47 protein-coding genes and 2 tRNA genes (2 of these 49 running past the window's edge) are annotated in these 57,671 nt (G+C 70.4%); 32 read left to right on the top strand and 17 right to left on the bottom strand.

Going from position 1 to position 57,671, the window contains the following annotated elements; genetic code table 11:
- Positions 1 to 450, bottom strand: the 5' end (the start) of a protein-coding gene (locus tag KCQ71_RS08940; RefSeq protein ID WP_223404974.1) for a TetR/AcrR family transcriptional regulator. The gene continues 552 nt to the left of window position 1, outside the view; the window shows 450 of its 1,002 coding nt (coding positions 1–450); the start codon lies at positions 448 to 450; its stop codon lies beyond the left edge, outside the window.
- Between the two features lie 130 nt (positions 451 to 580).
- Between KCQ71_RS08940 and KCQ71_RS08935 the strand changes: the two genes are divergently transcribed.
- From KCQ71_RS08935 to KCQ71_RS08920, 4 genes are all read left to right on the top strand, one after another.
- Entirely contained in the window at positions 581 to 1,522 is a 942-nt protein-coding gene (locus KCQ71_RS08935) for an ATP-binding cassette domain-containing protein (protein ID WP_223404972.1), read from the top strand.
- Complete coding sequence (locus tag KCQ71_RS08930; protein ID WP_223404971.1) at positions 1,519 to 2,319, top strand: ABC transporter permease; 801 nt, start codon at positions 1,519 to 1,521, stop codon at positions 2,317 to 2,319. The genes KCQ71_RS08935 and KCQ71_RS08930 overlap by 4 nt, the downstream gene beginning before the upstream one ends.
- 88 nt (positions 2,320 to 2,407) lie before the next feature.
- Positions 2,408 to 2,767, top strand: coding sequence for a DUF3039 domain-containing protein (locus tag KCQ71_RS08925; protein ID WP_223404969.1), 360 nt, complete (start codon positions 2,408 to 2,410; stop codon positions 2,765 to 2,767).
- Between the two features lie 62 nt (positions 2,768 to 2,829).
- Positions 2,830 to 4,617, top strand: coding sequence for a DEAD/DEAH box helicase (locus KCQ71_RS08920; protein WP_223405015.1), 1,788 nt, complete (start codon positions 2,830 to 2,832; stop codon positions 4,615 to 4,617).
- 189 nt (positions 4,618 to 4,806) lie between these two features.
- On the opposite strand, the gene KCQ71_RS08915 is transcribed toward KCQ71_RS08920, so the two are convergent.
- The gene (locus tag KCQ71_RS08915; RefSeq protein WP_223404967.1) at positions 4,807 to 6,135 is read right to left on the bottom strand and encodes a nicotinate phosphoribosyltransferase; all 1,329 of its coding nucleotides are present in this window, start codon (positions 6,133 to 6,135) and stop codon (positions 4,807 to 4,809) included.
- Positions 6,136 to 6,211: 76 nt separating this feature from the next.
- Between KCQ71_RS08915 and clpS the strand changes: the two genes are divergently transcribed.
- From clpS to KCQ71_RS08890, 5 genes are all read left to right on the top strand, one after another.
- Positions 6,212 to 6,520, top strand: coding sequence for an ATP-dependent Clp protease adapter ClpS (gene clpS, locus KCQ71_RS08910; protein WP_223404964.1), 309 nt, complete (start codon positions 6,212 to 6,214; stop codon positions 6,518 to 6,520).
- The gene (locus KCQ71_RS08905) at positions 6,513 to 7,127 is read left to right on the top strand and encodes a DUF2017 domain-containing protein (RefSeq protein WP_223404962.1); all 615 of its coding nucleotides are present in this window, start codon (positions 6,513 to 6,515) and stop codon (positions 7,125 to 7,127) included. Before clpS ends, KCQ71_RS08905 begins: the two co-directional genes overlap by 8 nt.
- 39 nt (positions 7,128 to 7,166) lie before the next feature.
- Positions 7,167 to 8,021, top strand: coding sequence for a glutamate racemase (gene murI / locus KCQ71_RS08900; protein ID WP_223404960.1), 855 nt, complete (start codon positions 7,167 to 7,169; stop codon positions 8,019 to 8,021).
- Positions 8,018 to 8,791, top strand: coding sequence for an MBL fold metallo-hydrolase (locus KCQ71_RS08895; protein WP_223404958.1), 774 nt, complete (start codon positions 8,018 to 8,020; stop codon positions 8,789 to 8,791). The genes murI and KCQ71_RS08895 overlap by 4 nt, the downstream gene beginning before the upstream one ends.
- A gap of 67 nt (positions 8,792 to 8,858) precedes the next feature.
- Positions 8,859 to 11,567, top strand: coding sequence for a phosphoenolpyruvate carboxylase (locus KCQ71_RS08890; RefSeq protein WP_372453975.1), 2,709 nt, complete (start codon positions 8,859 to 8,861; stop codon positions 11,565 to 11,567).
- On the opposite strand, the gene KCQ71_RS08885 is transcribed toward KCQ71_RS08890, so the two are convergent.
- Complete coding sequence (locus KCQ71_RS08885; RefSeq protein WP_223404956.1) at positions 11,568 to 12,545, bottom strand: MsnO8 family LLM class oxidoreductase; 978 nt, start codon at positions 12,543 to 12,545, stop codon at positions 11,568 to 11,570.
- Between the two features lie 79 nt (positions 12,546 to 12,624).
- Positions 12,625 to 15,633, bottom strand: coding sequence for an MGH1-like glycoside hydrolase domain-containing protein (locus KCQ71_RS08880; protein WP_223404954.1), 3,009 nt, complete (start codon positions 15,631 to 15,633; stop codon positions 12,625 to 12,627).
- Between the two features lie 180 nt (positions 15,634 to 15,813).
- Here KCQ71_RS08880 and KCQ71_RS08875 point away from each other — a divergent pair, with 180 nt between their 5' ends.
- The gene (locus tag KCQ71_RS08875; protein ID WP_223404952.1) at positions 15,814 to 16,860 is read left to right on the top strand and encodes a LacI family DNA-binding transcriptional regulator; all 1,047 of its coding nucleotides are present in this window, start codon (positions 15,814 to 15,816) and stop codon (positions 16,858 to 16,860) included.
- Positions 16,861 to 16,919: 59 nt separating this feature from the next.
- Here the strand turns inward: KCQ71_RS08875 and KCQ71_RS08870 are convergent, their stop codons facing one another.
- Positions 16,920 to 20,183 carry a family 78 glycoside hydrolase catalytic domain gene (locus KCQ71_RS08870; protein ID WP_223404950.1) on the bottom strand — a complete coding sequence of 1,088 codons (3,264 nt, stop codon included), beginning with the start codon at positions 20,181 to 20,183 and terminating at the stop codon, positions 16,920 to 16,922.
- A gap of 364 nt (positions 20,184 to 20,547) precedes the next feature.
- Here KCQ71_RS08870 and KCQ71_RS08865 point away from each other — a divergent pair, with 364 nt between their 5' ends.
- From KCQ71_RS08865 to KCQ71_RS08835, 7 genes are all read left to right on the top strand, one after another.
- Complete coding sequence (locus tag KCQ71_RS08865) at positions 20,548 to 21,888, top strand: extracellular solute-binding protein (protein ID WP_223404948.1); 1,341 nt, start codon at positions 20,548 to 20,550, stop codon at positions 21,886 to 21,888.
- Between the two features lie 94 nt (positions 21,889 to 21,982).
- Entirely contained in the window at positions 21,983 to 22,960 is a 978-nt protein-coding gene (locus KCQ71_RS08860) for a carbohydrate ABC transporter permease (protein WP_223404946.1), read from the top strand.
- The gene (locus KCQ71_RS08855) at positions 22,960 to 23,784 is read left to right on the top strand and encodes a carbohydrate ABC transporter permease (protein ID WP_223404944.1); all 825 of its coding nucleotides are present in this window, start codon (positions 22,960 to 22,962) and stop codon (positions 23,782 to 23,784) included. The genes KCQ71_RS08860 and KCQ71_RS08855 overlap by 1 nt, the downstream gene beginning before the upstream one ends.
- Positions 23,781 to 26,420 carry a family 78 glycoside hydrolase catalytic domain gene (locus KCQ71_RS08850; protein ID WP_223404942.1) on the top strand — a complete coding sequence of 880 codons (2,640 nt, stop codon included), beginning with the start codon at positions 23,781 to 23,783 and terminating at the stop codon, positions 26,418 to 26,420. Before KCQ71_RS08855 ends, KCQ71_RS08850 begins: the two co-directional genes overlap by 4 nt.
- A 10-nt stretch (positions 26,421 to 26,430) precedes the next feature.
- Positions 26,431 to 27,216: a ribonuclease PH gene (rph, locus tag KCQ71_RS08845; protein ID WP_223404940.1), complete on the top strand. Its 786-nt coding sequence runs from the start codon at positions 26,431 to 26,433 to the stop codon at positions 27,214 to 27,216.
- Positions 27,213 to 27,869: an RdgB/HAM1 family non-canonical purine NTP pyrophosphatase gene (gene rdgB, locus KCQ71_RS08840; protein WP_223404938.1), complete on the top strand. Its 657-nt coding sequence runs from the start codon at positions 27,213 to 27,215 to the stop codon at positions 27,867 to 27,869. Before rph ends, rdgB begins: the two co-directional genes overlap by 4 nt.
- A 191-nt stretch (positions 27,870 to 28,060) precedes the next feature.
- Positions 28,061 to 29,545 (top strand): mannitol dehydrogenase family protein, encoded by a 1,485-nt coding sequence (locus KCQ71_RS08835; protein ID WP_223404936.1) that lies wholly within the window; start codon positions 28,061 to 28,063, stop codon positions 29,543 to 29,545.
- Between the two features lie 35 nt (positions 29,546 to 29,580).
- Here the strand turns inward: KCQ71_RS08835 and KCQ71_RS08830 are convergent, their stop codons facing one another.
- The gene (locus KCQ71_RS08830; RefSeq protein WP_223404934.1) at positions 29,581 to 30,540 is read right to left on the bottom strand and encodes a sugar-binding transcriptional regulator; all 960 of its coding nucleotides are present in this window, start codon (positions 30,538 to 30,540) and stop codon (positions 29,581 to 29,583) included.
- Positions 30,541 to 30,719: 179 nt separating this feature from the next.
- Between KCQ71_RS08830 and KCQ71_RS08825 the strand changes: the two genes are divergently transcribed.
- The 3 genes from KCQ71_RS08825 to KCQ71_RS08815 are packed head-to-tail and all read left to right on the top strand — an operon-like array spanning position 30,720 to position 33,990.
- A complete protein-coding gene (locus tag KCQ71_RS08825) occupies positions 30,720 to 32,165 on the top strand; it encodes an ABC transporter substrate-binding protein (RefSeq protein ID WP_223404932.1) in 1,446 nt (481 codons plus the stop codon).
- The gene (locus KCQ71_RS08820) at positions 32,162 to 33,100 is read left to right on the top strand and encodes a carbohydrate ABC transporter permease (RefSeq protein ID WP_223404930.1); all 939 of its coding nucleotides are present in this window, start codon (positions 32,162 to 32,164) and stop codon (positions 33,098 to 33,100) included. The genes KCQ71_RS08825 and KCQ71_RS08820 overlap by 4 nt, the downstream gene beginning before the upstream one ends.
- Positions 33,101 to 33,102: 2 nt before the next feature.
- Positions 33,103 to 33,990: a carbohydrate ABC transporter permease gene (locus KCQ71_RS08815; protein WP_223404928.1), complete on the top strand. Its 888-nt coding sequence runs from the start codon at positions 33,103 to 33,105 to the stop codon at positions 33,988 to 33,990.
- A gap of 59 nt (positions 33,991 to 34,049) precedes the next feature.
- On the opposite strand, the gene KCQ71_RS08810 is transcribed toward KCQ71_RS08815, so the two are convergent.
- The 8 genes from KCQ71_RS08810 to KCQ71_RS08775 all read right to left on the bottom strand — a co-directional run bounded on the left by KCQ71_RS08810 (position 34,050) and on the right by KCQ71_RS08775 (position 44,726).
- A complete protein-coding gene (locus KCQ71_RS08810) occupies positions 34,050 to 35,732 on the bottom strand; it encodes an alpha-amylase family protein (protein ID WP_223404926.1) in 1,683 nt (560 codons plus the stop codon).
- Positions 35,729 to 36,700, bottom strand: coding sequence for a TIGR03885 family FMN-dependent LLM class oxidoreductase (locus tag KCQ71_RS08805; protein ID WP_223404924.1), 972 nt, complete (start codon positions 36,698 to 36,700; stop codon positions 35,729 to 35,731). Before KCQ71_RS08805 ends, KCQ71_RS08810 begins: the two co-directional genes overlap by 4 nt.
- Positions 36,701 to 36,785: 85 nt before the next feature.
- A complete protein-coding gene (locus KCQ71_RS08800; protein WP_223404922.1) occupies positions 36,786 to 37,265 on the bottom strand; it encodes a GNAT family N-acetyltransferase in 480 nt (159 codons plus the stop codon).
- Complete coding sequence (locus tag KCQ71_RS27575; RefSeq protein ID WP_223404920.1) at positions 37,262 to 40,204, bottom strand: alpha-L-rhamnosidase-related protein; 2,943 nt, start codon at positions 40,202 to 40,204, stop codon at positions 37,262 to 37,264. The genes KCQ71_RS08800 and KCQ71_RS27575 overlap by 4 nt, the downstream gene beginning before the upstream one ends.
- 181 nt (positions 40,205 to 40,385) lie before the next feature.
- Positions 40,386 to 40,775 carry a DUF3054 domain-containing protein gene (locus tag KCQ71_RS08790; RefSeq protein ID WP_223404918.1) on the bottom strand — a complete coding sequence of 130 codons (390 nt, stop codon included), beginning with the start codon at positions 40,773 to 40,775 and terminating at the stop codon, positions 40,386 to 40,388.
- A 1-nt stretch (position 40,776) separates the two neighbouring features.
- Positions 40,777 to 41,316 carry an NUDIX hydrolase family protein gene (locus KCQ71_RS08785; protein ID WP_223404916.1) on the bottom strand — a complete coding sequence of 180 codons (540 nt, stop codon included), beginning with the start codon at positions 41,314 to 41,316 and terminating at the stop codon, positions 40,777 to 40,779.
- A gap of 64 nt (positions 41,317 to 41,380) precedes the next feature.
- Positions 41,381 to 42,223, bottom strand: a complete 843-nt coding sequence (locus tag KCQ71_RS08780; protein WP_223404914.1) for a LacI family DNA-binding transcriptional regulator — start codon at positions 42,221 to 42,223, stop codon at positions 41,381 to 41,383.
- Between the two features lie 10 nt (positions 42,224 to 42,233).
- A complete protein-coding gene (locus KCQ71_RS08775; RefSeq protein ID WP_223404912.1) occupies positions 42,234 to 44,726 on the bottom strand; it encodes a glycoside hydrolase family 2 protein in 2,493 nt (830 codons plus the stop codon).
- 351 nt (positions 44,727 to 45,077) lie between these two features.
- On the opposite strand from KCQ71_RS08775, the gene KCQ71_RS08770 reads away from it, so the two are divergent.
- From KCQ71_RS08770 to KCQ71_RS08740, 7 genes are all read left to right on the top strand, one after another.
- Positions 45,078 to 46,775: an ABC transporter substrate-binding protein gene (locus KCQ71_RS08770; RefSeq protein WP_223404911.1), complete on the top strand. Its 1,698-nt coding sequence runs from the start codon at positions 45,078 to 45,080 to the stop codon at positions 46,773 to 46,775.
- Positions 46,776 to 46,885: 110 nt separating this feature from the next.
- Entirely contained in the window at positions 46,886 to 47,875 is a 990-nt protein-coding gene (locus KCQ71_RS08765) for an ABC transporter permease (protein ID WP_223404909.1), read from the top strand.
- Positions 47,876 to 47,883: 8 nt separating this feature from the next.
- Positions 47,884 to 48,843 carry an ABC transporter permease gene (locus KCQ71_RS08760; RefSeq protein ID WP_223404907.1) on the top strand — a complete coding sequence of 320 codons (960 nt, stop codon included), beginning with the start codon at positions 47,884 to 47,886 and terminating at the stop codon, positions 48,841 to 48,843.
- Positions 48,840 to 49,754, top strand: a complete 915-nt coding sequence (locus tag KCQ71_RS08755) for an ABC transporter ATP-binding protein (RefSeq protein WP_372453974.1) — start codon at positions 48,840 to 48,842, stop codon at positions 49,752 to 49,754. Before KCQ71_RS08760 ends, KCQ71_RS08755 begins: the two co-directional genes overlap by 4 nt.
- Positions 49,751 to 50,560 carry an ABC transporter ATP-binding protein gene (locus KCQ71_RS08750; RefSeq protein ID WP_223404905.1) on the top strand — a complete coding sequence of 270 codons (810 nt, stop codon included), beginning with the start codon at positions 49,751 to 49,753 and terminating at the stop codon, positions 50,558 to 50,560. The genes KCQ71_RS08755 and KCQ71_RS08750 overlap by 4 nt, the downstream gene beginning before the upstream one ends.
- 83 nt (positions 50,561 to 50,643) lie before the next feature.
- The gene (locus KCQ71_RS08745) at positions 50,644 to 51,891 is read left to right on the top strand and encodes an ROK family transcriptional regulator (protein ID WP_223404903.1); all 1,248 of its coding nucleotides are present in this window, start codon (positions 50,644 to 50,646) and stop codon (positions 51,889 to 51,891) included.
- 49 nt (positions 51,892 to 51,940) lie between these two features.
- Positions 51,941 to 52,627, top strand: a complete 687-nt coding sequence (locus tag KCQ71_RS08740) for an endonuclease III domain-containing protein (RefSeq protein ID WP_223404901.1) — start codon at positions 51,941 to 51,943, stop codon at positions 52,625 to 52,627.
- A gap of 15 nt (positions 52,628 to 52,642) precedes the next feature.
- On the opposite strand, the gene KCQ71_RS08735 is transcribed toward KCQ71_RS08740, so the two are convergent.
- A tRNA-Leu gene (locus KCQ71_RS08735) sits at positions 52,643 to 52,727 on the bottom strand.
- Positions 52,728 to 52,771: 44 nt separating this feature from the next.
- On the opposite strand from KCQ71_RS08735, the gene KCQ71_RS08730 reads away from it, so the two are divergent.
- The gene (locus tag KCQ71_RS08730; RefSeq protein ID WP_223404899.1) at positions 52,772 to 53,458 is read left to right on the top strand and encodes an HAD family hydrolase; all 687 of its coding nucleotides are present in this window, start codon (positions 52,772 to 52,774) and stop codon (positions 53,456 to 53,458) included.
- 35 nt (positions 53,459 to 53,493) lie between these two features.
- Here KCQ71_RS08730 and KCQ71_RS08725 read toward each other — a convergent pair whose 3' ends face one another.
- A complete protein-coding gene (locus tag KCQ71_RS08725; protein ID WP_223404898.1) occupies positions 53,494 to 53,970 on the bottom strand; it encodes a peroxiredoxin in 477 nt (158 codons plus the stop codon).
- Positions 53,971 to 54,070: 100 nt separating this feature from the next.
- Between KCQ71_RS08725 and KCQ71_RS08720 the strand changes: the two genes are divergently transcribed.
- The 3 genes from KCQ71_RS08720 to KCQ71_RS08710 all read left to right on the top strand — a co-directional run bounded on the left by KCQ71_RS08720 (position 54,071) and on the right by KCQ71_RS08710 (position 56,134).
- Positions 54,071 to 54,143: transfer RNA gene (locus tag KCQ71_RS08720), tRNA-Lys, on the top strand.
- 294 nt (positions 54,144 to 54,437) lie between these two features.
- A complete protein-coding gene (locus KCQ71_RS08715) occupies positions 54,438 to 55,616 on the top strand; it encodes a glycoside hydrolase family 76 protein (RefSeq protein WP_223404896.1) in 1,179 nt (392 codons plus the stop codon).
- An 86-nt stretch (positions 55,617 to 55,702) separates the two neighbouring features.
- Entirely contained in the window at positions 55,703 to 56,134 is a 432-nt protein-coding gene (locus tag KCQ71_RS08710) for an HNH endonuclease (protein WP_223405010.1), read from the top strand.
- 37 nt (positions 56,135 to 56,171) lie between these two features.
- Here KCQ71_RS08710 and pip read toward each other — a convergent pair whose 3' ends face one another.
- Positions 56,172 to 57,158, bottom strand: coding sequence for a prolyl aminopeptidase (pip, locus tag KCQ71_RS08705; RefSeq protein ID WP_223404894.1), 987 nt, complete (start codon positions 57,156 to 57,158; stop codon positions 56,172 to 56,174).
- Between the two features lie 71 nt (positions 57,159 to 57,229).
- Here pip and KCQ71_RS08700 point away from each other — a divergent pair, with 71 nt between their 5' ends.
- Positions 57,230 to 57,671 carry the beginning of an ATP-grasp domain-containing protein gene (locus KCQ71_RS08700; protein ID WP_223404892.1) on the top strand. It continues 500 nt past the right edge of the window, so 442 of the gene's 942 nt are visible here — the first part of the coding sequence; its start codon is at positions 57,230 to 57,232; the stop codon falls past the right edge of the window.

Here is a 57,671-nt window from a genome sequence, read left to right as displayed (position 1 = left end):
GCGCATCACCACCAGGCCGGCCTCGACCCAGGCGAGGTTGTTCGGCGTGTTCGGGGTACCGGTGATCTGGATGTCGAGCACCCACGGGTGCGCCTCGTAGATCTGGACGTTCGCGCGGTAGAAGGCCAGCATGCCGTCCTGCCACGTCTGCGCCTCCTGCACGCTCAGCGGGGGCAGGCCGATGCCGTGTTCCTGCATCAGCAGGATCAGGTCGTCCTTGGCCGAGACGTACCGGTACAGCGACATGGTGGTGAATCCGAGCCGGGCCGCGACGGCGGACATCGAGACCGCGCCGAGCCCGTCGGCATCGGCGATCTCCACCGCGGCCTCCACGATGCGTTCGATGCTCATCTCCCGCTTGGGTCCGCGCTGCGGGTTCGCTGCGACGCCCCACGCGAGCGCGATGCCACGGGGAAGGTCGACCTCGGTGCGTTCGTCGGGCATCTCCATCGGCCCATCCTCGCCGAGCCGGCCCGTTCTCGTCCACTTCTGTGTATGCCCTATACAGGACTGCGTGCGGCATATACAGTGTGTGGCGCACACAGTGTGCGAGGTAGACAGTTACGTGAAGGAGCAGCGCATGACCACAGCGATCGACGTCCAGGGGGTGACCAAGTCCTTCGGCCGGCAGGCAGTGCTCGCCGGCATCGACCTTCGGGTCACACGGGGGACCGTGTTCGCCCTGCTCGGGCCGAACGGGGCGGGGAAGACGACCCTGGTGAACATCCTGTCCACGCTGGTTCAAGCCGACGGCGGCAGCGCCCGGATCGAGGGCGCGGACCTGCGCCGGGACCCGGTCGGCGTGCGGCGCCGGATCCGGCTCACCGGTCAGTCCGCGGCGGTCGACGAGCTCCTGACCGGTGCGGAGAACCTGCGCATGATGGGGTCGCTCGCGGGGCTGCGGGCGATCGCGAACCGGCGCCGCACCGCCGAGCTGCTCCAGCAGTTCGGTCTGACCGACGCCGCCGACAAACCGGTCAAGGCCTACTCGGGCGGGATGCGCCGTCGTCTCGACATCGCGCTGAGTCTCGTGACCGTGCCCCAGGTGCTGTTCCTGGACGAGCCGACCACCGGCCTGGACCTACGCAGCCGGCTCGAGCTCTGGGATGTGATCCGCTCCCTTCGCGCCGAGGGCACCACCATCCTGCTGACGACCCAGTACCTCGAGGAGGCCGATCAGCTCGCCGACCGGATCGGCGTGCTCCGGCAGGGGCGGATCGTGGCCGAGGGCACGCCCACCGAGCTCAAGCAGAGTGTGGGCGGCGAGGTCGTGGAGGTGCGTGGCTCGGACGGACGGGTGCTGCACGAGGTGCCGACGGACGGCTCGGTACACGCGCTGCGTGCGGCACTCGACGCGATCGACGCGCGTGGGCTGACCGGGACGGTCGGCCTGCGCCGCCCGAGCCTGGACGACGTGTTCCTCGCCCTCACCGAACCCGACGCCGAGCCGAACGGCCACAGCGACCCAAGGACCGACACCGGGGCCGACGCGCTGGTGACCACCGGAAGGAACCACCGATGACCGCCCTTATCGCCGCGCCGCCGTCGGCCCCCGCCCGACTGCCGCTCGGCACCGAGGAGCGGACCTTCATCGCCCGCAGCATGCGGCACACTGTCCGCAATGTCGAGTCGCTCCTGATGGCAGTCGTGCTCCCGGTGATGCTGATGCTGCTGTTCGTGTACGTGTTCGGCACCGCGATCTCTCCCGACGGCCAGTACGTGACCTACGTGGTTCCGGGGATCATCCTGCTGTGCGCCGGGTTCGGTGCGTCGTCGACCGGGGTGGATGTGGCGAACGACTCGGCGACCGGGTTCATGGACCGGCTGCGGACGATGCCGGTCCGCAGCTCGGCCGTCATCACCGGGCACGTGGTCGCCAGCCTGGCGCGCAACCTCGCGGCCACCGCGATCGTCATCGGCGTGGCGCTCGCGATCGGGTTCCGGCCCACGGCGACGGTCGGGGAGTGGGTCGCGGCGATCGCCCTGGTGGCGCTGTACATCCTGACCATCACTTACCTGTTCGCGGCGATCGGCCTGGCCAGTGGCAACCCCGAGGCGGCCAACGGGTACGGCTTCATCCTGTTGTTCCTGCCGTACCTGTCCAGCGCGTTCGTGCCGACCGAGACGCTGCCCAACTGGTTGCGCGGCGTGGCCGAGCATCAGCCGATCACCCCGGTGATCGAGTCGATCCGAGGGCTGCTCACGGGGGTCGAGTCCGGGAACGCCCCGCTCGTGGCCGTGGCGTGGTGTGTCGGAATCATCGTGGCAGCGGTGGCCTGGTCCACCATCATGTTCCGGCGCAAGGCCGGACGCCGCTGACACAGGTTCGTGGCAGTGTGCGGCACCCCACCGCACCGAAGTCCGCGCCCGGGACGCAACCTGGGCGCGGACTTCGTACACTGGTCCCATGAGTGAGCCCCTTCCTCCCACGCAGCCCCAGGAGACCGAGCGCCTTTCATCGGGCACCGGCACCGACGTCCTGGAGCGGGCGGAGGTGCGGGAGGAGGCTTCGCCCGGTGACGCCGAGCGCTACGCGCACTACGTCAAAAAGGAGAAGATCACCGCCTCCGCCGTGTCCGGCGCCCCGGTGATCGCTCTGTGCGGCAAGGTCTGGACGCCGAACCGCGATCCCAGCAAGTTCCCGATCTGCCCCGCCTGCAAGGAGATCTTCGAGGGTCTCACCAGCGGTGGTGGCGGCAAGGACGGCGCGGGCTCGGAGTCCGGCGGCAAGGGTCGCGGGTTCTTCGGCTTCGGCTCCAAGAAGTGACCTCGGGTACCTCCACCGGCTCCCCGTCCCACCCCGAAGCATCTGGCTCGCGCGCCCATGCCGTGCGCCCGGACCAGGCTGTCGGGTCGACGGCCGCCGCGTCGCACCTGCCCCCGGCCTACCCTGCCCGCGCCCCCTGGGGCACCGCATCCCGGCTGCGTGCGTGGCAGGCGGCGGCACTGGACTCCTACCTGGAGCGCCAGCCCCGGGACTTCCTCGCGGTGGCGACGCCCGGCGCCGGGAAGACCACGTTCGCGCTGCGGGTGGCGACCGAACTGCTCGAGCAGCGCGTGGTCCGCCGGATCACGGTGGTCGCGCCGACGGAACACCTGAAGACCCAGTGGGCGGACGCCGCCGGCCGTGTGGGCATCAAGATCGACCCGAACTTCAAGAACGCGCAGGGCCGGCACGGTGCCGCCTACGACGGCGTCGCGCTCACCTACGCGCAGGTCGCCGCGAACCCCAACCTGCACCGCGCCCGCACCGAGGCCGCGCCCACCCTGGTCATCCTCGACGAGGTACATCACGGTGGCGACGCCCTCTCCTGGGGCGATGCGATCAGGGAGGCGTTCGAACCGGCCACCCGCCGGCTGTCCCTGACCGGGACCCCGTTCCGGTCCGACACGGCGAAGATCCCGTTCATCACCTACGCCCCGGACGCGCACGGCATCCGGCGCTCCCAGGCGGACCACTCCTACGGCTACGGTGACGCACTGCGGGACGGCGTGGTGCGGCCGGTCATCTTCCTGTCCTACTCGGGGCAGATGCGCTGGCGCACGAAGGCCGGCGACGAGGTCAGTGCCCGCCTCGGCGAGCCGCTCACGAAGGACATGATCAACCAGGCCTGGCGGACCGCGCTGGACGAGAAGGGCGAGTGGATCCCGTCCGTGCTCGCGGCCGCGGACAAGCGCCTGTCCGAGGTACGGCGCGGGGTTCCGGACGCCGGCGGGTTGGTGATCGCCACCGACCAGACCAAGGCCCGCGCGTACGCCGGTCACCTGCGCCGGATCACCGGCGAGTCACCGGTGGTGGTGCTCTCCGACGACGAGGGCGCCTCCAAGCGGATCGAGGAGTACGGCGCCGGCGACCAGCGCTGGATGGTGGCGGTGCGGATGGTCTCCGAGGGCGTGGACGTGCCGCGCCTGGCCGTCGGGGTCTACGCGACCTCCACCGCGACCCCGCTGTTCTTCGCCCAGGCCGTCGGCCGGTTCGTCCGGGCCCGCAAGCGTGGCGAGACCGCCTCGATCTTCCTGCCGTCCGTGCCGAACCTGCTCGGCCTGGCGAACGAACTCGAGACCGAGCGTGACCACGCCCTGGACCGGCCCAAGACGGTCGAGGAGGAGGGCGACTTCTACAACCCCGAGGACGCCCTGGTCGCCGCTGCGAACCGGTCCGAGTCGGCGTCCGACGAGATGATGCTGCCCGGCTTCGAGGCGCTCGAGGCGCAGGCGTCATTCGACAAGGTGCTCTTCGACGGCGGTGAGTTCGGCACCGGTGGTGAGCTCGGCTCGGACGAGGAGCAGGACTTCCTCGGCATCCCGGGACTGCTCGACGCCGACCAGGTCGCCACTCTGCTGCGCACCCGGCAGGCCGAGCACGTCGCCGCCCGCAAGCGGCGCACCCCGGCGGCCGAGGCGGCCCCGGTCGATGACCACCGAGCCGTCGCCGAGCTGCGCAAGGAGCTGAACTCGCTCGTCAAGGCCTGGGCCCGGCGCAGCGGCACCCCGCACGGCGTGGTGCACACCCGGCTGCGTGAGCACAGCGGCGGGGGAGAGGTCGCCACCGCCTCCGCCGACCACCTGCGCTCGCGGATCTCGCAGGTGCGGCGCTGGTTCGTCGGGCAGAAGTAGCTGCCGCCACTGGGTGGTGGCGTCGTCGAGGTAGTCACCAAGCCGTCGAGGTAGTCGTTCGTTCACGACTTACTCGACGCCTAGGTGACTAACTGGGCGGCACAGTTGGGCGAACAGTTCGGCTGCCTCACCTGAAACGCGCCGTCTCGGCCAGCGAGGGCGAGGCTGCGGGGTGGGCGATGCACCGGGTCAAAGCGTGACGTGCGTCGTGGGCACCGCCGGGTCGCCCTTGGACAGGCGTCGGGCCGACGGGGCCAGTTCCGCCCGGGCGGCGGCGTGCCGGGCCGCGGCGCGGCGGACACCCTCGGCGCCGGTGTACCCGGCCTCGACGACGCCGTCGCGGACCAGCGGCACGTGCAGCGGCCGCAGGTCCTCGTCCTCGGGAACCCAGTCGCCCTGCGCGCCGGCCACCACGAGCTCCTCGCTGGCCCGGCCCGCGGCGTCGAGGCGGCGGGCCGCGCTCTTGCGCCCGCCGACGCTGGTCTTGGAGCTCGAGGCCTTCTCGACCGGCTCCATCTGACCGCTGCCGCCCTCCCGGAGCACGAGCTTGTAGACCATGCCGCACGTGGGCGCACCGGAGCCGGTCACCACGGAGGTACCGACGCCGTAGGAGTCCACCGGCGCCACGGCGAGCGAGGCGATGGCGTACTCGTCCAGGTCGGAGGACACCACGATCTTCGTGCCGGCAGCACCCAGGGAGTCCAGCTGCTCGCGCACCTCCCGGGCCACCACACCGAGGTCGCCGGAGTCCAGGCGCACCGAGTCCAGGCCGGTCCCGGCGGCGTCGATGGCCCGGCGCACACCCTCGGCGATGTCATAGGTGTCCACGAGCAGCGTCGTGTCCGGCCCGTACGACGCCACCTGCGCGGCGAACGCCGAAGCCTCGTCGTCGTGCAGCAGCGTGAAGGAGTGGGCCGCGGTACCGATCGTGGGCAGGTCGTACCGGCGCCCCGCCTCGAGGTTGGAGGTGCCGGTGAACCCGGCGACGATCGCAGCGCGGGCAGCGGCCACGGCCGCCCACTCGTGTGCCCGCCGGCCGCCCATCTCCAGGCACGGCCGGCTGCCCGCCGCACTGGTCATCCTGGACGCGGCCGAGGCGACCGCCGAGTCGTAGTTCAGGATCGACAGCGCGAGGGTCTCCAGGATGACGCCCTCCGCGAACGAGGACTCCACCACCAGCAGCGGGGAGCCGGGGAAGAACACCTCGCCCTCGGCGTAGCCGTAGATGTCCCCGGTGAACCGGTAGTTCGCGAGGAAGTCCAGGGTCTGCGCGTCCACCACGTTGCCGCTGCGCAGGTAGTCGAGTTCGTCGTCGCCGAACCGGAACGCCGTGATCGCCTCGAGCAGGCGCCCGGTGCCGGACACCACGCCGTACCGGCGGCCGTTGGGCAGCCGCCGGGTGAACAGTTCGAACACGGACCGGCGTGACGCGGTGCCGTCGGCCAGCGCGGCCTGCACCATCGTCAACTCGTACCGGTCGGTCAGCAGCGCGGTGCTCGCCGCGGAGGCTCCAGACATGCGTCATACCGTAACGGTGCACAGGAGGAATGCGCGCGTGGCATCAGGCGGTCGCGATGCGCCTACCCTTGGGGGCATGGTCCTCGCCACCCAACTCCCGGTCGCCACCCCGGAGGCGGACATCGAGGAGGGCATCCGCCCGGCCCACGACCGGCCGTGGCGGACCATCGTCTGGAACGACCCGGTGAACCTGATGAGCTACGTCGCCTACGTGTTCCGCTCCTACTTCGGGTTCTCGGCCGAGAAGGCCAACCGCCTCATGCTGCAGGTCCACAACGAGGGGCGCAGTGCCGTTTCCTCGGGCACCCGCGAGCAGATGGAGGTGGACGTGCAGGCGATGCACTCCTACGGCCTGTGGGCCACGCTCTCCCAGGACGGTGACTGACCCGATGCGAGCCTTCTCGTTCCGCCGCGGCGAATACCTGGCCGAGCTCGACCCGCACGAGCGGACGATCATCTCCCGGGTGATCGCGGACACCTCCCAGCTGCTCGGGGTTCCGCTCGGCCGCCTCGACGAGGCGAGCGAACTCGAGGAGGCGAGCTCCGCCGTCGGGCCCTCGATGACCTGGTCCGCGGACGACGTGAGCGAACCCGCCGACCCGGCGCTGGCGCGCCTGCTGCCGTCGGCGAGCAAGGAGGACGACGGCGTCGCTGACGAGTTCCGTCGGCTCACCGAGGCGGACCTCAGGTCGGCGAAGGCCGCTCGGCTGCGGATGGTCTTCGACGAGCTGCGCCGGCCGGGCACGAAGATCCACGTGCCGACCGAGCGCGCCATGGACTGGGCGGCGGCACTGACCGACGTGCGGCTCGTGCTGGCCGAGCGGCTCGGGATCCGCACCGACTCCGACGCCGAGGACGTCTACCGGCTGAGCACGATGGGTGCCGAGGCGGACGAGGACGAGATCCGCGAGGCGCTCGCCCTGCTCTATTCGGCGCTGACCTGGCTGCAGGAGTCTCTGCTGCAGGTGATGCTGCCCACACTCCCCGATTGAATCGGTTCGCCGTCGCCGCACCGGGCTACCCTCGGTCGCGTGAACGACGCGTCCATCGGGATCTTCGACTCTGGCGTCGGCGGCCTCACGGTGGCACGGGCCGTCATCGACCAGCTGCCGAACGAGTCGACCCTCTACATCGGTGACACGGCGAACGGCCCGTACGGCCCGCTGCCGATCGCCCAGGTGCGCGCGCACGCCCTGACGATCATGGACGACCTGGTCCGCTCCGGGGTCAAGATGCTCGTCATCGCGTGCAACTCCGCCTCCGCCGCGGTGCTGCGGGACGCCCGCGAACGGTACACGATCGGCATGGGTGTCCCGGTCGTCGAGGTCATCGCGCCGGCGGTCCGCCGCGCCGTGGCGACCAGCCGCACCGGCCGGGTCGGCGTCATCGGCACCCGCGCCACCATCGACTCACGCGCCTACGAGGATGCGTTCGCGGCCGCACCCCACCTGAACCTGGTCACCACCGCCGCGCCGCGGTTCGTGGAGTTCGTCGAACGCGGCATCACCTCCGGCCCGGAACTGCTCGAGGCGGCTCGCGACTACCTCGCCCCGGTCACGGCCGCGGACGTGGACACGCTCGTGCTCGGCTGCACCCACTACCCGCTGCTCACCGGCGTGATCCAGTACGTCGTCGGCGACGCCGTGACGCTGGTCTCCAGCGCCGAGGAGACCGCGAAGGACGTCTACCGCGAGCTCGTCGCGCACGACCTCGAACGCACCGCCGCCACCCCGCCGGAGCACCGCTTCCTGGCGACCGGGGACCCGCGCGGCTTCACCGGCCTGGCCCGCCGGTTCCTCGGCCCCGAGGTTGGCGCCGAGAGCGCCGCCGAGGTCACCGGGGAGATCCCCCGGATCGTGGTGGCCGACGAGGAGGCCACCACATGAGGCTGACGATCATCGGCTCGTCCGGGTCCGTCTCCGGGCCGGACTCGGCGTCCTCCTGCTACCTGGTCGAGGCCGATCACGACGGACGCACCTGGCGGGTGCTCCTCGACCTCGGCTCCGGCGCGTTCGGGCAGCTCCTGCGCCACGGGGACCCGACGACCCTCGACGGCGTGCTGCTGTCCCACCTGCACGCCGACCACGTCGTCGACACCGCCGCCCTGCACGTGTACCTGAAGTACGGGCCCGGCGCCCCGCACCCCCGCGTGGACGTCTACGGACCGGACGGCACCCAGACCCGGCTGGCGCAGATCTGCGGGGACTCCGACACTCCCGACGACCAGTTCCGGGTGTTCACCTGGGACCCGGCCGCCCCCGTGCGGATCGGCCCGTTGACCATCGCGCCGTTCGTGGTGCGGCACCCCACACCCGCCTACGCGATGCGGATCACCGGGCCCGCCGAGAACGGCGGCGGGACCCGGGTGATCACCTACACCGGGGACACCGACGCGTGCGCCGGGGTGGCCGAGGCTGCCGAGGGCGCCGACCTCCTGCTCAGCGAGGCCGCGTTCGAGGAGGGCCGGGACACGGTCCGCGGTATCCACCTGACCGGTCGGCGGGCCGGGGAGCTCGCCCGCGGGGCGGGTACGCGCCGGCTCGTGCTGACCCACATCCCGCCGTGGACGTCGCCGGCCACGGTGCACGCGGAGGCGCTCACGGCGTACTCCGGGCCGGTGGATCTGGCCGAGCCCGGCGCCACCTGGGCGCTCTGAGGCGGGCCCGGGGTCGTCCGGTGAGACGCCCGACGGCGAAGGGCCGACGCGTAGGTACGCTCGAGCCATGAATTCCTCGAGTGAGGCATCCTCGACCTCCCCGCAGACCCCCGCCACCGGCATCGCGTCCGGTTCGCGCAAGGGTGCCCGGCAGGATATGCCGGACGCCCTGCGTCATGACGTGCGACTGCTCGGCGAACTGCTCGGCATCATCCTCACCGAGAGCGGCGGGCCGGACCTGCTCGCCGACGTGGAACGGCTGCGTGAGCTCACCATCGCCGCCTACTCCGGCTCCGACACCGGCGCGTTCGAGGCCGCGGAGGCGCTGGTGGAGACGTTCTCCCTGGAGCGCGCGGAGGAGGTCGCTCGGGCCTTCACCTGCTACTTCCACCTCGTCAACCTCTCCGAGGAGTACCACCGGGTGCGCACGCTGCGCTCGCGGGACACCGCCGCGAAGGCGCCGGCGCGCGCGCCGGAGGAGACCCTCGAGACCGCCCTGGCGTTCCTCGTGGACCAGGTCGGCGCGGACGAGGCCCGCCGTCGGGTCTCCGAACTGGAGTTCCGCCCGGTCCTGACCGCACACCCCACCGAGGCGCGGCGCCGCGCGGTCGCCGCGTCGATCCGCCGCATCACGGACCTGATCGGCGAGCGGGACGACCCCCGCCGGGGGCCGCACGCGCTCGAGGAGAACCGCCGCAACCTGCTCTCCGAGATCGACACGCTCTGGCGCACCTCGCCGCTGCGCACCGAGAAGCCGACCCCGTTGGACGAGGTCCGCACCGCCATGGGCGTGTTCGACGAGACGCTGTTCACCACGCTCCCGAAGGTGTACCGGGAGCTGGACGTGCTGCTCGACTCCGATCCGGACGGCCGCAAGGTCCCCGTCGCCCCCGCGTTCGTTCGGCTCGGCAGCTGGATCGGGGCGGACCGGGACGGCAACCCGAACGTCACCGCCTCGGTCACCCGGGCCGCCGCGGCCATCGCCGCCGAGCACGTGCTGGTCGGGCTCGAGCGGGTGGCGCAGCGCGTGGGGCGCAGCCTCACGCTGGACGGTGGCACCACGCCCGCCTCGGCGGACCTCGAGGCGCTCTGGAGCCGGCAGCGCCGGCTCGCCGGCGAACTCACGGCGGACATCGCGGTCCGGTCCCCGAACGAGCCACACCGGCAGGTCATGCTGGTGATCGCCGAGCGCATCGACGCGACCCGCCGCCGGGACGCGGACCTGGCCTACACCGGTCCCGAGGAACTGCTCACGGACCTGCGCGTGGTGCAGGCCTCCCTCGCCGCCGGGGGAGACGAGCGCAAGGCCTACGGCGAGGTGCAGCACCTGATCTGGCAGGTCGAGACGTTCGGGTTCCACCTGGCCGAGCTCGAGGTCCGGCAGCACTCGAAGGTGCACGCGGCCACGCTCGCCGAGATCGACGCCGGGACGCCCCTGGGGGAGATGAGCGAGGAGGTCCTGGAGACGCTCCGCTCGATCGCGTCGATCCAGCGCCGTTACGGGCAGCTCGCCGCCCGCCGCTACATCGTCTCCTTCACCACCAGCGCGCAGGACCTCGCGAACGTGTACCGGCTCGCCGAGGTGGCCCTCGGGTCGCCCGAGGAGGCGCCGGTCCTGGACGTCATCCCGCTGTTCGAGACGTTCGCGGACCTGCAGGCCGCGCCCGGCGTCCTCGACGAGATGCTGAGCCTGCCGCAGGTACAGACCCGCCTGGCCGCCACCGGGCGCCGCGTGGAGGTCATGCTCGGCTACTCCGACTCGTCCAAGGACGTCGGCCCGGTCGCGGCCACCCTGGCCCTCTACGAGGCCCAGAGCCGTATCGCCGCGTGGGCCGAGGCCAACGACATCCGGCTCACCCTCTTCCACGGCCGTGGCGGTGCGCTCGGCCGCGGCGGTGGCCCCGCGAACCGTGCCGTGCTGGCCCAGCCCCCGGGCTCCGTGGACGGCCGGTTCAAGCTGACCGAGCAGGGCGAGGTCATCTTCGCCCGCTACGGCAACCCGGTGATCGCGGCCCGCCACATCGAGCAGGTCGTCGCCGCGACCCTGCTCCAGGGCACCCCGGCGATCGCGGACCGCAACGCCACCGCCGCCCGGGACTTCGCCGACGTCGCGGCCCGCTTGGACTCGGCCTCCCGCGAGCGCTTCTTCGAGCTGATCAAGGCGGACGGGTTCCCCGCCTGGTTCGCGCAGGTGACCCCGCAGGAGGAGGTCGGCTGGCTGCCCCTGGGGTCGCGGCCGGCCCGTCGTGGTCTGAGCGTGGAGTCGCTGGAGGACCTGCGGGCCATCCCGTGGGTGTTCGCGTGGACGCAGGCCCGGATCAACCTGACCGGCTGGTTCGGCCTCGGTACCGCCCTCGCGGCCGTCGGGGACACGGGCGTGCTCCGGGACGCCTACGCCCGGTGGCCGCTGTTCGCCACGATGATCGACAACGTCGAGATGTCCCTGGCCAAGACCGACGAGCGGATCGCCCGTCGCTACCTCGCCCTGGGCGACCGGGACGACCTCGCCGAGCTGGTGCTCGACGAGCTGGCGCTGACCCGGCAGTGGATCGTGGACATCACCGGTCAGGACCGTCTGCTCGCCGGGCACCGGGTGCTCGGCCGAGCCGTGCAGCTGCGCAGCCCCTACGTGGACGCCCTGTCGCTGATCCAGCTGCGGGCCCTGCGGGCGCTGCGCTCCACGGACGGCTCGGACCAGGCCACCGACGCCCAGATCCGGCGCGTCATGATGCTGTCCGTGAACGGAGTGGCCGCCGGCCTGCAGAACACCGGCTGATCAGGTCGCGAGATCCGCCAGGGCGGCGTCCGCCGCCGCCAGTTCGTCGTGGTCGAACGTGGACGTGGACGCCAGTACCTCGGCGGCGCCGGTGCGCCGGACCAGGTCGCCGAGTTCGGCGCGCACCTGCGCCGCAGTGCCGTGAACGGCCTGGCCGAGCTGACGCCCGACGGCGGAGCGCACCTTCTCGGGGAGGGCGTCCGCCTCGGCGGTGCGCACCGCTCGCAGCGCGCCGAACGAGCCGGTCGTCCGGGACTCGGCGAGCGCGACCGCTTCGGGCAGCAGGAGCTCACGTGCCCGTTCGGCGGTCTCGGCGATCATCACCTCGAGGCTGATCGTCACCCGCGGCTCGGGCCACGCCGGGCTCGGTCGGTAGGCGCCGCGGTACTCGGAGAGCGCACGCAGGTCGCCGAACAGGATCGGACCACCCACCACCACCGGCAGGCCGAGCCCGGCGGCGACGCTCAGGCCGGATCCGGTCGCGAGCACGTGGATGCCCGGCGGCGCCGGGAGCGGTGGCATGGCGGTGACCGGGCCGGTGCCGTGCAGGAAGGCGTGCACCGCGGTCAGGTCCCGGGCGAAGTCCTCGGGGGAGTAGCCCTCGACACCGAGCGCGGTCCGCACCGGCTTCGTGAAGCCCAGCGAGCGGCCCAGCCCGAGGTCGATCCGGCCCGGGAACAGGGCCTCGAGCATGAGCGCCTGTTCGGCCACCACCACCGGCCGGTGGTTCGGCAGCATCACGCCGCCCGAGCCCACCCGGATGGACCGCGTCGCCGCGGCGATCGCGGCCATCAACGTCGGCGGATGCCCGCTCGCGATTCCCGGCACGCTGTGGTGCTCGGCGACCCAGAACCGCCGAAAGCCCAGTCCTTCGGCCCGCACCGCCCGACGCACGCTCGCCCGCAGGGCCAGCCCGGCGTCTTCACCCACCCGGGTCCGGGAGCGGTCGAGCAACGAGATCGGGATCGGGGTGGCCATCCTCTACGGCAACCCCGGGCCGCCGACGCGCATTCCCGGTCGTGGCCCAGCCCACCCCGATCGGCGAACCAGCGTGCCGCTACGACAACTCGTCGAGGCTCACCCGCACGGAATCACCAAGCGTGTATGGCCGCTCGAGGGCCACTCCGTCGGCGGTGATCGAGATCAGGGTACGGGTGACGCGCACATCGAGCGCGCGCCCGCGCCAGACGAGGTTCCGCACGCCGACGTCGTCCAGTGCCGCGGGCAGGTTCGGAGTGACCACCAGCGCATCCGGCTCCGCCTCCAGACCGATGAACGCGTACAGGAAGCTCGCCGGAGCCAGCCCGCTCTCCGGGAACGGGATGTCCGTTCCCACTGAACTGCCGCCGATGGTGCCGTCCACCGTGCTCTCCCCACGGAAGAGTGGGGCGCCGCCGCAGATGTGGTCCGGTTCGTCCCACCTGTCGAGGATCGCCGTCAGCCGCGCCCAGGCGTCGTCGGCGCCCCGGTAGCGGGCGCGTGCCATCACGTCGAAGCCCGACGTGTACAGGATCGCCCCGCCGTCCTGTACCTCCTCACCCCAGGGCGTGGTCAGATGGGTGAGGAAGAACCAGTAGCTGTTGCGACGGGTTGTCGACCTGGGTGCGAACACCCACGCCGAGTAGATGTCGGCAGGTCCCTCGACGTGGTCGGCGAGCGCGACCAGGAACCGGGACGCGGCATCGGTGGCGAGCACGCCGTCGGAGTACGCTCCCGCGCCGGGTGTGACGGCGGGGGAGGACCACCAGGCGAGCGTGCCGGTGACCTCCGAGACCTCCAGGTAGTACACCCCGGGTGCCTGCGCAGGGAACTCCAGGTGCGCCACGCGACCGTCGGACCAGTCGGTGAACTGCTGCTCGGCGACCTTCACCGAGGACGCGTGTTCGGGGGGACCGGCGAACAGCGCCATGGTGAAGGTCGCGCCACGGTTCCCGTAGGTCGGGAACCGCGCCCCGACGCTCGTGAAGCCGGCGTCGGCAGTGAAGGTCTGACCCATGGTGTGACCAGGTTCGATCTTCGGCGCAAGCCCGCCACTGTCGATCAGCACGACGGCGTCCTGCAGTTCCGTGTGGCCGTGATCGAGCCAGTCGAAGATCCGAGCCGCCTGTTCGTCTGTGGGCAGACCGAACGAGGCCGCCTCCAGGTTGACGTACGTCGAGCCGTAGTCGTGCGCGACGCCGTCGACGTCGATGGTCTGCACGTACCGGCCGGCCTCCTCGTTCCAGAACACGTGGTTGTAGCGTCTCCTGGCGAGCCTGTGCACCGTCCGTAGCCTGGCCGATGCGGCCCGGTTGCCCACGTGGTCCTCGAGCTGGGCGAGCGCCTCCAACGCTCCGTAGAAGTAGGCGTTCAGGAAGGCATCCCGGTAGCCGAACGACGTGACGTCCCAGTAGTTGGAGGGCAGGGATCCGTCCCGGCCGTCGTGGTCCGGTGACGCGATGGTGACGATGCCGGTGCGCCCGCCCAGGGTGTCGAGGTAGAAGGCCATCGCGCGCCGGATCCGCGGCAGCATCGTGGCGAGGAAGTCGGCGTCGCCCGTCCACGAGTAGTAGCGCCACGCGCCGAGGATGTACATGGCGTTCGTCGAGAAGTGGCGTGCGTCGAAGAGGTTCGGATCGGGGAACGGCCAGCCCTGCGAGTCGGGCCAGGACCAGACGTAGCCGTCGTTGTCCAGCGGGGTGCTCAGGAGGGAGTCGGCCTGGGCGCGTGACCCGGTCGTGCCGGTCCAGTCGAGGATGCGGCCGTTCCAGTCTGCCCACGCCATCGCGTGTCCCTCGAAGCGGTAACTGAGCGCCCGCTCCCAGTAGAACGTCGACACCTGGGCAGCCCGGGTCTCGTCGGAGGCCACGAACACCGGGAACACCGCAGGCAGCTCGTCGGTGTGGGGGCGCAGTTCAACCGTGATCGTGCGCGCCGGTGCCTGCTCGGTGTCGGTGCTGCCGGAGGTGAGGGCCAGGGCCATCGCGTCGCTGGTCATGGCGCCATCGAGGACCGGTCGCGTGCCGGTGAGGCGAAGGTCGTAGGGTCCGGTGCCGGTCGCCGTGACAGTGCTCGCGCCGGGGATCTGCGTCGTCCACTCGCTGCGGCGCTTGAGCTGGTGGGCGGGCATGTACGCACCCTCGTCACCGAAGAAGCGGGTGAAGCCGATGCCGTCGGCCCGGTCCACGGAGTATCCGTCGCGTACCCAGGTCGTGGTGAGTGTCAGACCCGGCTCGACGCGCGGCTCGGACTGCCACCGGACGTCGTAGCCGAAGGTCAGGTCCGCACCGTCGAGCGAGATGTTCCAGGAGGCGACGCCGTCGACCTCGAACCCCGTGACGTCGAGGGTCATGACGCGCTCCGGCTGGGCCAGGCGGTCGCCGTACGCCACACCACCGACGTCGACGGTGGTGCCGTCGAGCCGACTCCACCATCCGGGTGTCCCCGAGCCGTGGGCGATCTCGAGGTAGTAGACCCCCGCGGGTTGTGCGGGCACATCGAGATAGGCCCACCCGTTGTCCTGAACCGGGTCGACCAGCCGTTCGGCGACCGGGGTGAGGCCGGCCTCGGGGGTGCCGGCGTACAGCGCGAGGGTGATCGTCGAGCTGGAGTTGCTCCAGGTGGGGAACTGGCCGCCGACCCGTGTGAAACGGTGCATGGTCGTGGTGAAGGTCTGCCCGAGGGTGTGGCCCGCCGACAGCGGCACCGGTGAGTTCAACTCGTCCTGTTTGAGGTTTGCGGGCGAGGGCAGTTGGATCCCGGTCAGGCTCACGGCCGTGGGGGTGGACTCGAACGTCACGCCCCCGTTGAAGTTCGCGTCGAAGAAGTCGGACGCGCCGAGGAACACATTGGCGAAGGCCGGTGGTTCGTAGGCACCGGCTCCGTTCGGGTCGCAGGCGATCTCGGTCAGCTTGCCGTAGGCGCCGCTCAGTCTGAAGAAGCCGTTCTCCAGCTGGTAGGTCGCCTCCGGGGGCGCCGCCTGCGCGGACCCGGAGGTCGCGAGGCCGCCCGCGGCCGCCAACGCGAACCCGCCTCCCGACCCCTGGAGGAACGTGCGCCGTGACATGGTGAACTTCCTGGTGCTCATCTGATGCACTCCATCGTTGCGTCATTGAAACCTTTCAGGTGAATCGCTGGGAGCGTAGCAGCACCGCTGGGCCGGACACCAGGGTCGGCGGCTCGGCAGCCGACGACGCGCCGCTGACCGCAACGGCGTGTCGCGAAGCTAGGGTGGAGCCCCGGGCGGCACAACAAGCGAGGAGCACAGGTGGCACGGCGGGTGGGGATCCGAGAGGTGGCCGACGCCGCCGGGGTATCGGTCGGCACGGTCTCGCATGTGATGAACAAGCCGCACCTGGTCTCCGAGGCGACCAGGACGAGGGTCCGGTCCGTCATGCTCGAACTGGGTTTCGTCCGCAACGACCTGGCTCGGCAGTTGAAGATGGGCGGCGGAACGACGCTGGGCATGATCGTGCTCAACGTCGCAAACCCGTTCTTCGCCGATCTCGCCCACGCCTGCGAGACCGCGGGGGAGCAGGCCGGCCATACCGTGGTGTTCGGATCGAGCGACCAACTGCCGGAGCGGGAGGACCGCTACCTGGACCTGTTCGAGGAACAACGCGTGCGCGGTGTCATCATCGCCCCGCTGCTCGGCACCACGGACCGGATGCACCGCTTGCGCGAGCGCGGAATGCCCGTCGTACTCTTCGATATCCACGCGGAATCGGGCTTCTGCTCGATCACGATGGACGGGCGCGTCGGAGGTGAACTGGCCGCTCAGCACCTCATCGACATCGGGCGCAGCCACATCGCCTTCGTCGGCGGTCCCCTGCATCAGGTCGAGGACCGCTGGTTGGGGGCGCAGGGTGTCTGCGCCCGCCACCGTGGCGTGCAACTCACCCATATCGACACCCCGGACCAGACCATCGCCGACGGCCGAGTGGCCGGAGAGATGCTCAAGGCGATCCCGGCGGAGGATCGGCCGGATGCGGTCTTCGCGGCCAATGACCTCCTCGCCATCGGGCTGTTGCAGGCCCTGATGGTCTCTCGTGAGCTCCGGGTCCCGGAGGACATCGCGATCGTCGGATATGACGACATCGACTACGCCCAGTCGGCGATCGTGCCGCTGACAACCGTCCGCCAGCCGGTCGATCAACTGGCCGAACACGCGGTCCGCCTCGTGCTGGACGAGGCGGACAATCCCGAACACGTGCACGAGCACCGCGGACTGCGTCCGGAACTCGTCGTGCGAGCCAGCACCGCTGGCAACGATGCGGCCGCGCCGGCCGCGCTCGGGACCGGTAACCATCCCTGAAAGCTTTCAGATCGGATGCCGACTGCGGTCGGCCCGCACCGGGCAGATGGTGCCGGCGGTCAGGGTGCCGTGCGGCGCAGGAGGGAGGAGCCGAGCTCGCCGAGGTGGAACATCGCCGGGAGACCGTCGCCGTCGCCGTCGTCATCGTCATCGTCAGCGTCATCGTCATCGCTGAAGGTCAGGCCGGTCTCGACCGCAACCACGGCGGCTCTGCCAGGCCAGCCGCCGACGTCGAGGCTCACGCGGTTCCAGCCCGCGGGCCACATGCGCGAGGTCGTCTCGTGGATGCTGCCGTCGGCGGCGAACAGCCGTAGCAGGCTGCGTGCGGGACGGGTGGATCCGGACGCACAGGTGTCGAGCAGGGCGTACACGAACCGGGCCTCGGACAGGTCGAGCGGATCGTCGAAGCCCAGCCGCACCGTCGGTGCGCGGACAGCCCCGGCATCGTGGCTCAGCACCCGGATCGCCGGCCCCGGCGGCTGGGCGTGCGGCACCGGCATGCAGTGCAGGCCGTCGGGGACCGGCTCGACGGTGGTGGTGGCGGCGGGGGCAGCGGTGAACCGGTCCTCGCGGATGAGTCGCGACAGCAGGTCCTGCCGGCCGCCGTCGACGTCGACCGCCCGAGGCGCGCGGGCCGGCGGGCGCCAGGCAGGTTCGTCGGGCGGGGCCACGGCCGGCCCGGCCGGCGGGACGTCGGCCCGGATCGAGTGGACACCAGTGCCGAACTCGCGATCGACGTTGCCGGGCAGGCGCACCACCGCGGTCGCTCCCACCGGCACCCGCACCTCGAGCGTGACCCGGCCCCGGCGGCGCTCGTAGTCCACACCAACCGTGCCCCGCACCGTCTCGGTCCGCACCCGCACCGACGTGACGCCGTCGACGAACGCCGGCTCCACCGCGAAGCGGGAGTAACCACCGGCGAGCGGGCGAAGTCCGGCCAGGTGCTGCCACGCCCAGCCCGCGAACGGCCCCCCGAGGCCCACGTGATCGAGCGAGCCGGTACCGGTGTTCCCCGGATCGATCCACCAGCATTCCCAGAACGTGCCAGGACCGTGCGCGAGCATCGCGCCGATCCCGGGTTCGGCGCCCTGGTGCAGGGCATCGAACACCGCCTGCGATCGACCGCTGTGGGCGAGGGCACGAACAACGGTCCTCGTGGTTGCGAACCCGCTGGTGACGCGGTTGCCGCGGGCGCGAACCGCACGCTCGAGGGCCTCCACGGCGAGAAGCGTCTCGGCTTCGGTGAGCCAGCCGGCCTCGATCGCGAGGGCGAGGGAACCCTGGGAACCGTTGCCGACGGCGGGTCCGGGCCAGGCGCGCCGGCCCGCCGACTCGACCAGCGGTGCGGCCCCGCGGTCGTCGACGAAGGCGGCACGGGCGGCCACTCGCAGCGCTTCTGCCTGGGTGCGGCGACGATTCGCCTCGTCGGCGGCGCCGGTGAGGTCCTCGAGGTCCGCGAGTACTCGGAGGGCGTCCTGGGCGGCTGCCGTGTGATGCAGTTCCGGCGGCGTCTGCTCGAGCGCGAGCCAGTCGTGGCCGTAGCTGATGGGAGCCGATCCGATCGTGCCGTCAGCGCTGGCACAGGTGAGCTGGAAGTCGACCCACGCCCGTAGCGCAGGCAGGGTCTCGAGTACCACGGTGAGATCGCCGTAGTGGAGCCAGTGCGCCTCGAGCACGCGCTGGAGCGCCGCACCCCAGACCGGATCGGGCGCGATACGAGGCCTGCGCAGGTCGGGGCTGATCGCGGGGATCCAGCCATCGGGCTGTTGGCTCGTGCGCAGGTCGCCGAGCCACTTCGTGAAGAACGCCTGCAGGTCGAACGCGGCGAAACTGAACTCCGTGACCGAGGCCGTGTCGCCGGTCCAGCCGGCCTGTTCGCGGGTGGGGCAGTCCTCGGGGATGCCGTGCAGGTTGTTCAGGAGGGTTCGGCGGGCGCGCTCGACCAGCGTGGCGACCGCGTCGTCGTCCACGTCGAGTTCGCTGATCCTCTCCACGTCGCTGTGCAGGACGGCGACCTCCACGCCGACGTCGGTGCCCGCTGGCAGCCCCCAGACCTCCAGATAGCGGAACCCGTGGTAGCAGAACCTGGCCTCGAGTACCTCGCCGGCCGCGCCGGTGACGGTGAACTCCAGAGCCTGTCGGATCCGGCCGTGGTCGTAGGGCATCGTGAGGTTCGTGGTGTCGAGCCGCCCGCGCGGGTCGAGGTGTTCCCCGTGCACCACTCGGATCACGGTGCCGGCGGGCACCCCTGCGCCGAGCGTGATCCGGGAGCGGCCGGCGACGTTGACGCCGACGTCCCACACCCTTGGCGCCGAGCCGGCGACGGTACGGGCCTCATCCGTGTTCGGTGCGGTCCCCACGATCTCGGTGGGCCGGAGGGTCTGAACCGCGTGGACCGGTGGACCCGGGTCCGGGAGCACCGCGGCGGGGGGTTGGTCGGGGTGGGTGGGCCGATCGTGGGCGGCGAGGACGGTGAGCTCGGTGGCGGGGGTGAAGTCGTGCTGGGCACGCAGGTCGTGGGCCTCGAGATAGAACGGCTCCTGGACGCGGATCGCGCTCGGGGCGGTGAGCATCCCGGGGCCGGTGCCGTGGAACGTGCGGGTGCCGTCGGTGGACGTGACCGAGATGACGGCGAGGGCTCGCGGATCGAGCCCGGTACGCTCCCACTCACCGCTCGCCAGGACGAGGTCGAGCGTGTTCGGGCCGGGGCGGAGCAGGTCGCCCACGTCGTAGCTGCGATAGAGGGCGCGGGTGATGTCGCTGCGGGAGGGGTCGCTCGCGTCCGCATTGACGGGCTCCCCGTTCACGCTCGCGCGGATGAGGCCCTGTGCCGTCAAGTGCAATCGACCGGTGTGCACGGCGGCCGAGAGTTCGAACTCGCGGCGCAGGACGTGCAGGGCGGGATGCTCGATCCAGTCCGTCCCGAAGTCGCGGAGTGCGAGTGGCCCGGTCTCCAGAGGGGCGGGGGTCGCCCACGGAGACCAGCGCCCCGCGTCGTCCCGGACGCGCACCGTGACCTCCAGGTGCTCGTGTGCCGCGAGCGGCACGGGCAGGCGCAGCCACGGATCGGCACCCTCTACCGTGCCGCTGTCCCAGCGCAATGGCGCCGGCCCCGCCTTCGATGCGGCCCGCCGGCCCTCGCGCAGGACTATCTGGAACGCCGTCTGGATGCTGGGCGCTGCGGCATCGGAGACCACCCAGGAGATGCGCGGGTGGGCCGACGTGGCTACCGGCTGGAACCGTCCGGTCCCGATCGGATGGCGGGCATCGACCCGCAGGTTGCGGGGAGCGGGCAGTGGTCCGCCGCGTCCATCGTGCGGCATCGCACGTACCTCCGAGGTCTCGCCGGGCTGCGGCACGGATGTGGGACCGAGGGCGACGATTCGGCCTTGTCGACTCCTCTGAAACGTATCATGATCGGCCCTCGCGGCCGGGGGTGCGCCTGGGCCGATCTTGGGCAGGGCAACCCAGGAACCGATCGACGCCCCGACTGCCATCGAGCACTGAGTACCATATTGAAACGACTCAGAATGAGCGCAGAACCGCTTGACACCACCCGCTTCCGTCCCGCATGATGCACCTGAAAGGTTTCAAGAGACGTGGCCCACTCGGTGGCTGCGGCTTCCTCCGGCACGTGGCAACCGCCCGCGGGCCGGCCCACCCCAACCCAAGGAAGGAATGCGGACAATGACGTCACGCACAACCCGCATCCGTGCCGCCGCAGTCTTGCTGACCGCCACGGCACTCACCGTCTCCGCGTGCGGCGGCAACGATCCTGGCACCGACGAGGGCGCCGCGGGAGAGGTTGAGGGCAGCACGATCGTGCTGACCACGATCACCGGCCTCGCGCCCCAGTTCGAGCAGTACGCCGATGCCTACATGGACGCGTTCCCGGACCGTACCGTCGAAGTGCGCAGCAGCACCGATGACGCGGCCGAGTACTCCCAGCAACTCGCCACCGGCCGCATCAGCGGTGAACTGCCGGACGTGTTCTTCAACGTGGACTTCCTCGCCGACACCCTGGCGACGAACAACGTGACGCTCGACCTGGCGCCCGGCATCGAGGAGGGCAAGCTTGGCGATCTCCGCCTCGATGACTTCCTGCCCCAGTTCGTCGGCCAGTACCGGCCGCTGGACAACCCCGAGCAGGTCACCGGGCTCCCGGTCAGCGCGGACTCGGTCGGGCTCTTCTACAACAAGACACTGTTCGACCAGTACGGCATCACCGAGTACCCGGAGGCGGACTGGACCTGGGACGACATGCTCCGGGTGGGGGAGCAGATCACGACGGCCTCCGGTGGCGACGTGATCGGGCTGGCGGCGCCCCTGGGCTCAGGCGCCGATCAGATCGTGTTCGGTCCCGTGATCCAGGCGTTCGGTGGATTCGTCTACGACCCCGACACGCAGACCTCCGGAATCGGTCAGCCCGAGGCGATCGAGGCGTGGGAGCTCATGCTGTCCGCATTCGACTCCGCATCCGGGCCGTACACGGCGACCCCGGATCCGACGGTCAACTTCAACGCGGGCAACGTGGCCATGGCCATCGCGTCCCGGGGTGGCGTGCCGCAGGTGCAGGCAACGCTCGTCGACGTCGACTGGGACGTCCAGGTGCTGCCCACGATCGACGGTAACTCCACCGCCGGGGGTGGCTCCTACGGTCTCTCCATCGCGCAGACCTCCACCAACCAGGACGCCGCGTGGGCGTTCCTCGCCTGGTTCTACGACACGGACGCAGGCATGCTCGTGGCGCAGGAGGTCGGCGGCGCGATCCCGCCGACCGAGGACGGCATCGACAACGGGATCTGGCGGGACGTCAGCCCGCCGCCTGCCAACATCGCCATCTTCGGCGAGTCCGCACGCACCGCCGTCCTGCTCACCCAGATGCCCGGTGCGACCAGCGCCGTGCTGACGGAGGCCACCACCACCGCCACTCAGCAGGTGATCCTCGAGGGCCGTGACGTGGCGGAGGCGTTCCAGGAGGCCGAGGCAATCGTGAACGCGGCGCTGGCCGAGGAGACCGGGGAGTAGTTCGACCCTGCCGAATCCGTCGATCGTCCCGTCGAGCGGCCAGGTGCGTGGCGAATCGCTGCCCGCACCTGGCCAACCATTCGGAGGTAGCACCGTGTCAACCTCGCCACCGCTGGGCGCCCAGGCGGATGCTGAGCCCCTCGCCGTCCGGCCTGCCAAGGGCCGACCGGATCCGGCCAGAACGCCGGGGCGTCGCCGTGCGCGCCGCGTCGACGCGCTGACGGCCGGGTTCTTCATGACGCCGGCTCTGCTCGGATTCGCGGTCTTCGTGATCCTGCCGGCACTCGGCGGTCTCGTCCTCGCGTTCTTCGACTGGGACCTGTTCGGCACCCCCGAGTTCGTCGGGCTGGAGCACATCCAGCGACTCTTCACCGATCCGGTGATGTGGCAGTCGCTCGGCGTCACGGCGGCATTCGTGCTGCTGGGCGTGATCCCGACGATCGCCATCGGGTTCGTCCTGGCCGTCGTGGTGAACAGCAACCTGCCCGGGGTCGGCGTGTTCCGCGTGCTCTACTTCTCTCCGATGGTCGCCTCGGCTGCCGTCGCCGCCGTGATCTGGGTGAACCTCTACCGCTACCGCGGCGGGCTCATCAATCAGGTGCTCGGCTGGCTCGGGATCACCGGCCCGAACTGGCTGTCCGACCCCGTGTGGGCCAGACCAGCACTGGTCATCATGATGATCTGGAGCGCGCTGCCCCTGGTCATCATCCTGTACCTGGCCGGACTGCAGCGGGTGCCCGAGGACATCTACTCCGCCGCGGCACTGGACGGCGCCGGCAAGTGGCGCATGCTCTGGTCGATGACGTGGCCGAACGTGCGCAGCACGACCGTGCTCATCGCGGTACTGCAGGCAGTCAGCTTCATCAGCGGCTCGTTCGAGATCGCCCTCATCATGACCAATGGCGGCCCGCTGGGGACAACGCAGTCGCTCGCCCTGTACTCGTACAAGATGGCGTTCTCGCAGCGGGACATCGGCTACGCGAGCGCGCTGTCCTTGTTCCAGCTCGTGCTCATCCTCCTGATCGTGCTGGGAGTGCGTGTGCTCGTCCAGCTCCGGAAGGAACGTGGCTGATGTCCAAGTCCCTCTATATTCCGTTCCGGTACACCCTCATCGTGGTGTGTGGGTTCATCCTGGCCATACCGCTGCTGTTCATGATCTCGGGCTCGCTGAAGTCCGCGCAGGAGATCGTCGCCTACCCGCCACCACTGCTGCCCGAGACGCCGATCTGGCAGAACTTCGCCGATGCATGGTCCTACCTCACCCCACGGGTGATCGCGAACTCGTTCATCTTCAGCCTCGGCGTCGTGGGGTTGCAGCTGGTCGTCTCGCTGCCGGCCGCCTTCGCCCTCGCGAAGATCCCGTTCAAATGGTCCACGGGGATCATGGCAACGCTGATCGTGCCTATGTTCGTGCCTGGCAACCTCACCCTCATCCCGCTCTTCGTGGTCACGTTCCAGCTCGGCTGGCTGAACAGCTTCGCGGGACTGATCATCCCGATGGCGGCGCAGAGTGCGTTCGCGATCCTGCTGTTCCGGCAGTTCTTCGTGACCCTCCCACCCGGTCTCATCGAGGCTGCCCGCATCGACGGCGCCGGATGGTGGCGCGTGTTCGTCTCGATCGCGCTACCCCTGGCGCGGCCGGCACTGGCAACCTTCGTGTCGATCAGCTTCCTCAGCGCCTGGAACATGTACATCTGGCCCCAGATCGTCGCGCCCAACCCGGCGCAGCGGGTCATCAATGTTGCGCTGGCGCCACTCGCGGGTGGTGAGAACTCGATCATCTCGCCGTCGGTCGGACTGGCCGGTGCGGTCATCGCCATGATCCCTGTCCTGACCGTGTTCATCGTGTTCCAGAAGTGGTACATCAAGGGCGTCGTCGGGACGGGGCTCGAGTGACGACGACGGCCAACGACTCGCCGCCGCGCCGCCGACCGACCGCACCCGAGGCTCCCGCGCGCCCAGCCGGGACCGAGACACCGTCTCCGGCGCGCGTGGTGGGGCTGCGCGCCGAACAGGGCGAGGAAGGAGTGGTCCTCGACACCGGGGCACCCCGCCTGAGCTGGACGGTCGCCGACGCCGTGGCCGGGTGGGCCTACGACTCCTACGAGGTACAGGTCCTCGACGGGCCCAGCCGTGTGGTGCGAGGCACCGACGGAGTGTTGGTGCCCTGGCCGTTCGAGCCGCTTCCCTCCCGCGAGCGACTGTGCCTCCGGGTGCGCCTCGGGTCCGGGGACCCAGATGAGGAAGGCAGTGCTTGGACGCCGTGGAGCGAGCCGGTGTCCCTCGTCGTTGGTCTGCTCGAGGAAACCGACTGGAGCGCCGAGTTCGTCAGCCCGGTCACGCTCGGCGGGCTCGATGACGGCGCGCCGCACGTGTTCACCGACTTCACGCTCGAATCGGCGCCGGTCCGCGCCACGCTCTACCTCACGTCGCACGGTGTCTACGAGGCCTACCTCAACGACGATCGCATCGGCCGGGATGTTCTGACCCCGGGTTGGACGGCGTACGAGCGACGCCTGCGCTACCAGGCCCACGATGTCACCGGCCTGCTGCGGCCGGGGGCGAACACCGTGGGCGCACTTCTCGGCAATGGGTGGTACCGAGGGCAGCTCGTCTGGCCGGGGAACCGGTCCAGCTACGGCGACCGGCTGGCCCTGCTGGCACAGCTCGAGCTGGAGTTCGCCGACGGCACCCGCCGCGTCATCGGCACCGATCCCACGTGGCGAGCATGCCCCAGCCCGATCCTGTTCGACGACCTCTACGACGGCGAACGGCGCGATCTGCGCCGCTCCATGCGGCCGCACGAGTACGCCTCGGAGCCCGTGGAGGCGGTCCCCGGGGACATGTCCCGGCTCGTGGCGCGCCGTGGACCGGCCGTGCGGGTCATCGAGCGCAGACCCGCGCTCTCCCTGCTCACCTCGGCAGCCGGCGCCACGATCGTGGACTTCGGGCAGAACCTGGTGGGCTGGGTCGAACTCACCGTGCGCGCTGCAGCCGGCACCGAGGTCACCGTCCGGCACGCGGAGGTGTTGGAGAACGGCGAGCTGGCGCTGCGGCCCCTACGCAGCGCGAAGGCCACCTGCCGGTACGTGCTGGCAGGCGTGGCCGAGGAGGTGCTGCGCCCGACGTTCACCTTCAACGGGTTCCGCTACGCCGAGATCACCGGGCTCGAGTCGTTGCGCATCGAGGATGTCAGTGCGCTGGTGCTCGGCTCGGACCTGCGCCGCACGGGCTGGCTGGAGACGTCGGACCCAGACCTGAACCGGCTGCACGAGAACGTCGTCTGGGGCATGCGCGGCAACTTCCTCGACGTACCCACCGACTGCCCGCAACGGGACGAACGCCTCGGCTGGACCGGTGACATCCAGGTCTTCGCCCCCACGGCGAACTTCCTGTTCGACACCTCCGGGTTCCTGGCCGGCTGGCTGGAGGATCTGGCCGCCGAGCAGAAGCCCGACGGCGGTGTGCCGCACATCATTCCGGACGTGCTGCGCGACGTGGACCCGGCCGCCGCGGCCTGGAGCGACGCGGCCGTGATCGTCCCGTCCACCCTGTACACGACCTATGCCGACCACGGCGTCCTCGTGCGCCAGTACGCCTCGATGCGGGCGTGGGTGGAGAAGGTCCGATCACTGACCGGACCCGGGCACTTGTGGACCACCGGACCGCAGTTCGGCGACTGGCTCGACCCGACCGCGCCGCCGGACCGGCCCGACGCCGCGCAGGCCGATCCCGCCGTCATCGCCACTGCCTACCACGCCCGCACGACCCGTCTGCTCGCGCTGGCGGCCGCCACCGTCGGCCACGGCGAGGACGCGACCCGATACGGCGCGCTCGCCGACGCGATCGCCGCGGCCTTCGACGCGGAGTACGTGGACCCCGACGGCCGGGTCCGCTCGGACTGTCAGACCGTCTATGCGCTCGCCCTGTGCTGGGACCTGATCGCCGACGAGGACGCCCGCGACCTGGCCGGCGAACGCCTCGCCGAGCTTGTCATCGGCGCCCGGTACCGCGTCGCGACCGGTTTCGTGGGCACTCCGGTGATCCTAGACGCACTCTGCCGGGCCGGGCGCGCGGACCTCGCGCACCGCATGCTCACCGAGACCGACCTGCCCTCGTGGCTCTACGCCGTCGGGATGGGAGCGACGACGATCTGGGAGCGGTGGGACTCGATGCTGCCGGACGGAACGGTCAATCCGGGCAGCATGACGTCCTTCAACCACTACGCCTACGGGGCCGTCGCGGACTGGATGCACCGGTTCATCGGTGGTCTGGCGCCAGCGGCGCCCGGATGGCGCGAGGTGGTGGTGCGCCCGGTGATCGGCGGGTCCCTCACGCACGCGAGCGCGGCGTTCGACTCCGTGCACGGTCCGATCAGCACGTCGTGGCGCCGTGACGATCGCGGCGCGGTGCGGTTGAGCGTGGACGTGCCGTACGGCGTCGGCGCACAGGTCTGGGTACCCGGTCACCCCGAGCCGGTCCACGTGGGTGCCGGGCGCCACGAGTTCGAGGGCACCGCACTGCTGCCCTAGGCTCGGGACCATGACTTCAGAGGTACTGCGCGCCGATGGCCGACGACCCGACGACCTGCGCCCGGTGCGCTTCCACCGGGGCTGGTCCGACCAGGCCGAGGGTTCGGTGCTCGTGGAGTTCGGGGGCACTCGGGTGTTGTGCACCGCGTCCTTCACCGAGGGCGTGCCGCGCTGGCGCAAGGGCTCCGGGCAGGGCTGGGTCACCGCGGAGTACTCGATGCTGCCCCGGTCCACGAACTCGCGCTCGGACCGGGAGTCGGTCAAGGGCCGCATCGGCGGCCGCACCCACGAGATCTCCCGACTGATCGGCCGCTCGCTGCGCGCGATCATCGATGTGTCCGCGCTCGGCGAGAACACCATCGTGCTCGACTGCGACGTGCTCCAGGCTGACGGCGGCACCCGCACCGCGGCGATCACGGGCGCCTACGTGGCGCTCGCCGACGCGATCGCCTGGGGCCGGGAGAACGGGGCCGTCGCCAAGAAGGCGACCGTCCTGACCGACTCCATCGCCGCCGTCAGCGTCGGCATCATCGACGGCACCCCGATGCTCGACCTGCCCTACACCGAGGACGTCCGCGCCGAGACGGACATGAACGTCGTCGTGACCGGATCAGGCTCGTTCGTCGAGGTCCAGGGCACCGCCGAGGGCGTCCCGTTCGACCGCGCGGAACTGAACGCGCTCCTCGACCTCGCCGTCGACGGCACCGCGCGACTGACCGAACTGCAGGCCGAGGCGCTCGCCGTCCCGCACGCCCGGCGCCCCACGCCGGGTCCGCTCGACGCGCTCGCACAGTGAGCACCACGCCCGACGGCGTCGCTTCCGGTGCGCAGGCGGGTGCGCCCCGGCTCGTGCTCGCCACCCATAACGCCCACAAGGTGGGCGAACTCCGGGCGATCCTCGCCGGGCTGACGCCGCTCGGGCCGGAGCAGATCATCGGGGCCGCGCAGGCCGGTGCGGCCGAGCCGGTCGAGGACGGCGTGACGTTCGCCGAGAACGCGCTGATCAAGGCGCGCGCACTGGCCGCACACACCGGCCTGGTGGCCGTCGCCGACGACTCCGGCCTCGCCGTCGACGTGCTCGGCGGCGCGCCCGGGATCTTCTCCGCGCGCTGGGCAGGGCGGCACGGCGATGACCGTGCGAACCTGGACCTGCTCCTGGCCCAGCTCGGGGACGTGCCTGCCGAGCACCGGGCCGCGGGCTTCGTCTGCGCCGCCGCACTGGTCACCCCGGACGGGCATGAGCACGTCGAGCTGGGGGAGTTGCGCGGCACGCTGCTCACGGCCCCGCGCGGGGAGGGCGGCTTCGGCTACGACCCGATCCTGCAGCCCGACGGCGAGACCCGCTCGTGCGCGGAGCTCACCGCGGGGGAGAAGAACGCGATCTCCCACCGTGGCCGCGCCTTCCGCGCGTTGGCTCCACACATCGCGGAGGCGCTCGCCCGGGTTTGAGGCCGGAGGGCAAGGTCAGGTTTGACGGTCGAAGGCTGCCGGCGGCGAGCGTGGGACGTCATACCCGGTGCAGTGCGAAGTGGTCGCGATATGCATCGCCGACTAGACCGAAGGCCGCGCTCATATGTTAGGTGACGGATGCTCACCTGATATCGTCGGCTCAACGAACGTCGGACGAAGGATGCCAAGCGATGACTCTGCTCAAGGACGAGACGGTGCACGATCTCGGCGAATCCGTCGCGGTGCCGGGTTACGACCGGTCCGCGCTCACCACCGGGATCGTACATATCGGCGTCGGCGGCTTCCACCGGGCGCACCAGGCGATGTACCTCGACCTGCTGATGCGCGAGGGCAAGGCGCTCGACTGGGCGATCTGTGGACTCGGCCTGCTGCCCAGGGACGTGCGGATGCGGGACGCGCTGAAGGCCCAGGACGGCCTCTACACCCTCGTCCTCAAGCACGCGGACGGCACGATCGAGCCGACCGTCATCGGTTCCATCATCGACTACCTCTACGGACCTGATGACCCCGAGGCTGCCATCGAGAAGATGGCGGACCCGCAGGTGCGGATCGTCTCCCTGACGGTCACCGAGGGCGGCTACAACGTCAACCCGGTGACGGGCGAGTTCGACCTGCGCAACGAGCAGGTCCGGGCGGACCTGGCCGACGGCGCCGTCCCCACCACGTCCTTCGCGTACGTGACCGAGGCGCTGCGCCGCCGTCGGGACCGGGGCGTCACCCCCTTCACGGTGATGAGCTGCGACAACATCCAGGGCAACGGCGAGGTCGCGCACAAGATGTTCGTCGCGTTCGCGCGGGCCAAGGACGCCGAGCTGGCCGACTGGATCGAGTCCAACGTTCCGTTCCCGAACTCCATGGTCGACCGCATCACCCCGGTCACCACCGACGACGACCGCGCCCTGGTCGCCGAGAGGTTCGGCATCGAGGACGCCTGGCCGGTGGTGTGTGAGCCGTTCGCCCAGTGGGTGCTGGAGGAGAAGTTCGCCGACGGTCGACCGCCGTACGAGGAGGTGGGCGTCCAGGTGGTCGAGGACGTGATGCCGTACGAGCTGATGAAGCTCCGGCTGTTGAACGCCAGTCACCAAGCGGTCGCATACTTCGGCTACCTGGCCGGCTACCGGCTCGTCCACGACGCGTGCCAGGATCCGCTTTTCGCTCGGTTCCTGCTCGCCTACATGGACCGGGAGGGGACGCCAACGCTGCGACCGGTGCCGGGCGTGGACCTCACCGAGTACAAGCACACCCTGATCGAGCGGTTCTCCAACCCCAACGTCCGCGACACGCTCGCCCGGCTGTGCGCCGAGTCCTCCGACCGCATCCCGAAGTGGCTCGTCCCCGTGATCCGTGAGAACCTCGCCGCCGGCGGCGAGGTGCGGCTCTCGGCCGCGATCGTGGCCAGCTGGGCGCGCTACGCCGAGGGTGTCGACGAGGCAGGGGAGCCGATCGAGGTCGTGGACCGGCTCGCCGAACAACTCACCGCGGTCGCCCGGACCCAGGATCGGGACGACTTGGCGTTCATCCGCGACCGGGACCTCTTCGGTGACCTCGTCGACGATGAGCGGTTCGTCGGGCCGTACCGTTCGGCCCTGGCCTCGCTGCACCGCGACGGGGCCCGGGTGACGCTCGAGAACCTGGACGACGCCGAACTCGACTGAGCGGCACCCATAGCGCCGGCGAGGCGCCGGCCCGGTCAGTCGGCCGGTGCCGCCGCGGACTCGGCGCGCAGGATCTCGGTCAGGGCACCGGCCGCGGCCGGATCGAGCACCAGGGTGGATCCGATCCCGCCACGGACGGCGGCACGCACGGCCCGGGCAGCGGCTGCGCCGTGGGCGCTGATGATGACCTCGGGAGTGCGGCGCAGCTGGTCCAGGCCGACGCCCACGATCCGCCCGTTCAGCGGCGTAGCCACGAGCTGGCCGGCGCCGTCGATCAGGTGTCCGGAGCACTCGCCGACTGCGCCCGCGGCGGCGGCGTCGGCGATATCGGACCTGCTCACGTTCGAGTACACGGTCGACGACTCCGACGACCAGCCCCCGACGGCGACGACGGCGATGTCCAGCTGGTTCGCACGCTCCAGGGCACGGGCGATCTGGGGTTGAGCGCGCAGGCCCGCGGCCGTGGCCTCGTCCTGGACGACGAGAGGGGCCCAGATCGGCCAGGTGCGCACGCCCGGCAGGCTCTTGAAGCGCTGGATCATCTCGAGCGAGTTTCCGCTGCCCTCCACCGGCTGGGCACCCACGAGCTGCACCACATCACAGGGCGGCAGGTGCTGGATGTGTGCGGCAGCGAGCTCGATGGTCCGGGACCAGGAGACGCCGATCGTCATCTGCGGCTTGACCCGATCCACGAGCGTGCGGGCCACCGCGCGGGCCAGGGCGTCCCGTGGGGACGTACTCGAGCCGCCTGGGGCGACGATCACCTCGCGCACGCCGAGGGCCTCCGCCAGGGCGCTACCGGTGGAGGTGTCCAGATGGGCCGGGGTGGAGATCTCGATCCGCACGATGCCCAGCTCGCGTGCCGAGTTCAGCATCCGCGCCACCTGGAAGCGGGACAGCCCACGCTCCTTGGCGATCTCCACCTTGGAGCGACCGTCCAGGTAGAAGTCCACGCTGACCTCGCGCAGCAGCTCAGGATCGTCGAAGTCGGGCACGAAGCCTCCTCAAAGTTGTCATATGAGCGGGTCCGGCTTGCTCATCTGAGGGTGTCGAACTATTCTAGCCGCAGATGAGCGCAGCGTTGCCTCTCGAATGAGCGTCATCGCTCGGTCATCATCCGTTGGAAGCTCCGCCCATCGCGTGGCCCCTTGTCCACGCCGACGTGAGGACGACGATGTTCACGACGCCCCTCCAGCCACGGCTCCGACCCGGGGCGCAGTCGCCCGGGCGTCGGTCCAGATCCCGGCCGCGTCGGGCGGGAGTAGCCCTCGGGGCGGCCGCGGCGCTCAGCCTCGCGGCGGGGTGCGCCGGCGCCGGTGCCGTCGGGGGCGGTGGCGACACCGAGCAGATCGTGGTCGCGATCGTCTCCAACCCGCAGATGCAGGACGCCATCTCCCTGCAGGAGGAGTTCCGCGCGCAGTACCCGGACGTCGACGTGCGGTTCGTGAGCCTCCCGGAGAACGAGGCCCGCGCGAAGATCACCGCGTCCGTCGCCACCGGCGGCGGTGAGTTCGACGTCGTCATGATCTCCAACTACGAGACGCCGATGTGGGCCGCGAACGGGTGGATCGAGAACCTCCAGCCCTACGCCGACGAGACCGAGGGGTACGACCCCGAGGACTTCGTCCCGAGCGTGGCCGAGGCACTCTCCTACGAGGGCGATCTGTACTCGGTGCCGTTCTACGGGGAGTCGTCGTTCCTGGCCTACCGCGAGGATGTGTTCGCCGAGAACGACGTCGAGATGCCGGAACGCCCCACCTGGGCCGACGTGCAGGAGATCGCCGCCGAGCTCGACGACCCGGACCAGGACTTCTCCGGCATCTGCCTGCGCGGCCTCGCCGGGTGGGGCGAGGTGATGGCGCCGCTGACCACCGTGATGAACACCTATGGCGGTCAGTGGTTCGACGAGGACTGGAACGCGCGCCTGGATTCACCCGAGGTGGAGGCCGCCGTCACCGACTACGTGGAGCTGGTCCAGACACACGGCCAGCCGGGTGCCGCGACCTCCGGCTTCGGTGACTGCCTGACCCGGTTCGCGCAGGGCAACGCGGCCATGTGGTACGACGCGACCTCGATGGTCTCCAGCGTCGAGGACCCGGCCTCCTCGACCGTGGCGGGAGACGTCGGCTACGTACCCGCGCCGGTGGAGGTCACCGAGGCGGCCGGCTGGCTGTACTCCTGGTCGCTGGCGATCCCGTCCACCAGTCAGCACAAGGATGCGGCGTGGGACTTCGTGTCCTGGATGACCAGCCCGGACTACCTCGAACTGGTCGGGGACACCCTCGGCTGGGAGCGGGTGCCGCCGGGCAGCCGGCTGTCCACCTACGAGATCCCGGAGTACGCCGAGGTGGCACAGGCCTACGCCGAGCCCACGCTGACCGCGATGGAGGAGGCAACACCGGAGCTGACCATGGCCGCGCCGGTGCCCTACCCGGGCATCCAGTTCGTCGGCATCCCCGAGTTCCAGGATCTGGGTACCCGGGTCGGACAGCAGATATCGGCCGCCATCGCCGGCCAGATCACCGTGGCGGAAGCGCTCGAGCAGTCGCAGCGCTACGCCGAGACGGTCGCCGAGTCCTATCAGGGCGATGCGGCTGCCGACGAGGGGAGAGACTCGTGACCACGCTCGTCGACAGACACAACGCCGCGCAGTCGCGGCGCACCGAACCCGACGTGGCCGCTCAGCGCGCGGAGGCCTGGCGTCGCAGGGCACCGCTGCTGCCCGCCCTGATCTTCACGATCATCGTCACGCAGGTGCCGTTCCTGGTGACGATCTGGTACTCGCTGCGGTCCTGGAACCTGCTCAGGCCCGACGGCGACACGTTCGTCGGTCTGTCCAACTACGCCGACATCTTCGCCGACTCGACGTTCCGCGGCGCTGCCCTGAACAGCGTCCTGATCACGGTGGCCTGCGTGCTCTTCTCGATGCTCATCGGGATCGGGCTCGCCCTGCTGCTGGACCGTCCGTTCCGTGGCCGCGGGGTGGCCCGCACGCTGCTGATCACCCCGTTCCTGATCATGCCGGTGGCCGGGTCGATGATCTGGGCGGTGTCCATGCTCAACCCGACCTACGGCCTGGTGAACTGGACGATCGGGCTGGTCGGCATCGATCCGGTGGACTGGACGTCCACCTACCCGGTGCTCTCCATCCTGATGGCGCTGGTGTGGCAGTGGACGCCGTTCATGATGCTGCTCGTGCTGGCCGGGTTGCAGGCCCAACCCAAGGATGTGCTGGAGGCCGCGCAGGTGGACGGCGCCGGGTGGGGTCGCACGTTCACCTGGATCACCCTGCCGCACCTGCGCCGCTACATCGAGCTCGGGGTGCTGCTCGGCGCGATCTACGTGGTGAACACGTTCGACCAGATCTACCTCATGACCGCGGGCGGCCCGGGCACGGCGAGTGCGAACCTGCCGTTCTACATCTACCAGCGCGCGTTCCTGGGCTTCGACATCGGGCAGGCCGCCGCCATGGGGGTGGTGGTGGTGATCGCGACGATCATCGTCGCCACCTTCGCCCTGCGCCTGATCTTCCGCAGCTTCGAGCAGAAGGACTGACGATGACCAGCACAGCTCAGACCCTCAACCCGCCGGCCGGCACGAACCGGCCCGCCGCCACGCACCGCAAGGACCGCGGCTCCGGCATCGGCGGTGGCCTGCTCACCACGCTCACCTGGGTACTGTCCATCGCGTTCTTCTTCCCGGTGCTGTGGATGGCCATGACGGCGTTCAAGAACGAGAACCAGGCTGCGTCCAACCCGCCGACCTGGTTCTTCACCCCCACCCTTGACCAGTTCCGGGCGGTGATCGATGCCGGTGCCGGCACGTTCTTCGCGAACTCCCTGATCGCTACCGGCGTCTCAACCCTGCTGGTGGTGCTGCTGGCGGTGCCCGCCGCGTACGCACTCGCGATCCGCCCGGTAGCCAAGACCAGCGACGTGCTGTTCTTCTTCATGTCCACCAAGATGCTGCCGGTGGTCGCCGTGATCATGCCGATCTACGTGATCGCCGGCCAGCTGCACGTGCTGGACAACATCTGGACCCTGGTGGTGCTCTACACGGCGATGAACCTGCCGATCGCGGTGTGGATGATGCGCTCGTTCTTCCAGGAGATCCCCGGCGAGGTGCTGGAGGCGGCGTCCATGGACGGCGCCGGCCTGATGCGCACGATGCGTTCGGTGCTGATGCCGATGGTGGCGCCCGGGCTGGCGGCGACGGCGCTGATCTGCGTCATCTTCGCCTGGAACGAGTTCTTCTTCGCGCTGAACCTGACGGCATCCCGGGCGGCCACCGTGCCGATCTTCATCACCTCGACGATGACCAGTGAGGGGCTGTTCCTGGCTCGGCTCTCCGCGGCGTCGCTGCTGGCCTCGCTGCCGGTGATCATCGCCGGTTGGGTGGCGCAGAAGCAGTTGGTCCGAGGCCTGTCCATGGGCGCGATCAAGTGACGCTGGGAGCGGGTGCCGGCCGCTTGGAGGCTGACCGCGGCGCCTGCTCGCCCCGGCCATCAGGGCCCCATCAGTCCCTCACCCCCGATCCGGTACCACCGGTAGTCGTAGCCGCCCAGCGAGACCTCGAGTGTGCCGACACCTCGTGAGACCCCGTCGCGCGCCAGCAGGTCGACGATCTGGTCCGGCTCGTCGACGTCGGGCAGCGGCACCTCGACCGTGACCGGATCGGGCCCGAGGTTGTGGATCGCCACCACGGCCGAGGCCTGCAGGTCGCAGCGGTGGGCCAACACCTGAGGAGCATCGGTGGTGAGCACCGAGAATTCACCCCAGCCCAACTCGAAGCAGGTACGTCGCACGGCGATCAGCTCCCGCATGAAGGCCCACATGGATTCGGGGTCGTGGCGCTGGTCGCGGACGTTGACGTGGTCCGGGCCGTACCCGTCGCGCACCATGGCCTGGATCAGCCGGCCGGGGGACGCAGCAGAGAACCCGCCGTTGCGGGCGTCGGTCCACTGCATGGGGGTACGCACGGCCATGCGCCCCTCGGCGGCGAGGTCTTCCCCCATCCCGATCTCCTCGCCGTAGTAGATCGTGGGTGTGCCCGGGAGGGAGAACATCAGGCTGTAGGCCATCCTGAGCCGTCGTGGGTCCCCGGACAGCATCGTCGGCAGCCGGCGCTTGAGACCACGTCCATAGAGCTGCATCTGCGGTTCGGGGCCGAAGGCTGCGAACACCTCCTGACGCTCCTCGTCGGTCAGCTTGTCCAGGGTGAGCTCGTCGTGGTTGCGCAGGAAGTTGGCCCACTGGCAGGTGGGATGGATCGGCGGCCGCTCCTCGAGGGCCGTGGCCAGTGGCGTCGCATCCCCCCGGGCGAGGGACAGGTACAGGGCCTGCATGGCGATGAAGTCGAACATCATGGTCACTTCGTCCCCGTCGTCGCCGCCGAAGTACTCCAACTGCTCCGCACGGGCGACGTTGACCTCCCCGAGCACCATCGCCGAGCCCTTGCGACGGGTCAGGAAGGAGCGGATCTCCCTCAGGATCTGATGTGGGTCGTCCGGGACCGCCGACTCATCGGGGTGGGCGCCGAGCGTCTCGGCGTCCTTGATGAAGAACGGGACCGCATCGACCCGGAAGCCGTCGATCCCGAGTTCCAGCCAGAACCCGATGATCCGCAAGATCTCCTCGCGCACCAGCGGGTTGGCCACGTTCAGATCCGGTTGGTGCCGGTAGAAGTGGTGGAGGTACCACGATTCGGTCCTCTCCTCGCGTTCCCAGATGGACTCCTCCTGGTCCGGGAAGACGACCTCGCCGCTCGTGTCCGGAGGCTCCGTGTCCCGCCAGACGTAATAGTCCCGGTACCGGCTGTTCCTGCTCCGCCGGGCCGACCGGAACCAGGGATGCTGGTCCGAGGTGTGGTTGATGATGAGATCGGCGATCACCCGCATCCCGCGATCGTGCGCAGTCCGCACCACCTCCACGAGTTGGCCATGGTTGCCGAGCCGTGCGTCCACACCGTAGAAGTCCGTGATGTCGTAGCCGTCATCGCGGTCCGGGCTGGGGTAGAAGGGCATAAGCCACAGGCAGTTGATCCCGAGCTGTGCCAAGTAGTCGATCCGTTGCGCGAGGCCAGTCAGGTCCCCCGTCCCGTCACCGTCGGAGTCCAGGAAGGTCTCCACGTCGAGGCAGTAGATCACCGAGCTCTTCCACCACAGGTCGCTCGTCCGGGTCGTTCTCATCGCCGTCCTCCCTCGCTCACTGCGGGCAGGACCTGGTCGCCGAATGCGTCCAGGAACGCATCCTGGGCCTGGCCCACATGGTGCAGGTAGATGTCGTCGAACCCGAGGTCGGCATACTCACCGATCCAGGCGCGGTGCCGTCCCAGATCCGCCGACACCCGCACCGTCTCCGTGACCGCGTCCAGTGGGACCCGCTCGGAGAACGCGTCGAAAGCCTCGGTGGTCGCGGTGTCAGCCGGCGCGGGAGGGGCGAAGACGTTGCTCCGCCACTGGTCGTGTGCCAGTGCCAAGGCCTGCTGTTCGGTGGGTGCCCAGGACAGGTGCAACTGGAGTGCCAGCCGTCCGCGCCCACCGGCGCCGCGGTACGCCGCGACCACCTCACGCAGGGTGTCGACCGGCTGGACCACGGTCACCAGGCCGTCGGACCAGGCGGCGACCCGCGCCGCAGAGACTGCCGAGATCGCCGGAGCGAGCAGGCCTGGTGGCTCCTCGGGCAGGTCCCAGAGTCGGGCTCGATCGACTCGGACCGGCCCGTCGCTGCTGACCTCCTCGCCGGCCAACAGGGAGCGGATGATCGCCACGCTCTCCTCGAGCCGCTGCACCCGAACCTCCTTACGCGGCCAGTGCTCGCCGGTGATGTGTTCGTTCAACGCCTCGCCGGTGCCCAGCGCGACCCAGAACCGGTGGGGGAACATCTGGGCGAGGGTCGCCAGTTGGTGGGCCAGCACGGCCGGGTGATAACGCGACCCGGGGATGGCGAGACTGCCGATCGGGATCCTGGTCAGTGCGAGCGCGGCTCCCAGCCAGGTCCACGTGTTGCCGGAGTGGCCCTGGCGGCTGCTCCAGGGCGCGATGTGGTCGGAACACATGGCCATCTCGAATCCGACGCGTTCGGCGTGCTGCACGTCTCGGAGCAACTGCCGCGGCGAGGCCTGTTCGTGGCTTGCATGGAACCCGATGCGTGTCATGAGGCAACCGAAACCCCGATCGGTGCCCTCCGCAACAGCAGACGGTGCCGCTGACGGCGCGCCACCCGGCCGGGCGTTCCTGGGGTCAGTTCAGCTGGCTCGGCCCGAGATCGAACCGCATCCGGGGCAGCCGGCGGCCGGGGATCGAACCGCTCGCGGTGTGGCCGACTCTTGTCGCGCCTGCGTGCGCGTAGAAGGCTTCCGCGTCCGGGTCGGCGTCCAGCCCGAGTGAGTCGAAGCCGGCCTCCGCGGCCGCGGCCAGGGCATGTCGGAGCAGTGCTCCACCGGCCCCGGTGCCGATCCGCACCGGGTCCACGAAGAGCGCCGCGAGCTCGCCGTCGGGTGGTTCACCGTGGATGCGGTAGAAGCCCACGGGGCGGTCATCCTGCCCGGCCGCGACCACGAGGCCACCGGCCCGGATCTGCGCCTCGGTGTAGGTGAGTTCGGCCCGGCAGGCCTCCAGGAACGCTTCGTCGTAGCCCCAGTGCGCCTTGGACCGCAGAGCCAGGTCGGACAGGAGGTCGGCCTCGCCGGCTCGCGCAGGACGGATCCGTGTCTCGCTCACGGCAACGGCTCCCGGAGCCGCACGCTCGTCGTGAACCCGTGCGGCTCGCGGACGGTGACCTCGACCCCGGTCGGGGCGGCAACCTGCAGGTCCAGGGCTGCGCCGTCGCGGGCCCAGGCGACCTCGACCCGGCCACCACCCGGCAGCGGGACCGCGCCGCGGGCCCAGACCAGATCGCCCGGGTGCGGCGCGATCTCAACCCGGGTTCCGCCGTCGAGCAGCCGTATCCCGAGCACCACCGCGGGAAGGAACGACGCCGGTGCGGCCGACCAGGCGTGGCAGTGGCTGCGGGTAGGCCACTCCCGGTCCGGCGCGGGGAACATCTCCCAGCAGGTCACGGCTCCGGCCTCGATCATGGCACCGTAGTCGCGGCGCAGGTCGGCCAGCGCGACGTCCGCGCGGCCCGCGGCCTCGAGCACGTCGTAGCGGAAGATCGACATCCACGGGCTGCCGATCTGCACGAGTTCCGACGGCGGATCGACCACGAGCGCGCGGGTGCGCCTCCGCTGTGGCTCACTGCCGACGCCGGCCAGGTGGGCGAACATCTGGGTCTGCACGCTGATGACGTCCGACCGGGCGCCGTCGGCGTGGATGGCGTCGATGAACGCCTCCCGCTCCGGTGACCACAGGTGGGTCGCGATCGCCGCGCGCAACGCCTCGGCCCGTGCCCGCAGATCGCCGGCCAGTTCGACGCCGCCGCCGGGCTGCGCTCGATCGGCCAGGCCGGCCGCGGCGTCGAGCGCCATCACGAACAGCGCGTTCTGGTGGGTCACGATCCCGGCGTTGGGCTGGTCCATCGGCGCCCAGTCGAGCAGGTTCCAGGCCTCGATGGAGAGCAGTCCGTTAGCGTCGAGATGCTCGGCGAACGCGTCCAGGGCCGCGACCGCCTCCGGCAACAGATCCCTGGCGAAGGTCGCGTCGCCCGTGCGCCGGGCGTGCTCGTCGCAGGCCAGCACCCAGAAGAACGTCCACGCCGGGATCACGTTCGTCCACCCGGACGGCACCTGGGAGCCGAGCAGCGGGGTCTGTCCCTTCGACCCGGGGACCAGTCGCAACGAGCGCTCGATCAGCGGCGCCACGTCGAACAGCGACGACGCGAACCGGGCGCTGGAGTAGGTGTCGCCGACCCAGAAGGCCTGCTCGTAGACCGGGCAGTCGACGAACGTGTCCTCCATGCAGGCGATCACGGTGCGCCGGGACATCTCCCAGATCTCGGTGAGCAGGCCATCGCTCGCTGCGAACTCACCGGCATCCTCGGCTGGGCCGGTGGGGTAGTGCGAGTTGCGGACGGCGACCTCGTGCAGCGTCACCGGGCCCGGCGCCGCCGCGTCGCGACGCACCACGAGCTGCAGGTAGCGCAGCCCGCGCCGCACCGGGGACTCGTAGCGCTGCCGCCCGGCCCGGGTGCGGTAGCGCAGCGTGTTGTCCATCGCCGTGGTCTCCTGGCGGCGGACGCCGTCGATGTACTCGAAGCCGTAGACGTCCACGATCGTCCCGGCCGGGGCGTCCAGGTCCACGATCACGAACCCGGATGCCTCGATGCCGAGATCGAGCACGATCGAGACGTCACCGCCGTCGGGCAGGACCACGGGCTCGCCCCGGGTCAGCCCGGTGACGTCGGCGGTGAGTGGGTCCTGCTCACGCGGGTGTACCACCTGCCCGTAGACGCTCGTGGTCGCCACGAGCGCGGCCGGGATGGTGGCTGCCGGCAGGGGCACGGCGCCCTGGTCGCGGGTTGCGGTGAGCGCGGCGACGGCGGAGCTCACCTGTGGTGTGGGCGTCACCTCCGGGCGGGTCGGGTGGGCCAGCGGCCGGTCGAAGGCGGGGTTCGGGTCGCCGATCGGGCCGAGCGCTACGAACGGGGTGGGTGCCTCGGGGTCCCACGGGTGGGTCAGATCCGCACCGTCGAGGAGCAGCGGCAGCGGGTAGCCGTGGTCGTACATGCTCACGTCGAGGGCGAGCCAGTGCGGGCCGGCGTCCAGCTCGAGGTCGAGGGTGCGCAGGTCCGCCGGCCCGGGCGCCAGCTCCTCGATGTCCCAGTGGCGCCCGTCCACGGCGATGCCGCGGAGCCGGGGGAGCGTGGTGGTCAGCGGCAGGCCGACGGTCACCGGGCGGGCGGGACCCTGCTCCGCGAGTGTGAGTGCGGTGAGCAGGTAGCCGCCGTACGCGCTCGGGTTCGCGTGGGCGGGCGAGGTGGGGTCGAAGGTCGCCCGGACGTCCACCGTCCAGCTCTCCGCCCACTGGCGGACCCGCTCGACGGAGCGCACCGCCACGGGTGCGACGATCTCCTCCTGCAACGGCGGGATCGACCGGGGAACCAGCGTGCTCCAGGGCCCTTCGCCGGGTGCGGCGATCTCCGTGGCGGGCGCCCACCCGGCCTCGACACCGTTCGGGTAGGTGCCCTCGTGGGCGTCGCCGCCGTCGGTCCAGTCGGGCTGCCACGCGCCGTCGACGTTCTCGGTGAACGCCAGCTGCGGGCTGATCCGGGGCGCGCGCGGGTCGTGGCCCCCGTGCGTGGCCACCTCCCACTTCGAGTCCGTGCCGACGATCCCCCAGCCGAGGTCGAGCTCGGCGAGCAGACCGCCGCGCCCGGGCAGCGACTGGAACGTGGCGACCCCGTGGTGGGCGACCAGCACCGCGACCGTGTTCCACTTGTACTCGCGTAGGTGCCACCAGATGTCCCAGGTGTCGACCGGCCACCGGTCTCCGAACGCGCGCACCGGCCCGTGCCCGATCCGCGTGCCGTTGACGAACACCACGTACCGGGTGTCCGCGGTGACCCGCAGCAGCGCCGTGCCACCCTTGTCCGCGGCGAACCGGCGCCGGAAGCAGCGCCAGGCGTTGCGGGGCGTGGGTTCGCCGTCGTCCCAGATCCACCGGGTGGCGGGCTGCCACGTCGCGCTCGTGTCGGTCTCGGACGGCGGCGGTGTCGAGGTCACCGCAGGATCCTCGCACAGGCCGGCCGTTGCTCCCTGCGAGGCGCACGGCGGGTTCAGCCGTGGTCGAACGGCGCGTCGAACCATCGTCGTGGCGGCGTGGCCATCCCGAGCCGCATTCCGCCAAGGGCGGACGCCGACAGCGCCGCCCACTCGCCTGGGATGGCCCACCGGATCCGCACGGTCACCTCGCCGGGCGCCTGCCGAGCAGCGTGGCGACGGCGCGCCAGCCGATCAGGAGGACCGCCAGGACCCCCGCCGTGACGACCGGGAATGCCCCGGACACGCCGCCACCCGTCAGGGCGCGCAGGCCGAGGCCGCCGGCCACGGTCACCGCCCAGACGATCAGCCCGGTGGGCCAGAGCCGCAGCGGTGAACGCCAGGCTCGGGCGATCGCCCAGCCGACGATCAGGGCGACGCCGAACGGCCACGCGGTGCCGAGCAGGCCAGCGAAGACGCCGTCGTCGTGGTGGGTGCGGCGCCCGGCGAGGGCGAACACGAGCACGGCGACCACATCGACGACGGCAGCGACGATGACGGGGCGAGGCGACGCCGTCGCCGGGCTCTTGGTCACGTCAGATCAGGCGACCGGTCGTGGCGAGCGCGGTGCGTACGAGCGCGCCGTGCCCAGCGACCATCTCCGCCTGCACCATCGGCGAGACGACCTCCTCCGGGGAGAACCAGCCGATGTCGAGCGCGTCCTGCTGGGGCTGGCAGTCGCCGTCGATGGGGACGATGTAGGCGAGCGAGACCGCATGCTGGCGGGGGTCGTGGTAGGCGGTGATGCCCGGGGTCGGGAAGTACTCGGCGACCGTGAACGGCACCAGCGAGACCGGCAGCCGGGGCAGTGCCATCGGACCGAGGTCCTTGTCCAGGTGCCGGGCCAGGGCGTCCCGGACCAGCTCGTGGTACATCACCCGGCCCGAGACCAGGGCGCGGGAGATGCCGCCCTCGCGCGGGGTGCGCAGCAGCAGCGCCACCTGTTGGATCACGCCGTCGGCGTCCACGCGGACCGGGATCGCGTCCACGTACAGGATCGGCATCCGCCGGCGCACGGTGGCGAGGTCCTCGGGGGAGAACCAACCGCCGAAGTCTTCCGTAGAGATATCACTCACCCTTGAGTTGTACCCGCTGGCCGCCGTGAGTGCTAACCGGCGCGCCCCGGGCACTCCTGCGACGTCAGCCGGGCGGCGCCGTCGAGCCCCGCGGCACCAGGTGCGGCTGCGGCGCCACGTGCGAGAGCACCGGGCCACCGGCCAGGACGTTGAGCACGCAGTCCGCGGTCAGCGCGCCCATGCCGTAGACGTCCAGGCTCATCACGCTCAGCGGTGGCGACGCCAGCCGGCACAGCGTCGAGTCGTCCCAGGCGAGGATCGACAGCGAGCGCGGCACCGCGACATCCAGCTCGGCCGCCACCCCGAGCCCGGCCAGGGCCATGACGTCGTTGTCGTAGACGACCGCCGACGGCGCGCCCGCCCGGCCGAGCAGGGACCGGGTCGCGCGCGCGCCACCCTCCTCCGAGTAGTCCGCCTCCACGACCACGCCGGTGAGCCCACGTGCGGCGCACTCCTCACGGAACGCCTCGGTGCGGGCCTGGGTGTGCGCGAGTCCGCTCGGCCCGCTCACTCGGGCCAGGGCGGTGTGTCCGAGGCTGGCGAGGTAGGCGACGGCGTCCCGCATCGCCTGGGCGTTGTCGATCCAGATGTTCGTGAACGGCAGGTCGCGGCGCGGCCCGCCGACAACCACCGTGGGTAGGTCGATCTCGGCGAGCACCTCGAGTCGCTGATCGACTCGATGGAGATTGGTGACGATGACGGCGTCGACGAGCTTGCCCTCGGCCCACCGGCGGTAGGCCGCGATCTCGGCGTCGAGGTCCGGGACCACGTGCAGCAGCAGCGAGTGGCCCTCGCCGGACAGGCGCCCCTCGATACCGGCGATCAGCTCCATGTGGAACGGTTCGATGCCGAGCATCCGCGCGGGGCGCGCAAGCACGAAGCCGACCGCCCCGACGCCTTGAGTCACGCGGCTCACCCTATGCCGGCGCCGTCCGCGCCGGCACTCGGTCGACGAGGTCGTTCGCGGTCCGCAGCACCGGGCCGCCGGCGAGCGCGGCCTGGTCGAGCACGGCCCCGGTGTGCACCCGGAACGTGGCGGACTCCCCGGCGGGGAGCGTCACCAGCGCGTCGTCGACCAGTGCCGCCGGGTCGAGCCGGTCGACGAGCAGGGTCACGTCCCGGGCCAGCGAACGAGCGCGGACCGTGACGTCGTAGCCGTCGCTGGTCGGGGTGACGGTCACGTCGAGCGGATCGAAGGCCAACGCGGCCTCGAAGTCCTCGACGAACAACCGGACCGCGCGCTCGGAGCCGAGCCGGGCCACGATCGCCTCGCCACGCTCGTCCTCGGGGGTGCCGATGCCGAGCGGCAAGGTGACGACCCGCACCGACCGTGCGTCGACGACCACGTCGTCGAGCAGCTCCGCGAGCGCCTCGCCGGCGAAGGTTTCCCTGGTGATGTGCATCGTGCCGGACCATGGCTCATCCGTGTCGTTGACCAGCGCCACCGCCCGCTGACCGTCCCGCTCGACGACGGCGATCATCCGGTCGGCGAACGCGTGCCGCAGCGCGTACCACAGGGGCTTGCGCCGTCCGTCGCCGTCGACGGCCGCCCAGGAGGTCACCGGCCAGCAGTCGTTGAGCTGCCAGACGATCGCGCCGGCGGTGCGCGGCCACCAGGACCGGTAGTGCTCGACCGCGAAGGCGACTGCGCGAGCCTGGTTGAGCTGGGTCGCCCAGTGCCAGTCGGCGAAGTCCGCAGGGATCCCGAGGTGGCCCGCCAGGCCACGATCGAGCTTCTCGTTGCCCTCGTCCGCCTTCTGGTGCAGGAGGAACACCGGGTCCGTCTTCGACCAGTTCCCGTCGACGGGGGCGACGGCGCGCGCCAGGGTCGCCCAGGACGGTGGGCCCTGGAATCCGAACTCCGAGCAGAACCTCGGAATCTCCGAGGCGTAGGCCGTGTAGTCGAGTCGGTTCCACACCTCCCACTGGTGGTGGGTTCCGTGGTCGGGGTCGTTGGGATGGCGCTCCGTCAGCGCGAAGCCGGGCGAGGACGGACTGTTCCACGAGTACGGCCGGGTCGGGTCGAGCTCGGCGAGGACCCGCGGCAGCAACTCGGTGGCGTAGCCGTAGCCCCAGCTCGCGTCGTCGTCGAGGACGTCCCGCCAGCCCCAGTCGAGGTAGCCCCAGATGTTCTCGTTCCCGCCGTTCCAGACGACCAGGCTGGGGTGCGGGGTCAGGCGGGCGACGTTCTCCCGGGCCTCCGCCTCGAGCTCGGTGGCGAGCGGTTCCTCCTCCGGGTACGCCGAGCAGGCCAGGGGGAAGTCCTGCCACACGAGCAGGCCGCGCTCGTCGCACAACTCGTAGAAGTCGCGGGTCTCGTAGATGCCGCCGCCCCACACCCGCAGCAGGTTCAGGTTGGCGCCGACGGCCTGGTCGAAGCGCCGGGCGAGCCGGTCGCGCGTGATCCTGGTCAGCAGGTGGTCGTCCGGGATCCAGTTCGCACCCTTGACGAACACCGGGCGACCGTTCACCCGCAGCGTCCACGGGGTGCCGTGGGCGTCCGGCGTCTCGTCGATCTCGACGGTGCGGAACCCGATGCGACGGTGCCAGGAGTCCAGGGCGGTGGCGCCCAGGGTCAGCTCGACCTCGAGCGGGTACAGCGGCTGGTCGCCGTGGCCCACGGGCCACCACAGCTCGGCGCCGGGTGCGGTGACCTCGACGACGGCGGCAGTCGCCCCCGGCAGGATCGTCGCCTCCCGCTCGATGCCGGCCACGCGGGCGCGCACGGTGAGCGCGGTCGGCTCCTCGAGGCCGGTCCGATCGACGTCCACGTGCACGCGGACGTACGGGACGCCGTCGGGGCGGACACCGACGAGCGGGCGAACGCCCGCCAGGCGTGCCACCCGCCAGCGTTCCACCCGCACGCCGCGCCACAGGCCGGCGGTCTGCAGGTCGGGTCCCCAGTCCCAGCCGAAGCTGCAGGCCATCTTCCGGACCATGTTCAGCGGGTGCGCGTAGGCGGACGGCCGGGCGCCGAGCCGCTGCCGCTCCGCCTCTGCGTAGGTCAGTGCCGCGGCGATGTCGACCGCGAGATCGCGCTCGTGACCGATCAGGCCGGTGACGTCGAAACGGTGACTGCGGTGCATGTTGCGGGTGTGGCCGAGCACGTGCCCGCCCAGCCGCACCGTGGCCACCGTGTCGATGCCGTCGAACACGAGGTCGACGCGCTCGCGCGACTCGGCCGGCGGCTCGTCAAGGGCCAGGGCGAAGCGCCAGTCGGCCCGGTGCATCCAGGCGACGTCCTGTTCGTTGAGGCCGACGTAGGGGTCCTGGATGAGGCCGGCGTCCAGCAGGGCGGTGTGCGAGGTCCCGGGGATCGCCACCGGAATGTCGAGGTCGCGCAGCCGCTCGGGGACGGACGCACCCCGGGCGCGAAGGAGCCAGCCGTCGTGCAGGTCGCGTGTGCGCATTCGAGAGTCCTCCGGGGACAAGGGTTCACGGGTCGGCGGCCGAACGTCATCGTTGCACAGCCGGCAGTGGCGATCAGTAGAGATTCTTAGACTACCGAACGAAGATCGTCAACCTGGCCGGGTGGTTGCGAGAGGTGACGGATTCGGTGAGCCGCAGATTTACGGGAAACACTGTCACTCCGTCGAGTGCCCGAGCGAGTGCGAACGAATCGAATCGCTTCGCTCCGGCCTCTTGACGTGGCTAACTTAGGTCGACTACAAAAGTCCTGCGATCACCGACGATCCCGCACTCCGGGTGCTCGCACCCCAATCGCCATGACGTGGTGGCGATCCGAACCGAGGGACTCAACGATGAAGTTTCGGACCAGGCGCCCTGCCCGGCGCCAAGCACTGGTGGCCACAACGGCCATCGCCGCACTCACCCTGACGTTGGCGGCCTGTTCCGCCGACGAACCCGAGGACGAAGCCGCCGGTGACACCGGTGACGGCACCACCTCGATCAGCGTTTCGTTCGGCGAGATCGTCGAGAACTGGAACCCGTTCTCACCGACCGCCCTGCAGCCGACCCGCGGCGTCATCTTCGAGACGCTCTACTGGTACAACCTGGCCGAAGAGGCCGACCCGACGCCGATGCTGGCCATCGGGTACGAGTGGAACGATGACGGCACCGAGCTGACGGTCACCACGCGCGAGGGTGTGCAGTGGTCCGACGGCGAGCCCTTCACCGCTGCGGACGTCGCTTTCACGTTCAACCTGATCAGCCAGACCCCGGAACTGAACACGAGCGGGAACTCGGCCACGGCCGAGGCGACCGACGACACGACGGTCGTGCTCACGTTCCCAGAGACGTCCTTCATGCAGGAGCCCAGCGTGCTGGGCAACCAGGGCATCGTCCCCGAGCACATCTGGTCCGCGATCGACGATCCGACCACCAACGTGAACTCCGACCCGGTCGGCACCGGCCCCTTCGTCGTGTCGGACTTCTCGACCGAGACGTTCGTGCTCGGGAGCAACGAGAACTACTGGAACGGCGCGCCGGCGATCGACGAGGTCCGCTATGTGCCGCTCGACTCCGCGGACGCGAACAGCGCCGCACTCGTCGCCGGCCAGATCGACTGGATGAGCTCGTTCCTGCCCGGCCTCGAGCAGCTGATCGCCGACAACGAGGACATCGACTACGTCAACACTCCGGCCCTGACCGCCTCCATCTTCACCTGCTCCAGCGCCGAACTCGGCTGCGAGGGCCCGCAGACCGACCCGGCGGTGCGTCAGGCGATCTATTTGGCGATCGACCGCACCCAGCTCAACACGCTCGCCGGTGGCGGCTTCGCGGGCACCGCCTCACCGACCCTGCTCATCCCGGGCCGCGACGATTCCTGGATCGCCGACCCGGACAACGTGACCGCGCCGGACGGCGCCGACGTCGAGGAGGCGAACTCCGTCCTTGACGCTGCCGGCTGGGAGTTGGGCTCCGACGGCATCCGCACCCGCGACGGCGAGCGACTGTCGATGACCATCCAGACCGTCTCCGGCTGGAGCGACTTCATCTCGCTCAACGACGCGATGACCCAGCAGCTCGCCGCCGTGGGTATCGAGCTGATCCCGACCCAGGTGGCCTGGAACGAGTGGAACGACTCGCAGACCCAGGGCACGTTCCAGCTCTCCCTGGACTCGATCGGTCTGGGCGCCTCGAGCAACCCCTACTTCACCTATATCGGCAAGTACCACTCGGTGAACACGGTGCCGGTCGGCCAGGCGGCGACCTCGGGCAACTTCGCGCGCTACAGCAACCCCGTCGTCGACGCGGCGCTGGAGACCGCGGCCGCAACGGCGGACCAGACGGTGCAGGCCGAGCAGTACGCGATCGTCCAGGAGGAGATCGTCCGGGACCTGCCCTACATCCCGATCTACGTGAACTCGATGCTCACCGAGTTCAACACCTCACGGGTCACCGGCTGGCCCACGAACGAGGACCCCTACGCGATGCCCGCCACCTGGAAGGCGTGGGACGCCGGCATCGTGCTGCAGCGGATCGTCCCGGCCGAGTGACCTCGGTCCAGTGAACCCGGCGGAACCGGAGGTGCCGGTCGAGCTCGAACGGCTCGGCCGGCATCCCCGGTCCCACCCACACCGTCGTCCCGACCGCGAAGGGCCCGTACGTGAGATTCCTGTGGCAGAAGCTCGGATTCTACCTCGTCGCCCTCTGGGCGGCGCTGACCCTCAACTTCTTCCTGCCCCGGTGGATGCCCGGGAACCCGGTCGACATCATGGTCTCCAAGCTCGCCCAGCGTGGCGAGGTGACCCCGGCCACCCGGCACGCCATCGAGCTGCTGCTGGGGATGGACTCCTCGGTGCCGATCTGGCAGCAGTACATCGACTACCTCCAGCAGATCTTCCGAGGTGATCTGGGTGTCTCGGTCGCGTACTTCCCGACACCCGTGGTCGACGTGATCGGCCAGACCCTGCCCTGGACGGTCGCACTCGTCGGGCTGTCCACGCTCATCTCCTTCGTCATCGGCGTCGGCCTGGGCATGCTCGCCGGCTGGAAGCGCGGGTCCTGGATCGACAACATGGTCCCCTCGCTGACACTGCTCCAATCCATCCCGTACTTCTGGCTCGCGCTCGTGCTGCTGTTCCTGCTGGGCAGCGTGTGGCAGGTCTTCCCGCTCAACGGCGGCTACGACATCTACACGACGTCGCCCGGATGGACCTGGGACTTCGTGAGCTCGGTCGTCTACTACGGCACGCTGCCCGCGCTGACGATCGTCATCTCATCCGTGGGTGGCTGGATGCTCGGGATGCGCAACATGATGGTGTCCACGCTCTCCGAGGACTACATCCTGACCGCCGAGGCGAAGGGGCTGCGGCCCTCCCGGATCCGTCTCACCTACGCGGCGAGGAACGCTGTGCTGCCCTCGGTCGCGGGTTTCGCGATCTCGCTCGGATTCGTGGTCGCGGGCTCGGTCGTCACCGAGTCGGTGTTCTCCTACCCCGGCATCGGGTCAGCCCTGCTGTCCTCGGTCAACAACGCCGACTACGCGCTGATGCAGGGGATCTTCCTGGTCGTCACGATCTCCGTGCTCGGCGCGAACCTGCTCGTCGACCTCCTCTACACCGTCATCGACCCGCGCACGCGGGCCCGCGCCTAGGAGCTGCCATGTCGACCGCCACCCAGGACCCGGCCCTCGCTGCCGCCGCGGCCACGACCCAACCGCGCCGCCGCCGGACCCTGCCGCCTATGACGCCCAAGCTCGGCGTCGGGCTCGCCATCACGATCGTGATCGTCCTCTTCGGCACGCTCGGTCCGCTGCTGGTGGGCAGCCCGTCGGAGGTGCGCAACATCGGCATGACACCACCGTCGTCGGAGTTCTGGCTGGGAACCACCCAGACCGGTCAGGACGTCTTCGCCCAACTCGCCCACGCCACCCGTGGCTCGCTACTGATCGGCCTGGTGGTCGGCGTCCTGACGCTGCTGCTCTCCTCGTTCTTCGGGGTGGTCGGGGCCTTCGCCGGTGGCTGGACCGACGAGGCGTTCTCCCTGTTCACGAACGTGATGCTCGTCATCCCCGGACTCCCGCTCGTGATCGTGATCTCCAGCTACGTGACGCAGAAGAGCGTCTGGATGGTCGCAATCGTGCTCGCCATCACGAGCTGGGCCGGCTCGGCGCGCGTCCTGCGGGGCTTCACGCTGAGCGTGCGGAACCGCGACTACGTGCTCGCCTCGCGGGTCAGCGGCGAGTCGTCGTGGCGCATCCTCACGGTCGAGATCCTGCCCAACCTGGTGCCGCTGCTCGCCTCCCAGGTGGTCTTCGCCGTGATCTTCGGGATCCTCGGCGAGGCGGGGCTGTCCTTCCTCGGGCTCGGGGCCACCGGGTCCTTCACCTGGGGCACGATGCTGTACTACGCGCAGAACGGCCTGGCGCTGCGGCTCGGCGCCTGGTGGTGGTTCGTCCCACCCGGTCTGATGCTCGCCGTGTTCGGCGCCGCGCTCGCGCTCATCAACTTCGCCATCGACGGCATCATCAACCCGAAGCTCCGGGACGGCACCCGTGAACAGCGCAAGCGCTGGCGGATGACGAAGGAGCAGTTGCGCGAGAGCGAGGAGGAGGTCCAGTGAGCGAGACCCCGTCGGTGCCGGAGAACCTGTCCGGGCGCGGCTACCGCCCCATCGTGCTGGAGATCGACTCGGTGAGCGTCGACTACCTCGTGGCCGAGCCCGTGCATGCCGTCCGGAAGGTGTCGCTCACCCTGCACCGGGGCGAGGTGCTCGGGCTGGCGGGCGAGAGCGGCTGCGGCAAGAGCACGCTCGCCTACGCCGTCACCCGGCTCCTCAAGCCGCCGGCCGCGATCGTCGGCGGCCGGGTGCTGTTCCACTCCCGCGAGGGTCACGCCATCGACCTCGGGAACCTGCACGGCGAGGACCTGCGGGCGTTCCGCTGGGACAAGATCGCGATGGTGTTCCAGGGCGCGATGAACTCGCTCAACCCCGTGATCCGGATCCGCGACCAGCTCGAGGACGTGTTCACCACCCACCGCCCGGACCTCGACCGCCGCACGCGCAGACGGCGCAGTGCGGAGCTGCTGGAGCGGGTAGGCGTCGACCCGGACCGGCTGTCGTCCTACCCTCACGAACTGTCCGGCGGGATGCGGCAGCGGGTCATGATCGCGATGGCGCTCGCACTCGACCCGCAGGTGCTGCTGATGGACGAACCGACGACGGCGCTCGACGTCGTCGTGCAGCGGGAGATCCTGCAGGAACTGACCCGCCTGCGCGAGGAACTCGGGTTCGCCGTCGTGTTCATCACCCACGACCTGCCGTTGCTGCTCGAGATCAGCGACCGGATAGCCGTCATGCGCGAGGGGCGCATCGTCGAGATCGCGGACGCCCGCACCCTCTACACCGATCCGCAGCACGAGTACACCAAGGCGCTGCTCCGCTCGTTCCCCAGCCTCACCGGGACGCGCGGTGACTTTATCCGCACCGGCGCCGGAGCCGGTCCGCGGGAGAACGTGGAGGTGGCCCTGTGACCACGCTCGAGCTACGTGAGGTCGTCAAGGAGTACCGGCTTCGCAGCGGGCTTCGGCACTCGACCCTGCGCGCCGTCGACGATGTCAGCTTCACTCTCGAGCCCGGGCGGACGACGGCGCTCGTCGGCCAGTCGGGATCCGGCAAGTCGACGGTCGCGAAACTCCTGCTCCGGCTCGAGCGCCCGACCTCCGGTCGGATCCTCCTGGACGGGAAGAACCTGCCCGAGCGCGGCGCCGCCGGGCGCGCCTACCGGGGCGCCGTGCAGATGGTGTTCCAGGATCCGTTCGCGTCACTCAACCCGTACCACTCTGTGGCGCATCACCTCGCCCGGCCGGTCACGCTCCATCATCCCGGGCTCGGCCGCACCGCGGTCCTCGACCGCGTCCACGAACTGCTGGCCCGGGTCCGGCTCGACCCGGTCGAGGAGTTCGCACAACGGCGCCCGCACGAGTTGTCCGGCGGGCAGCGGCAGCGGGTCGCGATCGCGCGGGCCCTCGCACCGGGGCCCGGCATCCTCATCGCGGACGAGCCCGTCTCGATGCTCGACGTGTCGATCCGGCTGGGGGTCCTCAACCTGCTGTCGGAACTGCAGCGCGAAGAGCAGCTCGGCGTCCTCTACATCACTCATGATCTCGCGACCGCGCGGCACTTCTCGGACGAGATCCTGGTGATGTACCGAGGCAGCGTGGTCGAGCGGGGCCCAGCCGATGACGTCATCCTCGATCCGCAGCACGAGTACACCAAGCTGCTCCGTGCGGCGGCTCCCGATCCCGAGCGGCGGCTCCGGGAACTGGCCGGCCCATGACGGCCGCACGTTACGCCGTCGCCCCGGTCGGGGACGGGGGAGACTGGGGGTAGACGGAGACGGGCAGAACGAGGAGTCGCACGATGAGCACGGATGGTGGCGGGGCGCAGCAGACGCGCAGCCGATCGGCGATCCTCGACGTCGTCCGTGCCGCAGGCACGATCAGCCGGGTCGAGTTGACCCGTGCCACCGGGCTGACCGGCGCGACCGTCTCGACCGTGGTCCGACGGCTGATCGACGAGGGCCTGATCGTCGAAGTCGGTCGCGCCGAGTCCACCGGTGGGAAACCACGGACCCTGCTGCGGCTGGAGCCGCTGGCCCGGTTCGCGGTGGGGGTGCACCTGGACATCGGCGGCATCACCTACGTGATCGCGAACCTTGGCGGCGGTGTGGTGACCAGGTGGCGGACCGCCGGCACCGGGAGCGACGCCGCCGAGGAGATCGTGGACCGGGTCGCGCGTGAGGTCGACGACATGATGCACCGCGTCGACGTGGAACGGGACCGGGTCCTCGGCGTCGGGGTAGTCGGCCCTGGGCCGTTGTCCTACCCGGCCGCCGCCTGGACGACGACGCCCGAGCCGGCGAGGCTCGCCGGGTTCGCGCTGGTGGACGCACTGGAGTCGGCGCTCGGGATGCCGGTCCTGCTGGACAACGACGCAACCGCCGCCGCGGTGGGGGAGTACTGGTCGGGTGGGATCGAGTCGACATCGTCGTTCGGCGCCCTCCACATGGCCGCCGGGGTCGGCGCGGGCGTCCTCGTCGACGGCTCCGTCTACCGTGGGTCCAGTTCCAATGCCGGGGAGATCGGGCACGTGTGCGTCGATCTGACCGGGCCGGAGTGCTGGTGTGGTGCCCGCGGGTGCGTCGAAGCGGTCGCCGGCCCCGCCGCGGTCGTGGCGGCCGCGAGGGCGCGCGGGGTCGATCTGGGGCCGGCCGGCCGACCGGCGACCGAGGACTTCGGCACCCTGGCTCGCGCCGCGCTGCGCGGCGACGCCGTGGCGTCCTCGCTGTTGACGTTCTCCGCTCGGTACCTGGCGGTGGCGGCCCAGACGCTGGCCGCCGTGATGGACCTCGACCACATCGTGCTCACCGGTCCGGCTTTCGCCGTGGCGGGCTCCCTCTACCTGCCGGTGATCGAGGAGCACCTCCAGCGGACCTTCTTCGCACGCAGCAGCCACGGGCTGCGGGTGCGCCTGTCCTCGAGCGCGCACGAGGCGGCGGCCATCGGAGCTGCCGCACTGGTGCTTCAGAGCGAGCTGGTGCCGAGGCCGTCGGCGGTGCGGATGCCCGCCGAGTACACGGTGGCGTCGTCGGTTCCGGCCGGCGGCTGACGGACCCGCGCACCGGCCGGGTGTCAGCGGCTGCCGCTAGCGTGAGCGCATGCGACGCGATGAGAAGGTGGCACGTATCGGCGAGATCCTCGACGGGCTGTATCCGGAGCCCCCGATCCCGCTGGATCATGTCAATCCGTACACGCTCCTGGTCGCCGTCGCCCTGTCGGCACAGACCACGGACAAGAAGGTCAACGAGGTCACCCCGGCACTGTTCGCGGAGGCCTCCACGCCCGCGCAGATGTACGCGTTGGGGTCGGAGCGGATCCTTGAGCTGATCCGGGAGGTCGGACTCGCACCGACCAAGGCCCGCAACCTCTGGACGGCGGCCGGTCAGATCGTCGACGCCGGCGGCGAGCTGGTGCCCGAGTGGGACTTCCTCGAGGGTCTTGCCGGGGTCGGGCACAAGACCGCGAGCGTGGTGATGGCGCAGGCGTTCGGCGTGCCCGCGTTCCCGATCGACACCCACATCTTCCGGCTCGCCCGGCGGTGGGGACTGTCCCGCGGTACGACGGTCGAGCGCGTCGAGACCGATCTCAAGAAGGCGTTCCCGCGTGAGACCTGGAACCGGCGGCACCTGCAGATCATCTATTTCGGCCGCGAGTACTGCCCCGCGCAACGGCATGTGTTCGCGACCTGCCCGATCTGCTCCTTCGCCGCCACCAAGGCGCAGCAGGCCGCCGAGCTCAAGGCCCGCGCCAAGCCCGGGCGGGCGGCTGTCGCGCCGCCCGCCTGAGTGCGGCGCAGCCACTGGTGCGCGAGATGGGACTCGAACCCACACGCCCGAAGGCACAGGAACCTAAATCCTGCGCGGCTGCCAATTACGCCACTCGCGCCCACCCCTAGCCTATGTGCCGCCCGACCTGACGGAGGAATCGACGTGCCCACCCCCACCCTCGTACTGGACTTCGATGGCACCGTCCGCCTCGGCGACGACCCGGTGCGGTTGTACGCGCAAGAGGTGGCGTGGCGGGTGTCGGCTCCGTGGGGGGAGCAGATCGTCGCCGGCGCGGAGGACTTCCTCGCCGGACGCTCGCGGCCGGGCGACGCCCAGGACGGCTATCAGGCTGTGCACGCGCTGGGGTTCGCCGCCGGCCTCGATCGTGCATCGATGTCGGCCGCGTACCTGGCTTCCCGGAAGCGGCTCGACGCCGGCGAGGGCGAGGTGGCCCCGCCACCCGGACTGGGCGAACTCCTGGACGGCGTCCGAGCCGCCGGTGTGCGGACGGTGCTGCTGACCAACGCCCCGGGCACCGGCGTGTTCGGGTGGCTCGACGAGGTGGGGCTCGCCGACCGACTGGGCGCCGTGATCACCGACGCCGGCAAGCCCGCAGCGATGCCCGCCCTGCTCGGTCGGCTGCTGACCGAGGCAGACCTGGATGGCCGACCGGACCGGCTCCTGAGCATCGGCGATGTCTGGGCGAACGACGTCGGACCCGCCCTGGCCCTCGGGTGCGCGGCCTTCCACATCGACCGGTTCGACCTGCACCGAGGGCGCAGTTCGCGGACGACGGCCACGTTCGTCGAGCTGTACCGCGACGTTCGGGACTGGGCTGCGCGCGACTGACGGACGCACGGGTCCGTGCCGCCGCGCACGCGGGCTCAGTCGATCTTCAGGTCGCGGCGCAGCTTCGCCACGTGCCCGGTCGCCTTCACGTTGTACTGGGCGAGGGCCACGGTTCCGTCCGGAGCGACCACGACCGTGGAGCGGATCACGCCCGTGTAGGTGCGTCCGTAGTTCTTCTTCTCGCCCCATGCGCCGTACGCCTCGAGCGTGGTGTGTTCAACGTCACTGACCAGCGGGAACGTCAGGGACTCGGCCTCGACGAAGCTTGCGAGCTTGGTCACGGGGTCGGGGGAGACGCCCACGACGGCGTACCCGGCGCCCTGGAGGGAGGCCAACGAGTCGCGGAAATCGCACGCTTCCTTGGTGCATCCGGGGGTGCCCGCAGCGGGGTAGAAGTAAACGATCACGCCGTTCTCGGCGGTCGGGAGGACCTCGGTGAGGCTGAGCGAGCCGCCGTCCGCGGTAGGCAGGGTGAAGTCGGGTGCGGTCTGGCCGGGAGTGAGTCGCGCCATGGGTGTGAACCTCCGTGTCGGGTGCCGTTCCGGACAGGTTAGGCCCCCTTCGGCCGGTTGGCCCCGGACGCTCACAGGCTGGTAATATCGTCCACCGCAAGCACCTCTAGCTCAATTGGCAGAGCAAGTGACTCTTAATCACTGGGTTCTGGGTTCGAGTCCCAGGGGGTGTACCGCCACGGGGCCGGATCTTACGAGATCCGGCCCCGTTCCTGTCGCCGTGGATGTCCCCGTCCGGCCGTCGCTGCAGCCTTGCTCGAACGCACCGCGGACGCATCCGGTCACGGGCGTCGTCCTGCGGCCCTCGCCCGATCCGGAGTCTTGATATACCCAGAAGGGTGCCGAATGTCGGTCACACGTGGCCCCCTGGAGTCATGGCCATATTCAGCATATTGTGCGACGATCGGTCCCGCCTGAAGGTCAACGATGACGAGGTCGGTGCTGACGCCGACGGGAGAGTAGGAGCAATGACGCTGAAGAGAACCATCGGAGGTACCGCCGCCGCAGTGCTGGTCGGCAGCCTGGCGCTGTCCGCACCGGCCGGTGCGGAGCCGGCGCGCCAACCCCACCGGGTCCAGGTGGAGCGAGCAGTCGCCAGCTACGAGGCGATGCAGGAGTACCTGTACGCCGATGACGGCTCGAACCTCTATCTCGAGCGGTACCCGCTCGGGGGTGAGGACCGGGCCTACTCCTTCGAGTGGCCGTTCTCCCAGGCGCACATCGCCACCCTGGATCTCACCGGCATCCCCGGTCGGCTAGGCAACGGTTTCGCCGACGACCTCGCCGATCGAGCCGTCGGCCAGGAGCGGTACTGGAACGCCGACGGCGGCACCACCGGCCTGCCGGGTTACGACTCCTACCCTCGCGCGCCCTACGGCGACGGTGGCGACATGTTCTACGACGACAACGAGTGGGTCGCCCTGGCGAAGGTGCAGGAGTACCTGGCCACCGGAGACCAGGCGGCATTCGATCGGGCGGTGGAGATCTTCGATCTGGTGATCTCCGGTTGGGACACAGACCCCTCGCATGCCGCACCGGGTGGGGTCTTCTGGACGCAGGCGCCCTGGAGCACCGACCGCAACACGGTCTCCACCATGCCCGGCGCGCAGCTCGGGGTGCGCCTGTACATGATCACCGGAGAGCAGCACTATCTGGACTGGGCGCTGCGGTTCGTCGAGTGGACCGACGAGCACCTGCTCGCCCCGAACGGCCTGTACTGGGACAACATCAAACTCGACGGCGCCATCGACGAGCGGCACTTCTCCTACAACCAAGGCGTGCCGATCGGCACCTACGCGTTGCTGTACGAGGCCACCGGAGACGAGCAGTACCTGGCCAGGGCCGAGTCGATCGCGGTTGCCTCGTACACGTACTTCGTGGAGGAGGACCGACTGAACGAGCACGAGATCTTCTTCAACTCCATCTACTTCAAGAACCTGCTGCTGCTGGAGTCCACCACCGGCGGCCACCGCTACCGCGACGCGATGGAGGAGTACGCGGACCACCAGTGGGAGCAGGTCCGCGACCCCGAGACCGGCCTGTTCCCGGTCGATGGCACGACCACGGCACTGCTCGATCAGGCGGCCATGGTGCAGATCTACGCCACGCTCGCCTGGCCCCGCGGGCAACTGGAGATCCTGTACTGAGAGCGGCGTCCTGGCAGAAAGTCCTTGATCTGGTCCCCGGTGTGGCGTAGGAACGTCCCGGGGACCAGACGAGGAGAGTGGTGACTATGGCGATCGCGGTGCTGAACCCGCCCGATGACCAGGTCCTGCACATCGTGCCCCTGCGCAAGGCGATCGCGCTGCTGCGCCGCAACGTCGTGGAGATCGTGGAGGTCGAGGACGGCTCCACCTTCGGCCCGTACGTGGTGCCCCGCGTCCTGCGCCTGACCCGCGCCGTCTCGATCGTCCACCAGCTGGAGGGCCGACGCCCGGTGTTCTCCAAGGCGGGTGTGCTGCGCCGTGACCGGTACACGTGCGCCTACTGCGGCCGCTCGGCCACCACGGTCGACCACGTGGTGCCGCGCGCCCGCGGCGGCCGGTCCTCCTGGCTGAACCTGGTCGCGGCCTGCCGCCCGTGCAACCAGGCCAAGGCGGACAAGTCGCTGCGCGACTGCGACATGCGACTGCAGTTCCTGCCCTACGAGCCCGACTGGATCTGAGCGCGCCCCGACCGGGCCGGCCACCGCCGTCGGGCACTCACCTCAGCGGCAGGTGCGCCATCTTGTCCGTGGCGGCGACCAGGGCGCGGGCGATGCCGGGCTCGGTGGAGGCGTGGCCGGCGTCCGGCACCATGACGAACTCGGCCTGCGGCCAGGCCCGGTGCAGGTCCCAGGCGGTCGTGGCCGGGGTGCACGCGTCGTAGCGGCCCTGGACGATCACGCCGGGGATGTTCGCCAGCGCGGTGGCGCCCTCGATCAGCTGGCCCTCGCTGAACCAGCCCTTGTTCACGAAGTAGTGGTTCTCGATCCGCGCGAACGCGAGCGCGAACTCCGGCTGGGAGAACTTCGTGATCGAGTCGTCGTCGACGAGCAGGGACGTGGTCGCGGCCTCCCAGGTGGACCAGGCGACGGCGGCCGGGCCGTGCACCTTCGGGTCCGGGTCGTGCAGCAGCCGGTGGAACGCGCCCATGCAGTCGCCCCGTTCCTGCGTCGGCACCGGTGCGACGTACCGCTCGAACCAGTCCGGGAACAGTGCGCTCGCGCCGCCCTCGTAGAACCAGGCCAGCTCGGCCTCGCGCAGCGTGAAGATGCCACGCAGCACGAGCGAGCGGACCCGCTCGGCGTGCTGCTGTGCGTAGGCGAGGGCGAGGGCCGAGCCCCAGGACCCGCCGAACACGTGCCAGGACTCGACGTCCAGGTGCGCGCGCAGCGCCTCGATGTCCGCGACCAGGTGCCAGGTGGTGTTCGCGCTCATGTCCGCACCCGGGGTGGCTGCGTGGGGCGTGGAGCGGCCACAGCCGCGCTGGTCGAACAGGACGATCCGGTAGGTGGCCGGGTCGAAGAACCGGCGCTGGTCGGGGATGGTGGCGCCGCCCGGACCGCCGTGCAGGAACACCACCGGCTGCCCGTCGGGATTGCCGGAGACCTCCCAGTAGATCTCGTGCCCGTCGCCGACGGCGAGCATGCCGCTCTCGTACGGGTCGATCGGTGGGTAGAGGGGAGAGTCGTCCGACGAGATGGCCATGGCACCACCGTACGGGCGCCTGCGCGCTGGGCGGAGCCACGCCGACGTGAACTTCTTAGTACGGTTCAGGTGTGCCCACTCCACGCCTCGCGCTCGTCACCTGCTCCGAACTGCCCGACCTCGACGACGAGGACGCCCCACTCATCCCCGCACTGGCCGAGCGCGGCGTGACGGCCGAGGCTGTGATCTGGGACGACCCGGCGGTGGACTGGTCGCGCTACGACCTGACCGTGATCCGGTCCGCGTGGGACTACGCGTCCCGCCGTGAGGAGTTCGTGGCCTGGGCCGGGTCCGTGCCGCGCCTGGTCAACCCGCCGAACGTGGTGCGCTGGAACTCGGACAAGCACTATCTGCAGGCACTCGAGGACCACGGTCTGCCCGTCGTGCAGACGACGTGGCTGGAGCCGGAGCGCGGCTACGACAAGCGTGCCCTGCACAACAGGTTCCCGGCCCGCGAGGACTTCGTCATCAAGCCGGCGATCAGCTCGGGTTCCCTGGACGCCGGCCGGTACA

It is taken from the genome of Occultella gossypii (genome assembly GCF_019947135.1).
GTDB lineage: Bacteria > Actinomycetota > Actinomycetes > Actinomycetales > Beutenbergiaceae > Occultella > Occultella gossypii.
The sequence above is the reverse complement of the archived record's forward strand: the minus strand, read 5'-3'. Positions and strand labels throughout refer to the sequence as shown.

What these genes read in the sequence shown, in the direction of transcription:
- rph (WP_223404940.1), top strand. Translation starts at nt 26,431, where the DNA reads ATGACTTCAGAGGTACTGCGCGCCGATGGCCGACGACCCGACGACCTG.
- clpS (WP_223404964.1), top strand. Translation starts at nt 6,212, where the DNA reads ATGGTCCTCGCCACCCAACTCCCGGTCGCCACCCCGGAGGCGGACATC.
- KCQ71_RS08895 (WP_223404958.1), top strand. Translation starts at nt 8,018, where the DNA reads ATGAGGCTGACGATCATCGGCTCGTCCGGGTCCGTCTCCGGGCCGGAC.
- KCQ71_RS08810 (WP_223404926.1), bottom strand. Translation starts at nt 35,732, where the DNA reads ATGAGAACGACCCGGACGAGCGACCTGTGGTGGAAGAGCTCGGTGATC.
- KCQ71_RS08865 (WP_223404948.1), top strand. Translation starts at nt 20,548, where the DNA reads ATGACGTCACGCACAACCCGCATCCGTGCCGCCGCAGTCTTGCTGACC.
- KCQ71_RS08880 (WP_223404954.1), bottom strand. Translation starts at nt 15,633, where the DNA reads ATGAGCACCAGGAAGTTCACCATGTCACGGCGCACGTTCCTCCAGGGG.
- KCQ71_RS08925 (WP_223404969.1), top strand. Translation starts at nt 2,408, where the DNA reads ATGAGTGAGCCCCTTCCTCCCACGCAGCCCCAGGAGACCGAGCGCCTT.
- KCQ71_RS08835 (WP_223404936.1), top strand. Translation starts at nt 28,061, where the DNA reads ATGACTCTGCTCAAGGACGAGACGGTGCACGATCTCGGCGAATCCGTC.
- KCQ71_RS08890 (WP_372453975.1), top strand. Translation starts at nt 8,859, where the DNA reads ATGAATTCCTCGAGTGAGGCATCCTCGACCTCCCCGCAGACCCCCGCC.
- KCQ71_RS08935 (WP_223404972.1), top strand. Translation starts at nt 581, where the DNA reads ATGACCACAGCGATCGACGTCCAGGGGGTGACCAAGTCCTTCGGCCGG.
- KCQ71_RS08715 (WP_223404896.1), top strand. Translation starts at nt 54,438, where the DNA reads ATGACGCTGAAGAGAACCATCGGAGGTACCGCCGCCGCAGTGCTGGTC.
- KCQ71_RS08775 (WP_223404912.1), bottom strand. Translation starts at nt 44,726, where the DNA reads ATGCGCACACGCGACCTGCACGACGGCTGGCTCCTTCGCGCCCGGGGT.
- KCQ71_RS08870 (WP_223404950.1), bottom strand. Translation starts at nt 20,183, where the DNA reads ATGCCGCACGATGGACGCGGCGGACCACTGCCCGCTCCCCGCAACCTG.
- KCQ71_RS08915 (WP_223404967.1), bottom strand. Translation starts at nt 6,135, where the DNA reads ATGTCTGGAGCCTCCGCGGCGAGCACCGCGCTGCTGACCGACCGGTAC.
- KCQ71_RS08760 (WP_223404907.1), top strand. Translation starts at nt 47,884, where the DNA reads ATGTCGACCGCCACCCAGGACCCGGCCCTCGCTGCCGCCGCGGCCACG.
- KCQ71_RS08805 (WP_223404924.1), bottom strand. Translation starts at nt 36,700, where the DNA reads ATGACACGCATCGGGTTCCATGCAAGCCACGAACAGGCCTCGCCGCGG.
- KCQ71_RS08740 (WP_223404901.1), top strand. Translation starts at nt 51,941, where the DNA reads ATGCGACGCGATGAGAAGGTGGCACGTATCGGCGAGATCCTCGACGGG.
- KCQ71_RS08770 (WP_223404911.1), top strand. Translation starts at nt 45,078, where the DNA reads ATGAAGTTTCGGACCAGGCGCCCTGCCCGGCGCCAAGCACTGGTGGCC.
- KCQ71_RS08885 (WP_223404956.1), bottom strand. Translation starts at nt 12,545, where the DNA reads ATGGCCACCCCGATCCCGATCTCGTTGCTCGACCGCTCCCGGACCCGG.
- KCQ71_RS08825 (WP_223404932.1), top strand. Translation starts at nt 30,720, where the DNA reads ATGTTCACGACGCCCCTCCAGCCACGGCTCCGACCCGGGGCGCAGTCG.
- pip (WP_223404894.1), bottom strand. Translation starts at nt 57,158, where the DNA reads ATGGCCATCTCGTCGGACGACTCTCCCCTCTACCCACCGATCGACCCG.
- KCQ71_RS08855 (WP_223404944.1), top strand. Translation starts at nt 22,960, where the DNA reads ATGTCCAAGTCCCTCTATATTCCGTTCCGGTACACCCTCATCGTGGTG.
- KCQ71_RS08815 (WP_223404928.1), top strand. Translation starts at nt 33,103, where the DNA reads ATGACCAGCACAGCTCAGACCCTCAACCCGCCGGCCGGCACGAACCGG.
- KCQ71_RS08725 (WP_223404898.1), bottom strand. Translation starts at nt 53,970, where the DNA reads ATGGCGCGACTCACTCCCGGCCAGACCGCACCCGACTTCACCCTGCCT.
- KCQ71_RS08930 (WP_223404971.1), top strand. Translation starts at nt 1,519, where the DNA reads ATGACCGCCCTTATCGCCGCGCCGCCGTCGGCCCCCGCCCGACTGCCG.
- KCQ71_RS08745 (WP_223404903.1), top strand. Translation starts at nt 50,644, where the DNA reads ATGAGCACGGATGGTGGCGGGGCGCAGCAGACGCGCAGCCGATCGGCG.
- KCQ71_RS08710 (WP_223405010.1), top strand. Translation starts at nt 55,703, where the DNA reads ATGGCGATCGCGGTGCTGAACCCGCCCGATGACCAGGTCCTGCACATC.